Origin of the sequence: Bifidobacterium catulorum (assembly GCF_003129925.1) — a bacterium.
In the GTDB taxonomy this organism is placed as follows: domain Bacteria; phylum Actinomycetota; class Actinomycetes; order Actinomycetales; family Bifidobacteriaceae; genus Galliscardovia; species Galliscardovia catulorum.
The window spans coordinates 57,672-115,342 of the sequence record NZ_QFFN01000002.1 but is presented as its reverse complement, the minus strand read 5'-3'; the positions used below and the strand labels follow the sequence as shown (position 1 = coordinate 115,342).

The 57,671-nt window shown below is 64.2% G+C and carries 42 protein-coding genes, 2 tRNA genes and 1 pseudogene (2 of these 45 cut by a window edge); 23 read left to right on the top strand and 22 right to left on the bottom strand.

What is annotated here, in order from left to right; genetic code table 11:
• From DF200_RS01635 to DF200_RS01600, 8 genes are all read left to right on the top strand, one after another.
• On the top strand, nucleotides 1–516 hold the 3' end of the coding sequence (locus tag DF200_RS01635) for a VirD4-like conjugal transfer protein, CD1115 family (RefSeq protein ID WP_109136553.1). 915 nt of this gene lie to the left of the window's left edge; 516 of the gene's 1,431 nt are visible here — the last part of the coding sequence; its start codon lies beyond the left edge, outside the window; the stop codon is at nucleotides 514–516.
• 82 nt (nucleotides 517–598) lie between these two features.
• Nucleotides 599–1,918, top strand: coding sequence for a zinc ribbon domain-containing protein (locus DF200_RS01630; protein ID WP_109136552.1), 1,320 nt, complete (start codon nucleotides 599–601; stop codon nucleotides 1,916–1,918).
• A gap of 33 nt (nucleotides 1,919–1,951) precedes the next feature.
• Nucleotides 1,952–3,400: a hypothetical protein gene (locus tag DF200_RS01625; RefSeq protein ID WP_109136551.1), complete on the top strand. Its 1,449-nt coding sequence runs from the start codon at nucleotides 1,952–1,954 to the stop codon at nucleotides 3,398–3,400.
• 42 nt (nucleotides 3,401–3,442) lie between these two features.
• The gene (locus DF200_RS01620) at nucleotides 3,443–6,010 is read left to right on the top strand and encodes an FtsK/SpoIIIE domain-containing protein (protein WP_109136550.1); all 2,568 of its coding nucleotides are present in this window, start codon (nucleotides 3,443–3,445) and stop codon (nucleotides 6,008–6,010) included.
• Between the two features lie 36 nt (nucleotides 6,011–6,046).
• Nucleotides 6,047–6,301, top strand: a complete 255-nt coding sequence (locus DF200_RS01615) for a hypothetical protein (protein WP_109136549.1) — start codon at nucleotides 6,047–6,049, stop codon at nucleotides 6,299–6,301.
• Nucleotides 6,302–6,357: 56 nt separating this feature from the next.
• A complete protein-coding gene (locus DF200_RS01610; protein ID WP_109136548.1) occupies nucleotides 6,358–6,621 on the top strand; it encodes a hypothetical protein in 264 nt (87 codons plus the stop codon).
• Between the two features lies 1 nt (nucleotide 6,622).
• Nucleotides 6,623–6,910: a hypothetical protein gene (locus DF200_RS01605; protein ID WP_109136547.1), complete on the top strand. Its 288-nt coding sequence runs from the start codon at nucleotides 6,623–6,625 to the stop codon at nucleotides 6,908–6,910.
• An 89-nt stretch (nucleotides 6,911–6,999) separates the two neighbouring features.
• Nucleotides 7,000–7,254, top strand: a complete 255-nt coding sequence (locus DF200_RS01600; protein WP_109136546.1) for a hypothetical protein — start codon at nucleotides 7,000–7,002, stop codon at nucleotides 7,252–7,254.
• A gap of 9 nt (nucleotides 7,255–7,263) precedes the next feature.
• Here the strand turns inward: DF200_RS01600 and DF200_RS01595 are convergent, their stop codons facing one another.
• Together DF200_RS01595 and lysS are read right to left on the bottom strand one after the other, a co-directional pair.
• Nucleotides 7,264–8,550, bottom strand: coding sequence for a zinc ribbon domain-containing protein (locus DF200_RS01595; RefSeq protein ID WP_109136545.1), 1,287 nt, complete (start codon nucleotides 8,548–8,550; stop codon nucleotides 7,264–7,266).
• Nucleotides 8,551–9,427: 877 nt separating this feature from the next.
• The gene (gene lysS, locus DF200_RS01590; protein ID WP_109136544.1) at nucleotides 9,428–11,116 is read right to left on the bottom strand and encodes a lysine--tRNA ligase; all 1,689 of its coding nucleotides are present in this window, start codon (nucleotides 11,114–11,116) and stop codon (nucleotides 9,428–9,430) included.
• A 101-nt stretch (nucleotides 11,117–11,217) separates the two neighbouring features.
• Here lysS and DF200_RS01585 point away from each other — a divergent pair.
• The 6 genes and pseudogenes from DF200_RS01585 to DF200_RS01560 all read left to right on the top strand — a co-directional run bounded on the left by DF200_RS01585 (nucleotide 11,218) and on the right by DF200_RS01560 (nucleotide 19,366).
• Nucleotides 11,218–11,294: transfer RNA gene (locus tag DF200_RS01585), tRNA-Pro, on the top strand.
• Between the two features lie 173 nt (nucleotides 11,295–11,467).
• A complete protein-coding gene (locus tag DF200_RS01580; RefSeq protein WP_109136543.1) occupies nucleotides 11,468–12,655 on the top strand; it encodes an MFS transporter in 1,188 nt (395 codons plus the stop codon).
• 165 nt (nucleotides 12,656–12,820) lie between these two features.
• A pseudogene (locus DF200_RS01575) lies at nucleotides 12,821–14,896 on the top strand (DUF4037 domain-containing protein).
• Nucleotides 14,897–15,446: 550 nt separating this feature from the next.
• Nucleotides 15,447–16,157 (top strand): DUF4125 family protein, encoded by a 711-nt coding sequence (locus DF200_RS01570; protein WP_109136542.1) that lies wholly within the window; start codon nucleotides 15,447–15,449, stop codon nucleotides 16,155–16,157.
• A 197-nt stretch (nucleotides 16,158–16,354) separates the two neighbouring features.
• On the top strand, nucleotides 16,355–17,701 hold the full coding sequence (gdhA, locus tag DF200_RS01565) for an NADP-specific glutamate dehydrogenase (RefSeq protein WP_109136608.1): 1,347 nt from the start codon (nucleotides 16,355–16,357) through the stop codon (nucleotides 17,699–17,701).
• A 231-nt stretch (nucleotides 17,702–17,932) separates the two neighbouring features.
• Nucleotides 17,933–19,366 carry a metallophosphoesterase family protein gene (locus tag DF200_RS01560; protein WP_109136541.1) on the top strand — a complete coding sequence of 478 codons (1,434 nt, stop codon included), beginning with the start codon at nucleotides 17,933–17,935 and terminating at the stop codon, nucleotides 19,364–19,366.
• 11 nt (nucleotides 19,367–19,377) lie between these two features.
• On the opposite strand, the gene DF200_RS01555 is transcribed toward DF200_RS01560, so the two are convergent.
• The 4 genes from DF200_RS01555 to serS form a co-directional block, all read right to left on the bottom strand.
• Nucleotides 19,378–20,067 carry an HAD family hydrolase gene (locus DF200_RS01555; RefSeq protein ID WP_146191982.1) on the bottom strand — a complete coding sequence of 230 codons (690 nt, stop codon included), beginning with the start codon at nucleotides 20,065–20,067 and terminating at the stop codon, nucleotides 19,378–19,380.
• Between the two features lie 81 nt (nucleotides 20,068–20,148).
• A tRNA-Ser gene (locus tag DF200_RS01550) sits at nucleotides 20,149–20,233 on the bottom strand.
• A gap of 220 nt (nucleotides 20,234–20,453) precedes the next feature.
• A complete protein-coding gene (locus DF200_RS01545; protein WP_241520083.1) occupies nucleotides 20,454–21,602 on the bottom strand; it encodes an MFS transporter in 1,149 nt (382 codons plus the stop codon).
• Between the two features lie 749 nt (nucleotides 21,603–22,351).
• A complete protein-coding gene (serS, locus tag DF200_RS01540; protein WP_109136539.1) occupies nucleotides 22,352–23,638 on the bottom strand; it encodes a serine--tRNA ligase in 1,287 nt (428 codons plus the stop codon).
• 128 nt (nucleotides 23,639–23,766) lie between these two features.
• On the opposite strand from serS, the gene DF200_RS01535 reads away from it, so the two are divergent.
• Both DF200_RS01535 and pgm read left to right on the top strand, forming a co-directional pair.
• Nucleotides 23,767–24,873 carry a diacylglycerol/lipid kinase family protein gene (locus DF200_RS01535; protein ID WP_109136538.1) on the top strand — a complete coding sequence of 369 codons (1,107 nt, stop codon included), beginning with the start codon at nucleotides 23,767–23,769 and terminating at the stop codon, nucleotides 24,871–24,873.
• Nucleotides 24,874–25,102: 229 nt separating this feature from the next.
• The gene (pgm, locus tag DF200_RS01530; protein ID WP_109136537.1) at nucleotides 25,103–26,779 is read left to right on the top strand and encodes a phosphoglucomutase (alpha-D-glucose-1,6-bisphosphate-dependent); all 1,677 of its coding nucleotides are present in this window, start codon (nucleotides 25,103–25,105) and stop codon (nucleotides 26,777–26,779) included.
• 489 nt (nucleotides 26,780–27,268) lie between these two features.
• On the opposite strand, the gene DF200_RS10635 is transcribed toward pgm, so the two are convergent.
• From DF200_RS10635 to DF200_RS01490, 7 genes are all read right to left on the bottom strand, one after another.
• Nucleotides 27,269–28,225 (bottom strand): hypothetical protein, encoded by a 957-nt coding sequence (locus tag DF200_RS10635; RefSeq protein ID WP_146191981.1) that lies wholly within the window; start codon nucleotides 28,223–28,225, stop codon nucleotides 27,269–27,271.
• A gap of 856 nt (nucleotides 28,226–29,081) precedes the next feature.
• A complete protein-coding gene (locus DF200_RS01515) occupies nucleotides 29,082–31,967 on the bottom strand; it encodes a fibronectin type III domain-containing protein (RefSeq protein ID WP_109136534.1) in 2,886 nt (961 codons plus the stop codon).
• Nucleotides 31,964–33,364, bottom strand: coding sequence for a hypothetical protein (locus DF200_RS10950; RefSeq protein ID WP_109136533.1), 1,401 nt, complete (start codon nucleotides 33,362–33,364; stop codon nucleotides 31,964–31,966). The genes DF200_RS01515 and DF200_RS10950 overlap by 4 nt, the downstream gene beginning before the upstream one ends.
• Nucleotides 33,364–34,296, bottom strand: a complete 933-nt coding sequence (locus DF200_RS01505; RefSeq protein ID WP_109136532.1) for a heme ABC transporter ATP-binding protein — start codon at nucleotides 34,294–34,296, stop codon at nucleotides 33,364–33,366. Before DF200_RS01505 ends, DF200_RS10950 begins: the two co-directional genes overlap by 1 nt.
• The gene (locus DF200_RS01500; RefSeq protein WP_206603399.1) at nucleotides 34,293–35,453 is read right to left on the bottom strand and encodes a FecCD family ABC transporter permease; all 1,161 of its coding nucleotides are present in this window, start codon (nucleotides 35,451–35,453) and stop codon (nucleotides 34,293–34,295) included. Before DF200_RS01500 ends, DF200_RS01505 begins: the two co-directional genes overlap by 4 nt.
• Nucleotides 35,450–36,685: a heme/hemin ABC transporter substrate-binding protein gene (locus DF200_RS01495; protein WP_109136531.1), complete on the bottom strand. Its 1,236-nt coding sequence runs from the start codon at nucleotides 36,683–36,685 to the stop codon at nucleotides 35,450–35,452. The genes DF200_RS01500 and DF200_RS01495 overlap by 4 nt, the downstream gene beginning before the upstream one ends.
• Before the next feature lie 439 nt (nucleotides 36,686–37,124).
• Complete coding sequence (locus DF200_RS01490) at nucleotides 37,125–40,094, bottom strand: fibronectin type III domain-containing protein (RefSeq protein ID WP_146191979.1); 2,970 nt, start codon at nucleotides 40,092–40,094, stop codon at nucleotides 37,125–37,127.
• 694 nt (nucleotides 40,095–40,788) lie between these two features.
• Here DF200_RS01490 and DF200_RS01485 point away from each other — a divergent pair.
• Both DF200_RS01485 and rpiA read left to right on the top strand, forming a co-directional pair.
• Complete coding sequence (locus DF200_RS01485; protein ID WP_109136529.1) at nucleotides 40,789–41,826, top strand: ribonuclease H family protein; 1,038 nt, start codon at nucleotides 40,789–40,791, stop codon at nucleotides 41,824–41,826.
• Nucleotides 41,827–41,929: 103 nt separating this feature from the next.
• Nucleotides 41,930–42,628, top strand: coding sequence for a ribose-5-phosphate isomerase RpiA (gene rpiA / locus DF200_RS01480; RefSeq protein ID WP_109136528.1), 699 nt, complete (start codon nucleotides 41,930–41,932; stop codon nucleotides 42,626–42,628).
• Nucleotides 42,629–42,774: 146 nt separating this feature from the next.
• Here the strand turns inward: rpiA and DF200_RS01475 are convergent, their stop codons facing one another.
• A complete protein-coding gene (locus DF200_RS01475) occupies nucleotides 42,775–42,864 on the bottom strand; it encodes a 30S ribosomal protein bS22 (protein WP_004268639.1) in 90 nt (29 codons plus the stop codon).
• Between the two features lie 122 nt (nucleotides 42,865–42,986).
• The gene (locus tag DF200_RS01470; protein ID WP_109136527.1) at nucleotides 42,987–43,601 is read right to left on the bottom strand and encodes a hypothetical protein; all 615 of its coding nucleotides are present in this window, start codon (nucleotides 43,599–43,601) and stop codon (nucleotides 42,987–42,989) included.
• 65 nt (nucleotides 43,602–43,666) lie between these two features.
• Here DF200_RS01470 and DF200_RS01465 point away from each other — a divergent pair, with 65 nt between their 5' ends.
• Nucleotides 43,667–45,172: a DNA repair protein RadA gene (locus tag DF200_RS01465; RefSeq protein ID WP_109136526.1), complete on the top strand. Its 1,506-nt coding sequence runs from the start codon at nucleotides 43,667–43,669 to the stop codon at nucleotides 45,170–45,172.
• 14 nt (nucleotides 45,173–45,186) lie between these two features.
• On the opposite strand, the gene DF200_RS01460 is transcribed toward DF200_RS01465, so the two are convergent.
• Both DF200_RS01460 and DF200_RS01455 read right to left on the bottom strand, forming a co-directional pair.
• Nucleotides 45,187–45,834: a hypothetical protein gene (locus DF200_RS01460; protein ID WP_146191978.1), complete on the bottom strand. Its 648-nt coding sequence runs from the start codon at nucleotides 45,832–45,834 to the stop codon at nucleotides 45,187–45,189.
• A gap of 86 nt (nucleotides 45,835–45,920) precedes the next feature.
• A complete protein-coding gene (locus DF200_RS01455; RefSeq protein WP_109136605.1) occupies nucleotides 45,921–46,817 on the bottom strand; it encodes an iron-sulfur binding domain-containing protein in 897 nt (298 codons plus the stop codon).
• 361 nt (nucleotides 46,818–47,178) lie between these two features.
• Between DF200_RS01455 and DF200_RS01450 the strand changes: the two genes are divergently transcribed.
• Entirely contained in the window at nucleotides 47,179–47,853 is a 675-nt protein-coding gene (locus DF200_RS01450; protein WP_109136524.1) for a tRNA (cytidine(34)-2'-O)-methyltransferase, read from the top strand.
• Here the strand turns inward: DF200_RS01450 and DF200_RS10620 are convergent.
• Complete coding sequence (locus tag DF200_RS10620) at nucleotides 47,811–48,071, bottom strand: hypothetical protein (RefSeq protein WP_146191977.1); 261 nt, start codon at nucleotides 48,069–48,071, stop codon at nucleotides 47,811–47,813. The genes DF200_RS01450 and DF200_RS10620 overlap by 43 nt on opposite strands.
• 157 nt (nucleotides 48,072–48,228) lie before the next feature.
• Here DF200_RS10620 and DF200_RS01445 point away from each other — a divergent pair, with 157 nt between their 5' ends.
• The 3 genes from DF200_RS01445 (at nucleotide 48,229) to DF200_RS01435 (ending at nucleotide 52,543) form a co-directional block, all read left to right on the top strand.
• Nucleotides 48,229–48,501 (top strand): ACT domain-containing protein, encoded by a 273-nt coding sequence (locus DF200_RS01445; protein ID WP_094664857.1) that lies wholly within the window; start codon nucleotides 48,229–48,231, stop codon nucleotides 48,499–48,501.
• A gap of 26 nt (nucleotides 48,502–48,527) precedes the next feature.
• Entirely contained in the window at nucleotides 48,528–49,892 is a 1,365-nt protein-coding gene (locus DF200_RS01440) for a PFL family protein (RefSeq protein WP_109136523.1), read from the top strand.
• Nucleotides 49,893–50,530: 638 nt separating this feature from the next.
• Nucleotides 50,531–52,543 (top strand): DEAD/DEAH box helicase, encoded by a 2,013-nt coding sequence (locus tag DF200_RS01435; protein ID WP_241520080.1) that lies wholly within the window; start codon nucleotides 50,531–50,533, stop codon nucleotides 52,541–52,543.
• A gap of 505 nt (nucleotides 52,544–53,048) precedes the next feature.
• Here the strand turns inward: DF200_RS01435 and galK are convergent.
• The 4 genes from galK to DF200_RS01415 all read right to left on the bottom strand — a co-directional run.
• A complete protein-coding gene (galK, locus tag DF200_RS01430; RefSeq protein ID WP_109136522.1) occupies nucleotides 53,049–54,296 on the bottom strand; it encodes a galactokinase in 1,248 nt (415 codons plus the stop codon).
• Between the two features lie 678 nt (nucleotides 54,297–54,974).
• Nucleotides 54,975–56,222, bottom strand: coding sequence for a galactose-1-phosphate uridylyltransferase (gene galT / locus DF200_RS01425; protein ID WP_109136521.1), 1,248 nt, complete (start codon nucleotides 56,220–56,222; stop codon nucleotides 54,975–54,977).
• 2 nt (nucleotides 56,223–56,224) lie between these two features.
• Nucleotides 56,225–57,028, bottom strand: a complete 804-nt coding sequence (locus DF200_RS01420; RefSeq protein WP_109136520.1) for a DeoR/GlpR family DNA-binding transcription regulator — start codon at nucleotides 57,026–57,028, stop codon at nucleotides 56,225–56,227.
• A gap of 37 nt (nucleotides 57,029–57,065) precedes the next feature.
• A protein-coding gene (locus tag DF200_RS01415) for a polyprenol monophosphomannose synthase (RefSeq protein ID WP_241520079.1) crosses the window boundary here: on the bottom strand, nucleotides 57,066–57,671 show its 3' portion. The gene runs 132 nt beyond the window's last position; 606 of the gene's 738 nt are visible here — the last part of the coding sequence; its start codon lies off the right edge, out of view — the gene reads right to left on this strand; its stop codon occupies nucleotides 57,066–57,068.

The window sequence follows — 57,671 nt, the reverse complement described above, 5'->3', positions numbered from 1 at the left end:
GCGGACGCAGCGCCGGGGGGCCGCCTCGCCGTGCCGGTGCGCATCATCCTGGACGATTTCGCGGCGAACGCGACGATCCCCGATTTCGACAAGGTGATCTCGGTGATCCGCTCGCGCGAGATCGCGGTGAGCATCATCCTGCAGAGCGTCTCACAGCTGGAGGCCATGTACGGCCCCGCCCGGGCGCGCACGATACTGAACAACTGCGACCATTGCCTCTATCTCGGCGGGCAGGACGTGGCCACGTCACGGTATGTGGCAACCAAGGCGGGCACGACGGTGAACGCGGTGCTCGACATGCCGGTGGGCGACGCCTACCTGTTCACACGAGGCTCGCGTCCGCGGCAGGTGCGCATGACGCGCCCCGAATCACACCCCCGTTACGCCGCGATGCTGGGGGCGATGCGGCGGCACGGGCCGGACAACGCGTCGATGTTCGACGCCGACATCCTCGGCGACACCGGCCGAACCGACCGGCCATCCCCCCGGCACCCCTCCGGGCAGTCATTCGCGTAATACCGCTTCCACATAACACCGAATTATCAACGACAATCACTATGCTAACTTATAGTTATCGTAATGGTAGAAGGGACCATCAATGATCTGCCTGAATTGCGGCAAGGACAACGCACCGACCTCCAAATTCTGCGCATCATGCGGACACCGACTCAACGGACAGCCCACATTCGGGGTCAATGCGGCGACATCACCCCTCGCAGGCGCCTCGACCGGCACCGGCATACCCGCCGTCGGCGGCATGTCCACGCCGAACACGACACCGGAATCGCAGGTGCCGCCCGCGCCGAACGGCATGCCGTCCATCCCCCTGCCTCCGAAACCGCAGCAGCAGACGACGGCACAGCAGACACCGACGGCACAGCCCATGGCCCCCGACGCCTTCGACAAGGCCAACACCACATGGACGCTCATGGACGTGATGAAGGAGCGCACGCTCATCCCCTTCATCGTCGCGCTCATCGCCTTCGTGAATTTCATAGGCGAGGGAATCCTCGCCATCCCGATCGCCGTCGGCGCCTACGTCGTCGGCGCCGTGCTGACGATGCTGTACCTGCAGTGGCGAGGGAGGCCGCATGTCGAGGAGCCGCTCGTGCGCTACTGCCGGGCGAAGGGCATCGATCCGCGGACGCAGATGAAATTCACCTGGTACAGCTACTACAGCACGATCATGGGCTTCGTGCTGTGGGCCGTCGTCGGCACCCTGCTGTATCTGCTCCTGATGCAGATTGCGGGCGATGAGGCATATACCGACATCAATCTCGCCATGCTGACGACGCTCGTCCCCATGGTGCTGAGCTACTTCATCGCCAAATACGCCGTCAAGCTCATCGCCAAGGCCATCTATGCACGGTCCCGCACCAACGACCTGAGGATCGCCGCGATCAGCGAAGGATACTACGCCGGCGAATTCAAGGACGTCGCGGAGCAAAACAAGGTCATCCTCATGCTCAGCAAGAACAGGGCGCATTCCGTAGCCGGGGCCAAGCACTACATCTCATTGATGAGCGGTCTGAAGAAGGCGGGCATCATCGGCGGCATCATCACGGCGATCCTCAGCATCCTCACCTTCGGCGCGCTCGCCAAGCTCGGCAAGGAGTTCGAGTTGGCCATAAGCCCGACGGCAAGGGCCGAGGCCGAATACGACGCCTACATCAAGGACCTCGTCAAACGAGTCAACCACTACAGCGGCAACGGCTTCATACAACGGACCGCGGGCACCTTCGTCCAAGGCGTCTCCCAGCAGGTCCTGAACGATATATTCGCCCAGAACCTCGCCGACCGAATCAACCACAACCACAACGGCGGCATGGACCCAAACCAGAACGGCACGGCCCCCACCGTCGACGATCCCGCAAACGCCGCCAGGCAACACCTGAATCGTTTCGGATCCAAGTCCTGAGCGCCGTCGCCGTCACGAGAGGAAAGCCCTGTCATGGAACGAATCCCCGATTACTATGAGCTGTTGAAACTCCATCCCGCGGACCCTCTCGCGGCGATTCAGCAGGAGCTGCAGCGCAGGTTCTCCGTGTACGAGAAGGTCTATATGCGCGACGACAACGCGCGTCGACAGGCCCAGCTCATCAAGCAGGCGCTGACGGACGCCTTCGCGGACGAGCCCACCCGTCAGCGCTACGACGCCGCGCTGGAGGAGCAGAAGCATCCCCATACGGAGTCGAAGAAGGGCCATGACTGGCTGGCGCAGGCCAAGAAACTCTACCATGAGGGCCAATACAATCAGGCGGCGGCGGCCATCGGCCGCGTCGCACATGGCGATGAGCCCGACCCCTATGCGTGGGCGGCGCTGATCGCATTGAAGCGACTCGACAACACGACGGACGTCCACGAACGCGAACAGATCATCAGGACGGCCCAAAACCACCTTGACAACGCCTACGTCTGCCTCAAAGCCGGCGAACAATCGGAACAGACCCGTGTGGACTGCCTGCGCGCCAGCATGGAGGTACTGCTCGCACAAGGCAAAGCCGAGGAGGCGCTGACCAAGGTGCAGGAGGCCCTGAAGCATTCATCCGCAACCGCCTTCCCGCGTCTGTGCCAATTCCAGTCGGAATGCTTCATGCGGAACGCCGACGGGAATGAATGGAACCTCGACGAGGCCACGCATAGCGCCATATTCGGGTTGCAGGCCCTGGCCGACCATCCCGGCCAATGGACCGAACAGCAGTTCCAAGACCTGTACAAGGAGCTGACGGCATACGCCCCGGTCAGGCATGACCTCTCCCGTCAGACCATCAGCCGCATACAGGATTATGCGAATACGTGCCAGGAGCGGCTCGACCTGCTGGACACAACCCCCATCCCGCAACCGGCCCAGGACCAATGGAAACGGCATTTCCAGAACGAAACCGCCTCATGCAGGCAGCGCATCGCATGGATCAACCAGAAAGCCGCCCAGGACGCGGCGACGCTACGACAGCAGTTGACGACGATGATTGCGCAATACCAGAGCCTGATGCAAAGCCACGCCGGCAAGTCGGCCGAATACCAAGCGCTGCTCGGCAAGGCGCAGTCCATGTCCAACGACGGCAAGCCGCCGAAGCGGCACCGCATCGCGCTCGTGGTCGCCGTCATCCTGGCCCTCGTCATCGTGACGGCCGGCACCAATTCGGGAATGCTCACGTTCATACTGCTCCTCGCCCTGGAGGTGCCGTTCGCCTATCTGGCCTGGCAAGGCATGACCGCCGGATCGCGATACTCCAAGCTTCAATCGCAGATCGAGCAGTCCGATCAGGAGCTGCGGAAGATCGCCGACACCATACAGACGTTGCAGACCACCATCCAACAGACGCAGGAACGGATACGGCTGGCGGACCAGGATCCCTCGCAATACGTGTTGCGCTGGGCCGGTCCATCACTGGGCTGATTCGTCGCCGAGACCACGCATCACATCATCGAGGAGGACATCATGGCATCGCCAATGCTTCGGGTCGCCCGGGAAGTAGAAGTGGGAGGGGTCACGTGGCCCCTGCTCTGCAATGCGAACATCTGGGTGGAGGAGTCACTGGTGAACAGCGACTACACCATCGCCCTGACCCAGGATTTCATATGCGCGGCCCTGAACGGCACGGCCCCCGGCCAGCTGAACGTCGTGGTCTATGACGAAAAACTCACCGGATTCGCCTCACCGTTCAAGGAACTCAACGAAGGCGGACGACAGCTGCTGGACATACTCGGCTCCCAGCAGGATCTGGCGTCGGCGATCGCCCGCATCAAGGAACAGGTGCGTTCCACGTACGACATGATGCGGGGAACCGCGCCGACCCTCGCCGATTTCCGGGAGCATGAGAACTATCCGATGGGCGGATACACCCTGCTGGTCATCGCCGCGGACTATTCGCTGCTGCCCAAGGAGACCCAGGTCGACCTCGACATCCTCGCCGCGGCGGGACCCGCGGCAGGGGTGAGCATCATCATGCATTCCATGCTTCCCGAGGACGAGATCATGAAGACGATCGTCCTCAAGCACTATACACATGCCTACGTGGATCAGCGGAACCCGTACGCCGTCGACAACACCATCCTAATCGATACGGCACGCCGCATCACGGAACAGCTGAGGAATCCCGAAGACAACACGGACTCCATCCTCTTCGACACCGTCGAGGACCTGTCCGACGCCACGCTCTGGCGAAGCAGCAGTATCGACGGCCTCACGTTCTCCGTGGGACGATACGGCAACAGGACCGTGGAAATCACACTCGGCGACACGCTCAACCAACGGCACAACGCGCTCATCACCGGCGCGGTGGGCCAGGGTAAATCAAACCTCATCTCCGTCATCATCCACAGCCTGTGCCAACGCTACAGCCCCCAGGAACTGGAACTCTATCTGCTGGACTTCAAGGAAGGCGTCACCCTGCAGCCCTTCTGTCCTCAGGACGACGGCACATATCTCCCCCAGGCACGCGCCATAGGCCTCGAAGCGGACCGCGAATTCGGTCTGAGCGTGCTCGAACACCTGTTCAACGAGCATCGCGGACGCCTCAAGCGGTTCAAGGCGGCGGGCGCGCAGAACATCCACGAGTATCGGCGGAAGACAGGCGATACCATCCCCCGGATCGTGCTCATCGTGGACGAGTTCCAGATGATGATCGACTCGAACGACGAGAAATCCCGGCATATCGCCTCCCTGCTGACCAACGCGGTACGCCTGTTCCGCGCGGCCGGGATCCATATCATCCTTGCATCGCAGACCATCGGCAACAGCATGGCGCTGATGGGCGGGGAGAACACGCTGCTCGCCCAGGTGCCGATTCGCATCGCGCTGAAGAACTCGGTCTCCGAATCCCGCGCCACGCTCGGCATGAACAACGAAGCGGCCGCATATCTGCGCCCCCACGAGGCCATCGTGAACCTCAACTACGGCAACCCCAGGGACAACGACACCGTCAACATCGCATATGCGGGCGGCACGGTCGAGGAACGCACGCTGCTGCCGCAGCGACGCAAGTGGTGGCAGTGCGCCATCGGCGCGCATATGGCCCGACCGCCATTCGTGTTCGACGGCGAACGCGACCGGGATTGGCGGTCCGACGCCGCGCTCGCGACGCCGGATCCCGACGGCTCTCCCGTGGTGCTGGCCGGCGGACGCATCGAAGTCGATTCCGAACCGTTGAGGATCCCCCTGGGACGCGACGCGGGACGCAACGTCGCCCTGTTCGGATCCGGTCCCGTATACGTGGAGCTGATGGGCTTCGCCCTTGCCCTGGCACGCCAAAGTAAGGGCAACAAACCCGCACGCTTCGTGATCATCGACGCGATGACGCCGGATGCGGGCAGGAAGCTCACATGCGCCCAGCTGCGCGATGCGCTGAAGGTCCAAGGGCTGCACGTCGAACTGGTGGACCGCCGTGACGCCGCAGAGGCGATACGTGCCATCGCCAGGGACAACGGGCTTCACGCGGCCGACGACATGTTCGGGGGCATCGCGCCCGGCGGCACAACCGACCTGAACGCCGGCTTCGACCTCGCCGACTACGGACTCGACGATATCCCGGCCGGCGACGACGGGACCAAGACGACCCCGACGCCCGAAATACCCGAAGAACCGGAGGACCACGATCGGGAGGAGACCGAAACCTATATCCTCGGATTCGGCCTGGATCGCGTGAACCATATGCCCGCCGAATTCGCGCTGATCTGCGACCAGGGGCCGACGAACGGCGTCCACGTGCTCGGCTGGTGGCGCAAATACAGCACATTCGAAAAGCAGATGGGCATGACGGTCGACGGCCTGGACTTCTTCGATGCGCGTATCGCCTTCCAGACCAGCCGACAGGTCATCGGCACCATCACCGCGGACCCGGCATACGAATACACGCCCGAGGACAATCGGGCGCTCGCCTGGGACTCCTCCATCATGAACGATCCGGCGATCATCATCCCCTACGCGACGGTGCCGTTGCCGGCGAATCGGCCGCCCTCCATGCCGACGGACGTACCGCCGCCCTCCATCCCTCATCCCATCGCATGACCCCATCCCACGGCATGGCGTCGAAAGGAGAACATCATGTCGCTACGGCAGACCAAAAGCATCGTGGCAGCATTGCAAAGCGAGATCAACAGCCAAATCGGACTGGTGCTCAGCTATCAGGACAACACACGAGAGAACATGTCGCTCGTGGTCACCGAGCTTGACGGCAGCAGCAGAGGCTACGACCAGCGCATGGTCGCCTCGATCAAGGCGACCCAGCGTGCGCTGGACAGCACCCTCACCGAACTGCGGCAGGCCTCCCAGGCGCTGAACCAGATCCGCGCGCTCTGAGTCCCGACTCATCATTCACATTCACATACACATATACGGCAGAGGACATCGATACTATGGCATCGATTTATGAAACCCAGGTTGCGGCGGCGAAGATCAGCCACAATTCGGAGCAGCTCCAAACGCTGATGGCCGCCAACAGAGGGCAGATCGACCGCAACGCCATGCAGTTGGCGATGGTCACGCGCGGCTCGATCCCCGGACAGCGCGCCACGCGCGAAGTGCAGGAGGCGTCCGCGGCGATGCGGAAGGCCATCGCCATGCTGGAGGAGCTGCAGAACGAGACGGCGAAGTATCTCAAGGAATCGCGAGGGGTATGAAATGGGACATTACGTCCAAAGGACGAATCCGCAATGGGCCGAGGCACGAAAGAGGGCGGAGACCGCCTTACAGCAGGCCCTGGGCATGGCCAACGAGGCGGGAGCCCTTGCCGCGAGGCTGGAGCGGATGACCAACGCCTCCCTGCAGGGCACCGGCGTCGGCGTTCCGGTCGGCGTCGCCGCGCATACGACGACCGGAAGCGCCCACGCCGCGACGTCATCCATCATGGCGGCAATCGCGGCCACCAACAGCGTCGACGTCACCGAAACCGTCTACGTCAACGACTGAACGCCCCATGCCGTACGCCGCGGCCACATCCACACCCATATCCATCCACACCCATATCCATCGTGGAGACAGCCCATGGGAGGCAGATCATGGTCGAAAGCATCCAGAACCACATCGATGACGTCCAACGCTATGCCGCATCCGCCAACAGCGTGGCCGATATGGCCGGTCGCGCGCTGCGGGCCGTGAACGCCGCGCAATCATCGCTTGCGACGATTCCCAAAGGAGGGCAGGCCGCGGCGCGGGCGGCCCAGGCGGGAGCGGACCTGCAGCAACTGATCGCAAGCACACGTCGCTACCAGCAGGAGGCGCGGATGGCCGCCCGGAGGATGCGCGGCGCCTGAGCCGTCGGATCATTCCCCGCTGGACTTGCTGACATCCTTGTCATAGCTCAGGGAGGTGACCTTCCAGCTCAGCTTATGCCCCTGCCTCAGCTCCTCCACATCCGAGGAGATGGGGATGTCGCAGCTTCCGGAGGCACCAGGCTTCAACGGCTGTTCCACACGGCAGGTTCTTTCGACGCCGTCCTCGAAGATCGGCCTCCCGTCGGCCATGAGCGTGATCGCGGCATCGGCCATGGTCCAATAGTCTCTGGTCGTATTGGTCACCGTGGCATTGAGCTGCGACCCGAACGGCCCCTCCCCCTGGGATATATCCACCTTCCGATTATTCTCCGGCACCACATCATCGGACGACGCCGTGCCGACGTCAAACAGTTTGATGCCGTTTACCGAGGTAATCTCCATATAGTAGGAGTTCTCCACCAACGTGATATAGAACGATATCCGACGTTTTTCATTTGCGCCCAAGGTCACCGCATTGTTTTTGAGATCAAAAGCCATCGCACTCTCGCCCCAATCCTCATCGATATGCGTAGTACCCATATCCTGAAAATCCAGGTCCTTACCCTTAAGGGTCCTATGCTTCTGCTCATCACCATACTTGTCTTTCGATGTGAAATCGATGAGGAACGAAGGAATCATCGTTTTCGCTTCATTGCGATTGTTCCGGGCATCCATGGACATCACATACGCGTCCACCTTCTTCGCCCCATCCCAGCAGTAGTCCTTGGTGAAGGTGACATCCGAGACCGTGATGTCGGGATCGGGGGATTTCGCAGTGGCGCCGTTCGAGGCGGATCCGGCTCCGCCATTGGACCCGGGAAGACCCTTGAACATCAGGACGAACACCGCCAGCACAACCACGGTGACCGCCGTCGCGATGACCGGGAACGGGATGTGCTTCAACAGACCCGTCGCAGTTTTTGCGGCCTCGGAGGATTTCGCGGCATTGGCCGAATTGGCCGAATTCCACAACGATTCGGTTATGGACGACTTGGATTCGGAGGCCTGAGTGTATTGAGTGGGCTGAGTGGGCTGGCCGAACATTCCAGGCTGGCTGGGCGACGTCTGGAACCGCCGCTCCGGTGCCGACTGGTCAGAGGACGGCCTTGGCGGCATCGACGGCATCGATGTCGGCTGATTCTGCCCTGCACCCTGCGGAGTCCACTGCAGCGGAGCTTGCCGGATACTTGTTTGTTGGCCATCAGCCGGTTGTCCGGCTGTAGGCAACGGACCACCACAGTTTACGCAAAACTTTGCGTTGGATTCATTCTGGCTGCCGCAATGAGGGCAAAGCATGGAAGCCCCTTCCCGAATTTCGATAACTTCTTGTTAGCACAATGATAATAGGGGATGACCGCAGCGGATTGTATGGTCTCGAAAGATCCTTCGGTCCCGAAAAATCCTTCGACTACGGCATTCGGAGCACCGCCTTATCGGGACCGGCAGGAGGCGGCCCCGGGATGTCGGAAGGGCACATGCTCCCACCCGGCGCGACAGCATCCAGACTCTTTCCGCATTGCCGGTCGGCTCGCATTGCGACGCATGCACCTCCGCCGGCTCAGCCGGCGCCGTGGAAGCTGGCCAGGATGGCGGCGACCTCACGCTTCTTCTGCGCGGTGGCCGCACTTCATGCATACCCCTCTTCCGAATGACGTCAACAGCCCCATGACGCTAATTCTAAGTTTGCATCACGGCTGGCGTACGCCATGGGTGGAAGCGGGAGGAGGTTGCAAACGATGCTGGGGAGATTGCCCGGCGGCTCCCTCCCCTCAGTCGGCTACGCCGACAGCTCCCCTCCCCAGCGGGGAGGGGGGCCGACACGACCCGGATCGCCCTAGTTCTCGCGCTCGCCTCCTCACCAGCGGGGAGGGTGAGTCAAGAAGCCGGGCCCCGGCCAGTTTGTCTGTCGAATTGAGCTGTACGATGATTGCCTTGCCCCCTGTCAGGGGAGCTGCCAGACGCAGTCTGACCGAGGGAGCGATCCCTCTCAGCACCCTCCCCTCAGTCGGCTGCGCCGACAGCTCCCCTCCGCCGGGAGGGGAGCCACGTAGCTGAGGCCTGGCCGTCTTGCCGTCGAATTGGGCTGTACGGTGATTGCCTTGGCTCCCCCTGTCAGGGGGAGCTGTCAGGCGCAGCCTGACTGAGGGGGTGCGATATCTCAGCCTCCCGCCGCCTACAGCGCGAGCGGCTTGACCAGCGGGAAGGTGATGGTCTCGCGAATCGTGGCACCGGTCAGCGCGATGAGCAGACGGTCGATGCCCATGCCCATGCCACCGGCCGGGGGCATACCCACGCCGAGCGCCTCAAGGAAGTCCTCGTCGATGTCGCACGCCTCCTCGTCGCCGGCGAGCGCGTCCTTGGCCTGGGCCACGAAGCGTTCGCGCTGCACGACCGGGTCGTTGAGCTCGGAGTATCCGGTGGCCAGCTCGAAGCCACGCACGTAGAGGTCCCACTTCTCCACCACGCCGGCCTTGGAGCGGTGGCCCTTGACGAGCGGGGAGGTCTCCACCGGGAAGTCGCGCACGAAGGTGGGCTCGTAGAGCTTGTCCTCGTAGAAGTGCTCCCACAGGTGTTCGACGAGCTTGCCGTGGTTCTCCACGTCGTCGCGCTCCACGCCGAGCTTGTCGGCGATGGCGCCGAGGTGCTCCACGGAGGTGCCGGGATTGTCGGGGCCGCCGTTGGGAACGATCTCCTCGCCGAGCGCCTCGGAGAGGGAATCGTACATGCTGATGGTCTTCCATTCGCCGCCGAAATCGTATTCGGTGCCGTCGAGCAGCGTGACCTTGTGCGAGCCGTAGACGTCCATGGCGGTCTTCTGCACGAGCTCCTTGACGAGCTCGCCGATGGTGTCGTACGTGCCGTACGCCTGATACGCCTCGACCATGGTGAACTCGGGGGCGTGCGTGGCGTCGACGCCCTCGTTGCGGAAGTCGCGGTTGATCTCGAACACGCGGTCGATGCCGCCGACGAGGCAGCGCTTGAGGAACAGCTCGGGGGCGATGCGCAGGTAGAGGTCGAGGTCGAAGGCGTTCATGTGCGTGGTGAACGGACGGGCCGCGGCGCCGCCGTGCACGGTCTGCAGCATCGGGGTCTCCACCTCGATGAAGTCGTGGTTCGCGAAGGTGTGGCGCAGCGAGGCGACGGCCTTGGAACGGTTGCGCACCATGTTGCGGATATTCTCGTCGGCGATCATGCCGATGTACGGCTTGCGGGTGCGGGTGTCCTCGTTGAGGTCCTTGTGCAGCGCCGGCAGCGGCTGCAGCGCCTTGGAGGCGATGGCCCATTCGGTGGCGAACACGGAGAGCTCACCCGTCTTGGAGGCGATCACACGGCCGCGGATGTACAGGTGGTCACCGAGGTCCACGAGCTGCTTGAACCGCTTGAGCGAGTCGGCGCCGATCTCGCGCTTGGAGACCATGCCCTGGATCTTCGTGCCGTCGCCGGCGGAGAGCTGCACGAAGCACAGGCCGCCCGCGTTGCGCAGGAACAGCACGCGGCCGGCGATGCCGACCACGTCCTCGGTCTCGTCGCCGGCTTCGAGCTTGCCGTCGTACCTGGCGCGCACGGCCTCGATGGTGTCGGTCACGTCGAGGTGGACCGGATAGGGCTCCAGGCCCTCGTTCAGCATCATGGCGCGCTTGGCCACGCGCATCTGCACCTGCTCGGAGTGGGCGAGCGGCCCGAATTCCTTGTTCGAGGGGTCGACGGCGTCGTCGAGCGAGGCGCCGTTCGCGATGCGTTCGGTGATGGCGGCGTCCTGCCGCAGCAGCATCTCCGCGCGTTCCACGGTGGTCATGCGGGGGGTGGATTCCTGCTCGTTCTCGGAGGAATCGCCGGAAGTGTTCTCGTTGAGCTCAGTCATATCATCACAGTGTAGCGATGCGGCGATACACGCGGAAAATCATGCGACACGCCGTGTTTTTGCCATAAATGACGCCTCGTGTAATATCTATCGAGGTCTTACGGGCTGTAGCGCAGCTTGGTAGCGCGCTTCGTTCGGGACGAAGAGGCCGCGGGTTCAAATCCCGCCAGCCCGACCAACAGAGGAGAATCGTTGAAATTTCAACGATTCTCCTTTTTTCATTGGACGTTCATATGGCGACGCCGTCGTCATCCCCCAAGGGCATTATCATGATGACGTCAAACGATGCAACGGTTCCACGGTCCGATGATTCATTCATTAATACGGTAATACGATTACGAAGAGCAAACCATGAAGAAGAGTCTTATCGCATTGGCGTTGGGCGCGTTCGCGCTCGGCGCCGCAGAATTCGTCATGATGGGCATCCTTCCCCAGACGGCGCACGACATGAACGTCACCATCCCCCAGGCAGGCCACTACATCTCCGCCTACGCCATCGGCGTATGCGCCGGCTCGCTGATCCTCGTGTTCGGCCGCAAAATCCCGCCGAAACGTCTCGTCCTGATGTTCATGGCACTCGTCATGATCGGCAACGCCATGTCCGCACTCTCCACCGGCAACGCCATGCTCGTCGCGGCACGGTTCATCTCCGGACTGCCGCACGGCGCGTTCTTCGGCACCGCCACCCTCATCGCCAAGACCGTGGCCGACAAGGGCCGCGAGGCGCAGGCCGTCTCCGTCATGGTGGCGGGGCAGACCATCGCCAACATGCTCGGCGTTCCGGCAGGCACGCTGCTCGGCGAATTCCTCTCCTGGCGGCTCGCGTTCGTGGTACTCGCCGTATGGGCGGCCGCCACCATCGTATTATCCGCGGCATGGATACCGGCACTGCCCGCCGTCAAGGACGTCGGACTGGCAGGACAGTTCAGGTTCCTGCGCCGACGCGGCCCCTGGCTCATCCTCGCAGCCGTGTTCCTCGGCAACTGCGGCGTCTTCTGCTGGTGGAGCTACATCTCCCCATGGCTGACGCGCGTGGGAGGCTGGCCGGCCCCGATGGTCCCGGCCCTCATGGTGCTCGCCGGACTGGGCATGGTCGTCGGCGGCCTCGCCGGCGGACGCGTCTGCGACGCCTGGCGCTACGCCGGAACCGCCGCGCTCGGCCAGGCGGTCTCCATGATCGGCCTCGTCATCATCTTCCTCCTGCCCGGCGGCCACGTCGGCACCGCCGTCATGACGTTCTGCGTGGCGTTCGGCATGTTCTTCATCTCCTCGCCCCAGCAGCTGCTCATGGCCAACGCGGGCAAGGGCGGCGGCGAACTCGTCGGCGGCGCATCCGTGCAGATCGCATTCAACCTCGGCAACGCCGGCGGATCCATCGTCGGCGGCCTCGCGCTCAACGCCACCGGCATGGACTACCATTTCTCGGCGCTCGCCGGCGCGCCGCTCGCCCTGCTCGCCGTGCTCTGCCTGGCCGTGTATTCGGTCCGCCACGAGACGAACACCGACGCCTACGAGCGCATGCGCCGCGTCGAGGTGTGACCGGGACGGCATGACCCGATGATTTCGGCGGGCGGCCTCGAACGATCCCCGCCGAAATCGCTGTGGGTAATATCACACCGTTTTCGTGACGCTTCACTGTTCAGCAAGGCCCACAACATCTAGACTTGATGTGGATAACCACCCGCTACCGAATCAGGGGGATGCATGGGCAACGAAGCGTTTGACGTCAACGGTTTCATCAAAGGTCTCGACGCGATCTTCTCCGCGCACGACGCGGCCACGAAGGCCGAGCCGTATCTGCTGGACTCGCTGGACGAGGCACGTCGGCTCGGCGACGACGCCGGCCAGCTGACGGTGATCAACGAACTGCTGGGATTCTACCGTTCGCAAGGCCGTCACGACGACAACCTGCCGCTGGTCAAGGAGTCGCTGGACCTGGCGAAACGCATGGGGCTGGAAGGCAGCGACGCCTGGGCCACCACGCTCATCAACGCCGCCACCGCCACACGTGCGGCAGGCGAATACGACGAAGCCGAGAAACTGTACCGCGAGGCGCTGGAGTCCAGCGAGAAGACCCTGGCACCGACCGACCGCCGCCTCGCCGCGCTGCACAACAACCTCTCCATCCTGTATTCGGAGACGGACCGTCTGGAACCGGCCGAGGCCGAGCTGCGCAAGGCGTTGTCCATCCTCGAATCGTCAAGCGTCAACGTGACCGAGGACGTGGACGTGGCGTCGACGCACACGAACCTCGCGCTGATCCTCATGAACGAGGGACGTGACGACGAGGCGCTCAAACACGCGGCCGAGGCGCTGCGCATCTACAAGCGCGGCCATCTGGAGAACAGCGCGCACTTCGCGTCGGCCCTGGCCGGCTACGCGCAGGCCTGCTTCCACGCCGGCGACCTGGCGAACGCCGTGCGCGCCTACCGCAAGTCCCTCGCCGTCATCGAGGAATGCTACGGCCACAACGACTACTACGACATCACCAAGGAGAACCTCGACGGAGCGGAGAAGGCAGCGGCCAAGGCCGGCGTCGCCGTGCCGGACGACGACGGCTCGGACTTCTGGGACGACGAGGGCTCGCGGTTCGCCGACGATTCGGCCACGGCCACGAAGCTCGCGGGCGCCGCGCAGTCGTTCGACTGGCATGTGGACCAGGAACGCCAGGCGATGACATCCTCGGCGGCGCAGGCGGGCCCCGCCCCGGCCGCCGCCAAGCCAGATGCCAAGCCCGTCGCCACGACGCGCCCGGCCATCACCGGCCTGAAGCTCGCCAAGGAATACTGGAACCACTGCGGCAAGCCGATGATCGCCGCCCGCTAGCCGGAATACAAGGGCCGCATCGCGGCGGGACTCGTCGGCCACGGGTCGGAATGCTACGGGTTCGACGACGAGATCTCGCAGGACCACGACTTCGGTCCCCGCTTCTGCATGTGGCTGACCGACGAGGACTACAAGGCCATCGGCGAACAGCTCCAGCATGACTACGAGACGTTGCTGCCCAAGGAGTTCATGGGCTTCACCGTGAAGGGCGCCGACTCCACCACGCCGCGTGCGCAGGGGGCGAACCGCCGCGAGGGCGCGTTCTCCATCGGCGACTTCTTCGAAGGCATCACCGGCTACCGCGAGGCACCGGGCGACGACCCCGCCAAGGCCCACGAATGGCTGATGCTGGACGAGGCGACGCTGGCCGCCGCCACCAACGGCCAGATCTTCGCCGACCCGCTCGGCGCGTTCTCCAAGACCAGGCAGGGCTTCAAGAACATGCCCGAGGACGTGCTCATCGCGCTGGTGTCGCGTCGACTCGGCATGATCTCGCAGGCCGGGCAGTACAACTTCCCGCGCATGATCGAGCGCGGCGACGGCGCGGCGGCATGGCTGTCAATCGAGGAATTCGTCAAGGCGGTCTCCTCGTTCGTCTACCTCATCAACGAGCCGATCACCGTGGGATACCTGCCGTACTACAAGTGGCAGTTCGCCGCGCTGCGCAAGCTGTGCCGCGGCCCGGTCACGCGCATGGACGACTCCGCCGAGCAGCTGGAGACGCTGCTGCGGCTCTCCTCGGCGGCGTGCTTCGGCGGTGCCGGATTCGGCGAGGGAGGCAAGGGCGCGGGCCCGGTCGTCGAGCAGGTGAAGTCGATCATCGACCACCTGTGCGGCGAGGTGCTCACGGAGATCCGCCGCGACGGCTGGACCCGCAGCGACGAGACGTTCCTCGAATGGCAGCGCCCGTATGTGGAGGAGCACATCGCCAACCCCTGGCTCAAGAGCCTGTAGGCGGGGTTCGGGACGGGTGTTCGGGAGCTCCCCTCAGTCGGCTGACGCCGACAGCTCCCCTCCGCCGGGAGGGGAGCCAGAAACACAGCCCCCGGCTCCCCTCGTAAGTCAAGACCACGGCCTCACGAAAGAGCTCCCCTCCGCCGGGAGGGGAGCCAGAAACACAGCCCCGGCTCCCCTCCGCGAGGCAGGCCGTCATGCACAGCATGACCCCTCTCCCTCGGCTCCCCTCTGTGAGGGGAGCTGTCATGCGTAGCATGACTGAGGGGAGACACAGTCACAGGCTCGCAAACCTCAGCTCCCATCCAGCCAACTCCACAGCAGACGCCCTCCCCTCAGTCGGCTGACGCCGACAGCTCCCCTCCTCCAGGAGGGGAGCCAGAAACACAGCCCCGGCTCCCCTCCGCGAGGCAGGCCGTCATGCACAGCATGACCCCCCTCTTCCTCGGCTCCCCTCTGTGAGGGGAGCTGTCATGCGTAGCATGACTGAGGGGAGCTTCGCCACGTCCATCCTTCCGCCCATCCAAACACATCATCATCGGAGGAGATCATGTCCGATACGAATACGGCCAACACCACCAACACCACCAACGAAAGCGCCGACCACGTGCTCACCGCCACACTGTGGTACGACGAGCAGCACGACATCAACGAGCAGGCGCACCGGGCCGAGCTCATCGTCCGCCATGAATGGAACCAGTTCCAGGAGGTGAACAACGAGGGCGGCCGCGCCAACTGCCAAGGGGACTGGCCCACGTTCCACCAGATGCGCATCAGCCAGTTCCTCACCTGGCGCATCGACCTGCTCGACAGCTACGCGCAGGACCTCGACGACGCCGACGCGGCCGGCCGCAACCTCCTGACCGAGAAGTACGCGCGCATGATGGAATCCACCGAGCCCGAACGGTACCACAGGGAGCTCGAACCCTCGATGCCGAAGCTCGACCCGGAGCGCCTCGACGCGCAGGAGGCCGTCATCCGGCAGCAGGTGCAATGGGCGCGCGAGTTCCGCGAGCGCTATCCGAAGCTCGGCGAGGCCATGCGAGTGCTGACCACCGACCAGGACGAGATCGGCGTCACGTCGTTCGAGACGTATCTGCGCGGCGAACTCGGCACGTATTCGGACCGCACGTTCCACAAATACGCGCTGATGATCATCGACCTGCGCAACGCGGGCGTGAACATCACCGAGCAGACCATCGCCACCACGGTGATCCTCGGCGGCTTCTCCGGTCTCGACGAGGCCGAGGCCGCACAGTAGGGCACGCCATTCCGATAGGGTTTTCCTATATATGGAATAGGTATTCACATGGGCGGCATTCTGCCTTATTATGAGGGTGTTCTCACCAATCAGAGCGTTGCCGCCCCCTCCGCGATCACGTCACGTCCTTGGAAAACCATGGCGCAGGCGCAGGTGTGCGAACATGCGGCGAGGCTCCCTACATGCTAAGGAGCATGATGCTGAACAACGAATATCTCAAGCGCGTCTACGATCAGGTGGAGCAGCGCGATGGTGACCAGCCGGAGTTCCTGCAGGCCGTTCGCGAGGTCTTCGAATCCCTCGAACCGGTCGTCGAGAAGCACCCCGAATACGAGAAGAACGGCGTCCTTGAGCGCATCGTCGAGCCCGAGCGCGTCGTCAAGTTCCGTGTGGCCTGGGTCGATGACGAGGGCAAGGTGCAGGTGAACCGCGGCTACCGTGTTCAGTTCAACTCCGCGATCGGACCGTACAAGGGCGGCCTGCGCTTCCACCCGACCGTCAACGAGGGCGTCATCAAGTTCCTCGGCTTCGAGCAGATCCTCAAGAACAGCCTGACCACGCTGCCGATGGGCGGCGGCAAGGGCGGCTCCGACTTCAACCCGAAGGGCCGCTCCGACGCCGAGGTCATGCGCTTCTGCCAGGCCTTCATGACCGAGCTGTGCCGCCACATCGGCCAGTTCACCGATGTCCCGGCCGGCGACATCAACGTGGGCGGCCGCGAGATCGGCTACCTCTTCGGCCAGTACAAGCGCATCCGCGACGAATACTCCGGCGTGCTCACAGGCAAGGGCCTGGAGTTCGGCGGCTCGCTCGCCCGCACCGAGGCCACCGGCTACGGCGTCTGCTACTACATGCAGGAGGCCCTGCGCGTGCTGAAGAACGATTCCTTCGAAGGCAAGACCGTCGTGATCTCCGGTTCCGGCAACGTGGCCATCTACGCCGCGCAGAAGGCCGAGCAGCTGGGCGCCAAGGTCGTCACCGTCTCCGATTCCAACGGCTACGTCTACGATCCGGAAGGCATCAAGGTGGACGTCGTCAAGCAGATCAAGGAGGTCGAGCGCGGCCGCATCAAGGAGTACGCCGAGCGCGTGCCGTCCGCCGAATACCATGAGGGCTGCTCCGGCGTGTGGACCGTCAAGTGCGACATCGCCCTGCCGTGCGCCACCCAGAACGAGATCGACGAGGAGTCCGCCAAGGCGCTCGTCGCTGGCGGATGCCAGGCCGTGTGCGAGGGCGCGAACATGCCGTCGACCCCGGAGGCCATCGCCGTCTATCAGGACGCCGGCCTGCTGTACGGCCCGGCCAAGGCCGCGAACGCCGGCGGCGTCGCCGTCTCCGGACTGGAGATGAGCCAGAACAGCTATCGTCTCAGCTGGACGTTCGACGAGGTCGACGCCAAGCTGAAGAACATCATGGAGACCATCGTGTCCGAATCCCTGGCCGCCGCCAAGGAATACGGTCACGAGGGCGACCTCATGCTCGGCGCCAACGCCGCCGGCTTCGTCAAGGTCGCCAACGCCATGGTCGCCCAGGGCGTTCTGTAAACACCGAAAAAACACCGGAAAAACACCGACGTGCCGGGATCGGTCCCGTAACCGTGCCGCCCGGCGCCTTCCGATGCCACGACCGCATGGCAGGAACCGTCCTGCCTCCCCATCCACACCTTGGGGAGGCAGGACGGTTTTCCATTTCCGCCGCGAACAGTTCGCATAGGCTTCAGCATGCCGGCACCCGATATTCAGTTTGATGAACCCCGACGATATAGAGTGGTAGGCATGACTCTTCGATTTCGCGAGAACGGCACGTTCCGAGTGCTGCAGATGGCCGACATCCAGGACGGGCCCGACGTCAACGAGGACACGATTCGCCTGATCCGCGAAGCCATCGCCGTCTCCGACCCCGACCTCGTCGTGCTCACCGGCGACCAGATCCGTGGATACGACCCCGCCTACATCGACACGTTCCTGCGCCGGCGCGGCGACCGGCCCGGTGCCCACGTGCGCGCCGTCACCAGATTCGAGGCGGCCGTGCAGGGCATGCAACCCTCGGACGACGATGCCGAGACCGCCATGGACCGCACGCGCGAGAAGGTGCGAGAGACGTTCTCCGCGTTCCTCGGACCGGCCGTGACCGCCGACGTGCCGTTCGCCGCCACTTACGGCAACCACGACTTCCAATGCGGCGTGCTCGTCGACGAGCAGGACGACATGTACCGCGAATTCCCCGGATGCCTCAACCCCCGCAGCACGCCCGACACCCCGACAGCGCTGGCCGCCGACCATGCCGACCCGCTGGTCTGCGAGCCGGGCACGTTCGCCCTGCCCGTGGAATCGTCCGACGGCGGCCGCATCGCCATGAGCGTGATGATGGTGAACTCCGGCGACTACGCCAGCGAGATCGGCGGCGAGGACGGCGAACCCGGTTCGCATGTGGAAAGCCCCGTCGAACTCGCCTCCCAGACCGCCGACACCGTCCCCTACGAACTGTATGCGGTCAAGTCCCGCGACTTCGACCTGGCCGACACCGCCGGCTATGGCACGCCCAGTCCCGAAGCCATCCGCTGGCTGGGCGACGTGCAGCGTCATCTCGGCGAACGCAACGGCGACGGTCTCCCGGTGCCGGCCATCGCGTTCCAGCACATCCCCCCGCAGGAGTTCTACCAGTGCCTGCGCGAAGTGCCGGCGTGGACCCCATACGCAGTGGAAGGCACACGCACGTTCTCCGGCAAATGCTATCTTCTCGACGAATCGAAATGCCGGCCGGGCTCGCTGCTCGGCGAATCCATCGGATGCGCCGACGTGAACTGCGGCGAGGTGGAGGCCATGCGCAAGGCCGGCGGCTATTTCGCCCTGTTCGCCGGGCACGACCACAAGAACGCGTTCGTCGGCCGGGTGGACGGCTTCGACCTCGGCTACGCCCCCACCTGCGGATTCACGTCATACGGACCGAAATCGGCGTTGCGCGGCATCCGCCTGTTCACGTTCCACGAGGCCGACCCGTCCACATACGACACCCGCATGCTCACCTACGGCGAACTCATCGGACGTCGTTCAGGCAACGAGGTGCGCGTGTTCATCGGCGACCATCTCATGACCGACGGCGCATCCGTACGCAACGAACTGCGCAAACCCAAGGTCGCGGCCACGGTCGCGCTTGGCGGCGCCGCGCTCGCCCACGTCGTCTGGCATGGACTGATCCGACGGCGATAGCCGGGTCCCCGTCACAGATGCACGCCGGCCTGCGCGAGCTGGCTGCGGGCGTCCATCGCATTGACGAACACGAACGACTGGAATCCGGCGTCGCGCGCGGCCTCCACATTCCACGGCTTGTCGTCGATGAACACCGATCTCGCCGGCTCGACGCCAAAACGCTCGGCGGCGAGCTCATAGATGCGCCTGTCCGGTTTCTTCAGCCGCTCGGTCGAGGAGACGACCACGTCGTTGAGCAGCCGCATGGCGGGATACCTGCCCTGTGCGTAGTCGACCGCATCGGCCGTGAAGTTCGTCAGTCCCCATGTGGGGATGCCGCGCGTATGCAATAGTTCGAGCAAGGTGTCCATGCCCGGAATCATGCCTCGGAACGCCAGATCGCGGTGGGCGAGATACAGGTCGAACGCCCCCTCGTCCGCCTTCCCCGCATGATGGGCGCGATAGTCGGCGGCCGCCTCGGCGGCATCCATGCCGGCGTCAAGAAGCCCGTCGTAATGCCAGAACCCATAATCGGCGTCCTCGTCGTAGAACGTCTTCCACACGTCCACCGACGATTGCTCGGCAAACAGGTCGTAGGTGCCGCCTCTGGGATCCCATTGCAGCAGCACGTCGCAGAAATCGAATATCACATTGGTTTCGTCGGTCCCATGGTTCTTCGGCGTATACGGCATTGGCTCCCCCTGATGTTCGGCGACTACCACGCCACTGTACTCCCGCCGCGCGGCCTGTTCCCCACAGGTGGCCGAAAAACAGAAAAGCCCCGGAGGAATCCGGGGCGTTTGCGGACAGGGCGAGATTCGAACTCGCGGAAGCTTGCGCTTCAACGGTTTTCAAGACCGTCTCTTTAGACCGCTCAGACACCTGTCCATCGTTGTGTGCGCGTCTTGCGCGCGCGTCGCAACGACGTTCGTGCAAAAGCACGCGTTACATCATAATCCATAACGCGGGTTTCTCCAAACCACGGGTGCCGATGTCCTCGTCCTAATCGTCGAAATCGGCAATCTCCTCGTCGAAATCGCCGAAATCGGGGACGAAATCGACGATTTGCGCGAGGAAAACAGCGAATGTCAGTCAGCCAGTCAGTCAGTCACGCCTTGGATTGGCGGCGTTTCATATCGGCCCGCAGCCACACGACCGTCAGATACGCCAGCAGCGCGAACACGGCGCCGAACGGTCCAAGCCAACGCATGCCGATATGGTCGGTCACCAGGCCACCGACAGCCGAGCCAAGCGCGATGCCGATGTTGAACGCCATCGAATTGAACGAGGAGGCAAGATTCATCGAACCGGGATGCGTCTTCGCCGCCACGTCCATATACAGCACCTGCGACGGGGTGTTCTGCAGATACATGAAGAGTCCGAGCGCCAGCAGCACCAGACATCCGGTGACGGCGTTCATGACGGCAAACGGCAGCACGACCATGAACGCCGCCTGAACGACGTAGATGAACCGCACCCTGACCAGCGGCTCCACTCCCCTGCCGTTGTCGCCGAGCTTGCCGCTGTACAGATTGCTCGCCAGACACGCCACGCCGTAGCAGGACAATGCCACCGCGATGAATCGCGGGGCGATGCCGATCTGCTGTTCGAGAATGGGCGTGAGATACGTATAGAACACGTAGGTCGCCGCGGCACCGAACACGACGGCGAGGATGCCGCCCCAGATGCGTTTCTCGGTGAAGATGAAGAACTGCGCGAGAAAACGCGATTTCGGTCCGTAATGGTTCTTCGGCAGTACGAAACACATGACGATGATGAGCAGCACCGTCAGCAGATTGATGATGTGGAACGCCCAACGCCAGCCGAACGCGTTCGCGATGGACGTGCCGATCGGCACACCGAACACCGATGCGATGGAGAACCCGGAGAACACCCATGCCACGAATTTGGTGCGGTTGCGCGCCGAGGCGACGTCGGGCGCGAAGGTCATGGACACGGCCACCGTGGTGCCGGAAATCAGCGCGATCACGATTCGCGCGGCCACGAGCATGCCGTAGCCGACGGCGAACGCGCACATGACGTTGCCGATGAGGAAGACCACGGCGAGGAAGATCATGGTACGGAATCGTTCGAACCGGGAGCTGATCGAGGCGCCGATCGGCGTGGCCGGCGCGTAGACGAAGGCGAACAGCGAGACGAGCCCGCCGACGGTGGTCAAGGAGACATTCAGGCCTTCGGCGATGTCGGGCAGAATGCCGACGACGATGAATTCGCTCATGCCGAGCATGAAGCTCATGGCGATGAGGGAGATCACCGGCGGGGTGAAGAACCGGTCGTCGCGGGGAGTGGGCGCGCCGGCTGCTGCGGCGGACTCGACCGCCGCGCGGGAGGATTCGGTCTTGACGTTCTTCTGGCCGGCGCCATTCGACTCCTGCGTCATCATCGTTCTCTTCCATGAGGAACCCCGCTGGACGGGGATGCTTTTTTATGGAACGAAAAAACGGTAACGCTGTCATCCGACAAAAATCGGTATATACGACACGCCAATAATCACTATAGAGACAGCGCTTGCGCAAAATATGACGGAAATGGACTTCATGCCGTAGGCTCCCCGGGGCCCGGTTTGGCGGTTACGGTGCCGGTGCCGGGGATTGGCTTCCTGCCGTAGGCTCCTGGGGCCCGGCCTCATAGGGCGATGACGTCGTATCAGCCCCGATGTGCGACGACGCGGAACACGCAAAACGACGAAAGAACTATTCCGTGGCGATCCTTTCCGTCACGGAACTCCGGATGTGGAACATATGCCTCCATACCGGCCAACAGCGCAAACGCCGATATCAGGGCCGTTGATATCACACGGAATCCATATGAGATTGGCATCCGGATCATGCCACGGAACGGCGAGAAAAAATGATTGTGGTTCCATGCCATGAAATCCCGGCACGGAACCACGATCATCCAACATATGGCATTGCCATATGGCAATGCGTGGCACCCATCGTCCGACGACGACGTCACACACGGCCCGTCAAAAAAGAGGGGGAATCAGGCCTCCCACTTCGTCGGCTCGATGACCTCGCGGCCGCCCATGTAAGGACGCATGGCCTGCGGGATCACGATGGAGCCGTCCTTCTGCTGATGATTCTCAAGGATGGCGACGAGCCAACGGGTGGTGGCCAGCGTGCCGTTGAGCGTGGAAACGGCGCGGGTGCCGCCGTCCTCGGTACGTTCGCGGATGTTGAGGCGGCGGGCCTGGTACTCGGTGCAGTTCGAGGTGGAGGTGAGCTCGCGGTAGCGGCCCTGCGTCGGCACCCATGCCTCGCAGTCGAACTTGCGGGCGGCGGAGGAGCCGAGGTCGCCGGCGGCGGTGTCGATGATGCGGTACGGCACCTCGACCTTGCCGAGCATCTCCTGCTCCATCGCAAGCAGAGCCTGGTGCTGGGCGCGGGAATCCTCCTGCTTGCAGTAAACGAACATCTCCACCTTGTCGAACTGGTGCACGCGGATGATGCCGGAGGTGTCCTTGCCTGCGGCGCCTGCCTCGCGGCGGTAGCAGGAGCTCCAGCCGGTGTAGCGCAGCGGACCGTCGGAGAGGTCGAGGATCTCGTTCTCGTGCATGCCGGCGAGCGCCACCTCGGAGGTGCCGACAAGGTACTGGTCGTCGGGTTCGCGCAGACGGTAGATCTCATCGGCATGGGAGTTGAGGAATCCGGTGCCGGCCATGACCTCGGGACGCACGAGCGTCGGCGTGATGGCGAGGATGAAGCCGTTCTGCTCGGCCTGGTCCACGGCCATGGTGAGCATGGCGATCTGCATACGGGCCACGGCACCGCGCAGGAAGTAGAAGCGGGAGCCGCCGACCTTCACGCCGCGGCGCATGTCGATGCCGGCCACGCCGGTACCGAGGGTGAGATGGTCCTTGGGCTCAAAGCCTTCGGCTGCGAAGTCGCGAATCTGACCGACCTTCTTGACGACCACGTAGTCGTCCTCGCCGCCTTCGGGGGCCTCGGGCTCCACGATGTTGGAGAGCTTCCACATGGCGGTGGTGTATTCCTCGGCGGCCTTGTCGGCCTCGGACTTGAACTCGGCGACCTTGTTGGACAGTTCCTTGGTCTGGGCGATGACGGCAGCCTTCTCGTCGGCCGGGGCGGAGGCGACCTTCTTGCCCATGGCCTTCTGTTCGGCGCGGGCGGTCTCGAATTCCTTCAGCGCGGTGCGACGCGCCTCGTCGGAGCGAAGGACCTCGTCGACGAGCTCGACGGACTCGCCGCGCTTGCGCTGGGATTCCTTGACGACGTCCGCATGTTCACGAATGAATTGAATATCAAGCATAGGGCTTACGATAATGCCCGCGTAAGACACGCCGGACGATGCCGCACGCCGCAAGAATTCGTGCAGAAAACGAAGAAATTCGCGGCATCGTGGGTGCTTTTCCGACGTCCGGTCATGACAATGGACTCATGTCTGCAGGCTGGATCATCCTCATCGTCATCATCGCCGTGGCGGCGGTCGCGGCCATCGTCGCCGGGGGCGTCGCCATGGTTCGTCGCCGTCGTCTGATCGATGCCATAGAACGGCGCGACGAGGCGTCCGCCACCTATGCGTTCATCCTCAATCCGTCCAAACCGGGCGCGGAGGACATCCGCAGGCAGATCATCGCCTTCTTCCGGGAGCGCGAGATGGCATCCCCCATGTTCATCGACACCAGGCTCGACAAGGACGGCAAGGCATGCGCGTTGGAGGCGATGGACCGCGGCGCCGACGCCATCGTGGCCGTGGGCGGCGACGGCACCGTACGCACGGCGGCCAGCGCGATGGCGGGCACGGACCGTCCGTTCGGCATCATTCCCATCGGCACAGGCAACCTGTTCGCCCGCAACATGGGCATTCCGATCGGCGACGTCGACGCCGCCCTGCAGGTGGCGATATCGCATGGATCGCGCAAGGTCGACATGGGCCGCATGACGCTGCTGGACTCCGACGAGCCGAAACGCCGCCGCGCGTTCCTCATCATCGCGGGCATCGGATTCGATGCAGCGATGATCGACGACACCGATCCGGCATTGAAGAAGAACATCAGCTGGCTGGCGTATTTCGTAGGCGGGGTGAAGAACCTGTTCACGCCGAAATACCATGGCACGTTCACCATCTGCGGACCGGACGGCAACGAGCAGACGTCGGAAAGCACCGCGTTCCGCACGTTCATGGCGGGCAACTGCGGGCAGATCCCCGGCTTCGCGCTCATGCCCGAGGCCGCGTACGACGACGGCATCCTCGATTTCGAGCTGATCGACACGACGGGCGGCATCATCGGATGGGCCAACCTGTTCGGCGATGTCCTGCATCAGACGATCACCAAGCGCGCCGGGCAGAACCCGTTGTCCACGAACTCGTCGGTCGACCAGATCCAGGGCTCGCGCGCGGAGATTCGTCTGGAGAAGCCGGCGTTGGCGCAGGTGGACGGCGACATCCTCGGCAAGACCGCGCACATCGAGTTCACCGTGGAGCATCGTGCACTGTGCGTGCGCGTGCCCGAACCTGCGGCGCCCGCCGCACCAGCCGCGTAGACGGAGGCCGGGATAATCGGACTTCGGAATATGCCGACGTCGCCGCCCGGTCGTTGCCATTCCCCGTGGCCGAACGACCGGACCGAACGACCGGACCGACCACCGACCCGACCAACCGGCCCAACGACGATGAACGGCGTATAAACGCACGAACACCGCTGCCGAAACATTTTGCGACATCGGAGGCCGAACGCCCCCGATTCGAATTCCGTTGTGGCAGAATGGCCTTATGGTTGCTAACAATGCGGGCAAGCCCGCCACCCCAGAAGATCTGATCAACGTCGATGAGGTCATCGGCAAATACTATGACCTCGTCCCCGACCCGTCCGTCCCGGAGCAGCGTGTCATCTTCGGCACCTCCGGACACCGTGGTTCGTCCCTGAAGACCTCGTTCAACGAGGCGCATATCGTCGCCATCTCCCAGGCCATCGCCGAATATCGCAAGAAGGCCGGCGTCACCGGCCCGCTGTACCTCGGCTCCGACACGCACGCGCTGTCCGACCCGGCCAAGAAGACCGCCATCGAGGTGCTCGTCGCCAACGGCGTGCACGTGCGCATCGACTCGCGCGACGACTTCGTGCCCACCCCGGTGGTCTCCCAGGCCATCCTGACGCACAACCGCGCGGCCGACGGCACCCAGCGCTTCTCCGGCGAGGGACTGGCCGACGGCATCGTCGTGACCCCGAGCCACAACCCGCCCACCGACGGCGGCTTCAAGTACGATCCCGTCACCGGCGGCCCGGCTCCGGCCGAGACCACCAACGCCATCGCCGCCCGCGCCAACGAACTGCTCGGCGACTACAAGTCCGTCAAGCGCGTTCCCTACGAGGAGGCCATCAAGTCCGAGTACGTCGAGGGCTTCGACTTCCGCGAGCACTATGTGGCCGACCTGGGCAACGTCATCGACTTCGACGTGATCCGCAACTCCGGCGTGCGTCTCGGCATCGACCCGCTCGGCGGCGCCTCGGTGAACTACTGGCCGCTCATCAACGAGAAGTACGGTCTGAACATCGGCGTCGTGCGCCCCGAGGTCGACCCGACCTGGCGCTTCATGACCATCGACCACGACGGCAAGATCCGTATGGACCCGTCCTCCCCGTACGCGATGAAGGGCCTGGTCGACGAGCTCAACGCCGGCGCATGGGACAAGTACGATCTCGTCGGCGGCACCGACCCGGACGCCGACCGCCACGGCATCGTCTGCCCGGATTGGGGCGTGATGAACCCGAACCACTACATCGCCGTCGTCGTGGAGTATCTCTTCGGCGGCAACCGTCCCGACTGGCCTGCTGGCGCGGGCATCGGCAAGACGCTGGTGTCGTCGTCGCTGATCGACCGCGTGGCCGCATCCATCGGCGCCAAGCTCGTCGAGGTGCCGGTCGGATTCAAGTGGTTCGTCGACCCGCTGTTCAAGGGCGAGGTGGCGTTCGGCGGCGAGGAGAGCTCCGGCATGAGCTTCCTGCGCCGCGACGGCCGCGTGTGGACCACCGACAAGGACGGTCTCATCCCCGACCTGCTGGCCGCGGAGATCACCGCGAAGACCGGCAAGAACCCGGCCGAACTGCATAAGGACCAGGTGGCCCGCTTCGGCGAGTCCTGGTACAAGCGCGTCGACACGCCGACCACGCTGGAGCAGAAGCAGAAGTTCGCCAAGCTCACCGGCGACGACGTGACCGCGTCGACGCTGGCCGGCGAGGACATCACCGCCAAGCTCACCGAAGCCCCGGGCAACGGTGCGAAGATCGGCGGCCTGAAGGTCACCACCAAGGACAACTGGTTCGCCGCCCGTCCCTCCGGCACCGAGAACATCTACAAGGTGTACGCCGAGTCGTTCGTCTCCCCCGACGCGCTCGACAAGGTGCTCGATGAGGCCGAGGACGTCGTCGACAAGGCCCTCGGCGAGTAGTCTCGCCAGGTGAATAGTCACCAGCATCACAATGACCCGCTGCGCGTCGCCTACTCGCAGCGGGTCATCTGTCTGCTCTTCGCGATGGTTATAACGCACGCGCACGCAAAACCCTACGCGTGGCACCACCTCGCGACGGTTATAACGCACGCACACACAAAACCCTACGCGCAACACCCCCTCGCGTAGGTTTCTACGTATGAGTGCGTTATAACCATTCCGGGAATCCCCTTTGCGTAGGTTATAACGCACACACAAACCTACGCGCAGCACCATCTCGCGTAGGTTTCTACGTATGAGTGCGTTATAACCATTCCGGGAATCCCCCTTGCGTAGGTTATAACGCACGTGCACGCAAAACCCTACGCGCAGCACCCCCCTCGCGACGGTTATAACGCACGGCTGCGGCATAACCTACGCAGGTGGGCGGTACGAGCGGGTTGATACGCACACATGCGTTATAACCAGCGCAAAACAATACACAGCGCATCACCGCCGTTTCGGAACCCCCGCCTCTCGAAGCTTCCGTTCCAATCGTTCCGGATGCAACCCGTCCTCGTATTCAAGACGAACGATTCGCATGACGCCGCCCGCATACAGGCACGTCTCCCTTTCCCTTTCGGCATGGACGCGCGCCTGAATGCCGCGCCTCGTCCCGTCGTCCAGCACGTATTTGCTCATTCCATCGAATTCCGCCACGATAATGGTCCCATCGGGCAGTTCCCAGGAAAAATCCGCTCGAAACGGGGCATCTGGATTATTAGGATTATGGAATGGTCTTTGCAACCGAGGCATGATGAACTCCAGCTCCGCGATCTTCGCCCGCATGAATGACTCGCCGCCATTCTCGCTCAACGGGTCGGCATAATGACAAAGCGTCATGACCGCCGCACAATCAAAGCCGAGGGATTTGCAGTACGCCGGCAACATCGCGATATCGGTTCCCCGACGTACCGCCGAATCGAACAACGGCAACGTCTGGGAAAACGAATACGTCAGTGCGCAATCCACCAATGTCCGATACATGTTCGTCACCGACAGCAACGAACGCCGTTCTGATACATCACCGATATTCGGAATGTAAATACGTTTAAGCTTGCCGTTTCCCCGATTGGAATGAAACGAACTGGCTACGGTGACGACCTCATCATCGTGCATAGCATATGCGTGTTCGAGACCGTGGATACTCGCGGCACTCAATCCCGCGAAAACCCATGTCGGATGCAGAATCGACAGCGCCCTGAGCACATGTACATGCCGCTGTATGGGATCGAGGCCGTTCCAATACGAGGACCGTGCATACACATTGCAATACGGTGAGACGAGTATGCCTCGATCGCGTCTTCGACGCAACGGCTGTCGCTGCGTCTCGGTCAAGCCGACGGCACAACGTTGCTCAGACTCCGCGACGTCAAGCAATCGCTCCGTTAACAGGTGTGTTCTCATAACACAACGGTATTGTCCTCGCGCACATCCTTCGAACATATCGGAGCAATGTTGACGGATGGACCACCCTCGACCACACGAAACGTAGGTTATAACGCACGCGTACGTAAAAACCTACGCGTGGCGGCACCTCGCGATGGTTATAACGCACAGTCACGCAAAACCCATTCCGCGCAGCGCAGCACCCACTCGCGACGGTTGTAACGCACGCGCACGCAAAACCTTACGCGTGGCGGCACCTCGCGATGGTTATAACGCACGGTCGAGCAAAACCCATTCCGGGAATCCCCTTTGCGTAGGTTATAACGCACACTCGCGGCATAACCTACGCAGGCGGACGGTACGAGCAGGATTATACGGATGCATGCGTTATAACCAGCGCAACCCGTTCCGTCAGGATGGTTTTTACGCGCGCATGCGTTATAACCAGCGCCAGGAGTCTTTCCGCGGTGCCAAAACACGACCAAACGAACAGGAACAAGGACACGGCCGGGTTCCACTTGTGGTCATACCCGAACAACGGACAGAGCCGTGCAGCTGACGCGGTTTCTGTTCGCTGCAACAATCCCAACGGGCAGGGACTGTATACGAGATTCGGTTTCCGTTCGCTGCAACAATCCCAACGGGCAGAGCCGTGCAGCTGACGCGGTTTCCGTTCGCTGCAACAATCCCAACGGGCAGAGCCGTGCAGCTGGCACCGTTCGCGTTCGTTGAAATAATTCCAACGGGCAGGGACCGTATACGCGATTCGGTTTCTGTTCGTTATATGCCGAGGTTTCCGTGCGTTACGGCACGCACGACGAACAGGAACGGCGGCATACAGGTCGGTTTCCGTTCATTGTGGATCAAACTGCGGCTACAGGCCGAGTCGGGAATCGAGGGCGGCGGAGGGGTCGAGGCCCAGACGGCGTCGGATGAACCAGCCGATGCCGAGGGGCAGGGCCGTGGCTGCGGCGACGCCTCCGGAACCGATCGCAATGGTCCGCGCATTGTCGGCGATGAGCGGCGAGGCGTCGTTCCCCGAGGCATTGGTCTGCGTCTCCGAGCCGGCATCGCCGTCATCGGCCGTCGAGGATGCGTCGGCGTTGTTCTTCGTCGTTTTGCCGGTGGACGTGGTGGACTTGCGCTTGGTCGTGGACGATGCGCCGCCGCGCGACAGCAGTCCGCCGCCCAACCCGGACGACGACGAGCTCCGCCCTCCGGATGCCGTGGCGGCGGCCGGACTGCCGGAGCCGGCGCTCACCTTGAACGTGGAGTCGTATTGCACGGAAAGCGGCAACGTGGGTTTGGCGAAGTCGCGTTGGCTGTTGGCCGTGTACCAGTAGGCCGACTGGCCGGTCTCGACCTGGAAGTCGACGAACGACTGCGGGAACGCGCCCCAGTAGGCGGCGTTGGTGCCGTCCTTCGCGGCCTGCCCGCCGTGGTCGCCGCTGGCGGTCACCTTCACGCCGAGATATTCGGGCGTCTTGGTGAATCCGTGGGCGCTGGCCGCCTTCTTGACGTCCACGCCCTTGAAGTCGGCCAGATGGATCGTCCTTGGCGAAAGCGTGACCCATTTGCTGGAGTCGTTCATGTCTGCGCCGTATCCGGAGGCCGTGGCGGTGAGCGCGCCGTTGCCGGAGGCGTCGAGGGTGAGCTTCGGATCGGTGACACTCCAGTAGGTCATGCCGCCGTAGTAGGCCACGGTGAACGATCCCGTCCACGAAATCTCGACCGAGCCGTCGGATTTCACGGTGCCGGCGCCTTTGGAGAGCACCACCTGGGTTTCCGAGTTGACGGAGCGGCCGTCCGCCCGTTTCTCCATCTTCACCGTGTCGCCGTCGCGGGTGAGGCATTTGCTGTCCCATGATGCGGCGACCCATGTTCCGGAGGAGTTGGGTTTTTCGACGCTGACGTTGCCGTCCTTGGCCTTGTAGAAAGCCGAGGTCCAGGTCTTGGACGAGCCGGTGTTCCCAGCCTTGCCCGCGGAGATGAAGTTGCAGCCGCCGTAGTAGGCGGCGGAGTTCGTCTCGTCGTTGATGCCCCAACGCAGCGTGACGTCCTTGTATGCGGTGCCGTCCGTCGTGTTTCCGGAGCCGTTGGAGCCATTGCCATTGCCGCCGTTGCCGTTATCATCGGAGCCGCCGCCCGACGACGACGTCTTGGTGGTGATGGTCATGGCGTTCGATGCGGGGCCATCGCCGATGTCGTTGACCGCCATGATGGTCACGGTGTAGGTGGTCGCGGATTTCAGCCCTGTGATCATGCCGCTGCGTTCGTCCGAGCCGAAGGATGCGCTCACCGATTCCCCATTGCCGGACGAGGGTTTCGCCACGGCCTTGAATCCGCTGAACGACGGGTATCCCGGCTGTTCCATCGGCGCGTTCCAGAACAGTTCCACGCGGTCGGTGCCTTCGTCGTCATGATTGGTGAGCCGTGGCGCGCCAGGCAGCGACCCGACGGTGAATTTCGCGGTGAGCAACGGGTCGGCACCCTCCGCGGTGCCGTGTTCGCGCAGTTCGAACGTGTAGTCGCCGGTGGATGCCGTGGCGGGGACCGTGTATGTCCACACCCATGTTTTGTCGTTCTCGTCCTTCCAGGAAACGGCGTTGCCGTTGCGGTCCTTGATGGTCACGTCGTATTGTTTGCCGTCGTCGAGATTCGTGGCCTCGAATGTGATGGTCTTGCCGAGTTCCACGCCTTTCGGCTTCACGGCGAGCGAGGGCTTCCCCGTTGTCTGGCCACCGCCCCATGTGACGACGACCGGCGACGCGACCTTGCGCGGCTGGATGCTGTTCACGCTGCCGCTGGTCGTGTACCAATATGACGACTGCCCGGTCTGTATGTTGTATTGCACCCATGATGCGGGGAACGAGCCCCACCATGCGGCGTTCTCGTTGGTCTTCTCGGCTTGCCCGGAGTGTGCCTCTGCGCCGGTGTCGGCGGTCACTCCAAGATAGTCGGGCGTTGCGGTGAGTTTGTTCTTCTCCGTATCGAAGGCGATCTGGTTTTCGGCGCCGCTTTGGGCACCGGTGGTGAAGTCGGCCAGACGGATGGTGGTTTTGGCCAGCGTGGTCCATTTGCCGGGGTCGCTCATGTCGGCGCCGTATCCGGTTGCTGTGCCGGTGAGCGTTCCCTTGCCGTTGGTGATGTCGAGCACGGGGTCGGCGATGGACCAGTAGGTCATGCCGCCGTAGTAGACGATAGTGAACGAGGCGCCCTTCCATTCGATGTGGGCGGAGCTTGTGGCGGCGTCGATGGTGCCTTGGCCGTCGGAGAGTCGTACGACGTTTTCGGAATAGGTCGGGTTGCCGCTGGATGTCTTCATGCCGCCGGTCGCACCCTTGATGGATTCCCCGGCACGATTCGTGCAGCGTGCGTCGAAGCTCTCGACCCGTTTGAGATCGCCTTGCTGGTCTAGTTTGAGGATTTCGGCGTGGGCTGATTCGTCGACGGTGCGATACAGCGGCTTGCCGTCCTTGCCGGTTTTGGCGGCGGTCCAGACGCCGCTGCCGCCCGCGTCGCCGGCGGTGCCGGCGGACAGGGCGTTGCAGCCGCCGAAGTACGATCCGCCGCCGGTTTCGGGATTGACGCCCCATTCGAACACGGCGTCGTCGACGGTGATCGACGTTCCGCCGCCGGTATTGTCGTTGGCATTGTCGGCGGCGAGCGCCGGCGCGACCATGGCCACCGATCCGGCGCATACCGCGAGGACGGATGCGCCGGCGCAGACGGTTTTCAGTATGGTGTGTGCGATGCTCATTGCTGGCCTTCCTTGTCTGCGGCGCCGCCCGAGTGCCGTGTGAAGAATCCCCGGATGCCGGTGGCAGTGCCAGCGACCGTGCCAGTGGCCATGCCAGCGGCCGTGCCAGCGGCCGTACCAGCGACCGACGCGGCACCGGCGGGCGTACCCGCTCCGCCGCCTGCGGATGCTTCCGTCACCGGCGGGATCACCTGCGTGGCCTGCGTCGCCGCGGCCGGGTCACCGTTCCGGCCGCCGTCCTGCCGCGGCGTGGGGATGGGCAGCGGGGCGTCTTCCACAAGGGACTGCGCCTGGTCGGCTCGCCCTTGTTCCTTGAGCAGCCGCTGGTATTGCCGGCGTTTGCGTTTGGCTGATTTCAGGGCTTCGCGCGCGCGCACGTCCTCGGCCTTGCGTTCGCGTTTGGCGATCTCCTTGTCGAGTGCGGCCGGTGAGACGCCGAGCAGCAGCGATTTGGCGGCGAGGTATCCGCCGACTCCCGCCGCCAGCACGATGATGGCGATGCCGAGGACGATGATGGCGGCGACGATCAGCCATCCTGCTATACCCAGCGTGGGGACCTGCGTGCTCATGGTTTTCTCCTCCGCCGCCGTCTGCGGCTCATTGGCGGCTGCCGCCGCTTGCGCTTTCTTCTTCGCCGCGGCTTCCGCGGCCGCCTTCTTCTTGGCTTCCGCCGCCGCTTTGGCCTTGGCCGCGGCATCGTCGGCGGTTTTCTTGGCGTCGGCCGCCGATGAGTCGTCGCCGGAATCGTTCTGCGTGGCCGTCTGCTGTGCGGCGGCGAAGCTCAGTGGCGTGAAGGTTTCGTTGGTGGCGTTGACGACGCCGTGGGCGCCGATGGTGATGATGCCGCATTGCACTGCGGTGCAGTCGACTTCGGTAGGGTTGTTGGACCGGTCGTAGCTGGTGAATTTGGCGCCGGGCACGGTGATGGTCGCATGCCATGTGCCGTCCGAGGCGATTTGTCCGCCGTTGGCTGCGGATGCGGTGGAGTCGCCGGGGAAGGCGACGAACACGTCGTATCCGGCGGGGTTGTTTTCGTCGTCGGGCATGTATCGGTAGTCCTGGCCGGTGATGCCGCCCTGCGATGGCCGCCATGAGCCGCCGGACGGATCGTTGACCCAGCCGAAGAGCACGTAGATGCCGCCGAAGCCGCCTTGCACGGATTGGAATCCGCTGCCGGAGAGCTCCACCGCGGTGTCGCCGTCCGGGTTGAGGGAGCCTCCGTCCACGTTGGCGCTCACCTTGGCGGCGGCGTCGGCCGTGGGGATGACGCGTACGGCGTCGGCCGCGAAGACCGCCGTGCAGGTCATCGCCAGCGCCGCGATCATGACCGCGATGCGCCGTCCAATGGTTCGACGTATGGTTCCGGTTCCGTTGATGTTGCCGTTGGTCGCACCCATCAGGACACCCCCTGACCGGACAGACCGGACAACCGCGCGAGGTTCGCCCTGGCCGCGTCGGGGAATCCGTGGTGTTCGCCGTAGACGTGCCGCGTGATGGCCGGTCGTTTCGGCAGGATGATGAGTCCGCCGCCCGGATGCGGCAGCACTTCGATGGGGCATTGGTAGACGTCGCTGAGCATGGTGGAGGTGAACACCTCTTCGGGTGTGCCCACGGCGCGCAGCCGGCCGTGTTCGAGCAGCGCGACGCGGTCGGACCATGCGGCGGCCGCGTCGAGGGCGTGCACGATGACGACGACCGCGCAACCGGCGGCGGCGTATTCGCGTCCGATGCGCATGAGCATCTCCTGGTGTTTGATGTCCATGGCGGCGGTCGGCTCGTCGAGCAGCAGGATGGGTGCGGCCTGGGCGAGGACGCGCGAGAATGCCGCGCGGCCGCGTTCGCCGCCCGACAGCGACGTGTAGACGCGGTCGGCGAGCGGCATGACCTCGGTCATCGTCATGGCGGATTCGACGATCATGTCGTCGTCCATCTCCTCGGCGGTGCCTTCCCATGGGGACCGTCCCATGCGTACGATGTCGTCCACGCTGAACGGGAAGGTCACGTCGACGGATTGCAGCAGCACGGACCTGCGCATGGCCAGTTCTGTGGCGTCCCATGAGAGGGCGGGCAGACCGAACAGGGTGATTTCGCCGTCGGACAGCGGCACGTCGCCGGTTATGGCGTTCAACAGCGTGGATTTTCCGGCGCCGTTCGGTCCGACGAGCGACAATACTTCGCCGGCGCGCACGTCGAGGTTCACGCCGTCGAGGATGCGTCGTTCGCCGATCGATACGCCGACGTCGACGAGTTCGAGCACGCGGTCGCCGGGGTTCGGCATGGTCGGCGTGCGGTGGACGGTGTTCCATGGCAGTTGGATCGCGATGCTCATGCCCAGCCTCCTGACTTGGAGCGGCTGCGGCGGAGCAGCCAGAAGAAGAACGGTCCGCCGACAAGCGAGGTGAGCATGCCGATGGGCAGGTCGGCGAATTGGATGGTGGTGCGTGCGGCGAAGTCGGCGATGGTGAGCAGCAGCGCGCCGCCGAGCGCGGAGGCTGGCAGCAGGGTGCGATGGCCAGGGCCGATGATCATGCGCAGCAGATGCGGCACGACGAGACCCACAAACGAGATGATGCCTGCGAAGGCGACCGCCGAGGATACGAGCAATGCCACGGCCAGCATGGAGAGGAAACGCAGCCGCTCCACGTTGACGCCGAGGTGTCGGGCGGGTTTCTCGCCAAGGGAGAGCAGGTCGAGCTGATGGGCCATGAACTGCACGCCGATGATGCCGATGACGCACATGGGTGCGACGAGTGCGACCTGCTGCCAACGGCTGCCGTTGAAGGACCCCATCTGCCAGAACACGATCTGGTCGCGGGCGTTGGTGGGGGCGGCGAAGGTGAAGAACGAGATGAGCGCGCCGGCGATGGCGTTGACGGCCACGCCGGTCAGGATCAGCGTAACGATTTCGGTGCGTCCGCCGCGTCGGGCCAGCAGGTAGACGGACATGGTGGTGATAAGTCCGCAGGCGAAGGCGAGGAACGGCGTGGTGAACGACCCGAGGAACGTCCATCCCATGAGTATCGACGCGCTGGCGCCGACTGCCGCGCCGGAGGATACGCCGACGGTGCCGGGCTCGGCCAGCGGATTGCCGAACACGCCCTGCATGACGGCGCCGGCGACGCCGAGCGCCGCGCCGACGACGATGGCCATGACGATGCGGGGGAAACGCACGTTCCACAGCGCCTCGTTGCCGAAGGCGCGGCTGGGGCCGGCGAGCCAGTGGATGCCGATCTTGTTGAGTATGGAGCCGATGACCTGGTCGAAGGGGATGATGAGCTGTCCGAGGGATGCGGAGACGATGGTCATGACCAGCAGTCCGACGACGAGTACGGCAAAGGTGAGGGCGGTCTTGCCCATATGGGGTTTGCCGGCGATGCCGAGGTCGGTGGCGTTGGCGGCGATGTGCCGGTTGCGCGCCTGGTCGACGCGTTCGGCCGCGGCCCGTATCTCGCTTCGGGGCGCCGATGCGGTGTTTCCGTTCCTCACTGTTTCTCCTGTTTCATGTCGTCGAGTCGTTTTTCGACCACTTCCGGCTTGTGTTCGGGCTGATACGCCTGTTCCGGCACGTAAACCGCCGTGGCGAGCGCGGCGAGCACCTGTGCGGTCTGGGGGCCGAAGCTCATGATCTCGTAGTCGCTCATGTCGACGACGCGCCGGTGTTGTCCGGCCGGCGTCTCCTTGATGCCGGGCAGGCCGAGCATGCCGTCGAGTCCGCCGGCCGACTGCACGCCCAGGGTCATGGCGAAGATGACGTCGGGTTTGGCTTTGATGAGCGCTTCGGCGTTGGTGGCGGCCATGCCGTTGAATCCGACCTCCTTGGCCACGTCGTTCGCGCCGATGGATTGGATGAGCGAGTCGGCGCCGGAGCCTTCGCCGAACCAGTAGTAGATGGATTTGCCGCGCACGTAGAGGAATACGATGCGTGGTTTGCGGCTTTCGTCGGCCGGCGCCATGGTCGTTTGGATGGTCTGGATGGTCTGGCTGATTTCGCTGTTCGTACGTTTGACGAGTTGTTTGCCGAGGTCGCTGACGCCGAGTGCGTCGGCGACGGACTGAATCTGTTTGCCGACGCCGTTGACGCCGTCGTTGCTGGTGAGAGGCACGAAGACGACGGGCACGCCGGATTGGCGCAGCTGGAGCTGCACGTCATAGGGACCGATGCTGGTGTCGGTGATGATGACGGTGGGTTCGAGCGCGAGGATGGCTTCGGCGTTGAGGTCCATGCCGTTGACGGTGACCTTGGGAAGCTTGTCCATGCCGGAGGAGCCTGTGGCGGTGTCGCGGCCGACGAGGTTGCATCCGAAGCCGAGCGCGTAGACGGCCGCGGCAAGGCCGCCGTTCTGGTTGAGGGCGAGGATGCGCGTGGTGTCGGTGACGGTCTGTTCGGGGCCGTCGGCGCTTTTCACGGTCACGGGCAGCTTCTGCTGTTCGAACGGTGCATTGCTGATGGGGATAATCTGGTCGGATCGCGTGTAGGCGGTGGTGGGGCCGGTGATCTCGCGCGGGTTCTTGAGCTTGGATCTCGTGACGTTGGGGAGTTTCGGCGGATTGGGTGTGGTGGAGGCGTCGGGCACGTTGCAGGATTCGAGGCTCGATTCGGAGATGGTGCCGATGTTGGCGCAGCCCGCCAGAGACAGCAGGCATACGGCCGCGAGGAGCGACGCCAGCAGGGTTTTCGCGCGGCGTCGCGCATCGTCGATCAGATGTCCGATGTTCATGAACTGCGTTCCTTTGGACGGTATGGACAACGAAGGGATATGAAACCAATGCCTCCCCCTGACGAGGGAGGTGGCCGACGTAGCCGGCCGGAGCTCCCATCCAACAGGCTCCCCTCCCGACGGAGGGGAGCTGGCCGCCACAGGCGGCCTGAGGGGAGCCGCCTCCAGCCGATCCGCCTACCGCAGGGAACGGCGACGGAGGGCCAGCGTGACAACACCTGGACAGGCCGGGACCAAGGGCCTCCCCTCAGTCAGCCTGACGGCTGACAGCTCCCCTCGTTCACGAGGGGAGCCAGGCGGACGGAACTCCCATCCAACAGGCCCCCGCGTGTAGGAAGCCAAACGGACGGAACTTCCATCCAACAGGCTCCCCTCCCGACGGAGGGGAGCTGGCCGCCACAGGCGGCCTGAGGGGAGTCGCCTCCCGCCGATCTCCCGCCTACCGCAGGGAGCGGCGACGGAGGGCGAGCGTGGCACCCGCGCCGGCGGCGAGCACCACGGCGATGGCGGCGACGCCCATGACGGCGGAGCCGGTCTTGCTCAGCTGGCCGTTGGTCTTGCCGTTGGCGTTGGTCGCGCCATTGGTCTTGCCGGCCTTATCGGCGGTGGTGCCGGTCGAGGAGCCGTTGTTGTTGGAACCGTTCGTGGAACCGGTGTTGCCGCCATTGTTGTTGGAGCCGCTGCCGCCGGCGTTCGGGTCCTTGACGGTGACGGCGAGGGTCTTGCTCACCTTCTTGCCGTCGATGGTGGCGGAGATGGTGACCGTGGCCTTGCCGGCCTTGCCAGCGACCAGCGTCTTGGCGTTGTAGCCGACCTCGGCGGTGGCCGGGGTGTCGGCCTCGGCGGCGGGGAAGCCGACGATGGTCTTGTCGGAGGATTCCCACACGACGTCGTTGCCGGCGACCTGCTCGCCCTGGGCCAGCGCGTAGACGGTGGTCTTGTCGTTGACGTTCAGGGTCAGGGAGGTGATCTCCTTCTTGTTCGCGTCGGCGAAGGCGAGGGCCGGGGTGATGACCTGCGGCTTCGCGGCGGCGGACTCGGCCGAGGCGACACCGGTACCCTTGCCGTTCGTGGCGGTGACGGTGGCGGTGTATTCGAGGCTCGGGTCGAGGTCGGTGAACGTGACGGAGGTCGCGCCCTTCACCGTCTTGGTCTGTGCCTTGCCGCCCTTCGGAGTCAGCGTGACGGTGTATTCGGTGATGGCGGAGCCGTTGTCGGCCGGGGCCGTCCAGCTGACGGTGAGCTCATGCGTGCCGGCGGTGAGCTTCACGTCGGTCGGCGCGGCGGGGACGGCGGCGGGCGTGGTCAGATTGGCGGCGGATGCGATGGCCTTGGACTGCTGACCCTTGGCGTCCACGGCGGTGACGGTGGCCTTCAGCGTGGTGCCGGGCTTCGCGATGCCGTTGAACGTGGCAGTGTAGTCGATCTTGCCGTCGACGGCGTCGACGGTCTTGGTGTCGACCTGCTTGCCGTCCTTGTCGGAGACGACGACGGTGTACTTGGCGACCTTGGAATCGTAGGTGCCGGCGGCCGGGGCCTTCCAGCTCACGGTGGCGTCGGCGTCGCCGGACTTGGCGATGGCGACGTCGCTCGGCGCGGTCGGGATCTGGGCCTTGAGCGTGATGGCCTGGGCGGTGTCGAGACGACGGTCGGTCGGAGCCAGGCCGTGGGCGGCCACAGTACCGGCGACATAGGTCTTGCCATAGGCGAGCTTGCCGGCATCCACCTTGACGGTGGCGGTGAACTTACCATCCTTGATATCGGCCGGCTTCACCCAGGAGACACCAGCCACCTGCTTGGCGTAGGCGACCTCGAAGACCTGACCGGGCTTCCAGATGGAGGAATCGATGACGAAGGCGTAGGTGCCGTACGCGGCGGCACCGCCGGTGAAGCCGGTGCCGGTCACGGTGAAGGTGTTCTCGGCGGCCGGGTCGATGTCCTTGGTCGGCGTCACGGTGACGGTCGGCGTGGAGGTCGGGTCGGCGTTCGGGGTCACGGCGGCGGAGGCCGGGGACGCGGCGGAGGCGCCCTTGGCGTTCTTGGCGACGACGGTGGCGGTGTAGGAGACGTTCTGCGCGGTGAGCTTGCCGAAGGTGGCGGTGGTCACGTCGGCGGCCACATCCTGGGTCACGGCCGCGCCCGTGGACGGGGTGAGGGTCACGGTGTAGCCGGTGATGGCGGAGCCGCCGTCACTGGCCGGGGCCTTCCAGTCGACCTTCACCTGGTACGGGTCGGCCATAGTGCTGGCCGCGGCAACGGTCGGCTGGGCCGGAGCGGCCGGAGCGGTGACTTCGGCGGAGACGGTCACGGTTCGGGTGACGGTCGCGGTGTTGCCCGCCGCATCGGTGGCGGTGTAGGTCAGCGTGTATGCGCCGGCCTTGTTGGTGTTGACTGCGCCGGTGATGGTGAAGGCGATCTCACCGTCAACATCGTCGGTCGCGGTGACGCCGGCCTTCGGGTCGAAGGTCGAGCCGAAAGCGACGGTCGTGTCGTCCACGCCGGTGAACGTCGGCTTGGTGGTGTCGGCGGCCTTGGCGGTGTAGGCGATGGTGATCGGCGTCGGGGCCTTGGCCTTGGCGTTCGCGTCGGAGGAGCCGCTGTTGTACCAGTAGGAGGCCTGACCGGTCAAATCCTGGAAGCTCACGAAGTCCTGCGGCCAGGAGCCGCCATCGGGCACCTCGGTGGTCTTGATGGAATCGTATTCGGGGGTGACGGTGAAGCCGGTGTCGGTCACCTTCACGTTCTTGAGCTCGGCGATGGTCTTGTTCTCCTGGACCGGAATCTTGCTCCACTTGCTCGGATCGTTGCGGTCGGCAGCGTAGCCGGAGAGATCGGCGGTCAGGGTGGCGGTGCCGTCGGCGTTCACCTTCAGCTCCGGATCGGCAGCGAACCAGTAGGTCATGCCGCCGTAGAACGCGACGGTGAAGGAACCGGTCCACTGGATGTCAGCGGTGTTGGCCGCGGTGTCGATGGTGCCGGTGCCCTTGCTGAAGTTGACGGTGGCGTCCGTGGAGGTGCCGGTGCCGTTCGTGTACGCCGTGGCCGCCTTGCCGCTCGGCGTCAGGCACTTGGTCTCCCACGTCGGGGTGACGGTCAGGTCGCCGTTGGCGTCGGGGGACTTGATGGTCACGTTGCCGTCGGCCGACTTGTAGCCGGGATTCGGATTCGAGGCCGTCCAGGGCGCGGAGCTTCCGGAGTTGCCGGCCTCGCCGGCGGAGAGGAAGTTGCACCCGCCGAACCATGCGCCACCGGTGGCGATCTTGCTCAGTCCCCAGCTCAGGGTGGCGTCGCTGGTGGTCTTCGCGGTCGAATCCGCGGCGGAGGCGGCCGGCACCACGAGGCCGGCGCCGAGCGTCGCCGCGGCGATCACGGCCGCGAGCGCCGCGGTACGTTTCTTGTTCGAGAACACTGCTGTTCCTTTCGTCTCATGTTCCCCATCCCCGACCTCGGCCATACGGTGGTCCGGTGTCGGGAATCCGAATAGTCGTCCCCACGGTTGCTGCCCCATGAAATCGTGATGCGTTGACGGGCGTCTTTCCGTGAAGTTCACCCGCACGATACGATGAGGAAAAAATCATTCTCAAGTCTTGTTTTTTCCAGCTGGGTTCCGTATTCACGCACGCGCGATATCAAGAATCATTCCTAAAATCAATATTTGTGATAAATATCACATACGCCACCCAACCCCCTCAGCCGCCTACGGCGACAGCTCCCCCTACCAGAGGGAGCCAATTGGATGGAGCAATCACGGCAACCGGACCCTCAATAAGACGTCCCACCCAACCGGCTCCCTGATAAAGACGAGACGGTACATCCAACCGGCTCCCCTCCCTGAGGGGAGCTGTCAGCGAAGCTGACTGAGGGGAGAAACCACCCAACGGACACCCCAACCCCCTCAGTCGCCTACGGCGACAGCTCCCCCTGTCAGGGGAGCCGACCGGAAACAGGCGCCCTACCACGACGAGACCATCCAACCAACCAGCTCCCCCGATGAGGATGAGACGGCCCATCCAACCGGCTCCCCTCCCTGAGGGGAGCTGTCAGCAACGCTGACTGAGGGGAGAACCCACCCAACGCCCAAGGCATCCACTACCCTGACAATCATGACGATTACGGTATCAACGGACGGCAGCGCATTGGGCAACCCCAACGGTCCTATGGGCTGGGCGTGGGCGGACCACGAGGCGAATGCGGGCGGACGGCCCGGGCATGACCATCCCGGCGACTGCGATGCGGGCGGGGCAACGAACGGCACGAACCAGATCGGCGAACTGTGCGCGGTGCTGGAGGCGTTGCGCGCGCATCCCGGAGAGGAGCCGCTGGTCATCGAGACCGACTCGCAGTACGCCATCAACTGCTCCACCAAGTGGGTGCACGGCTGGAAGCGCAACGGCTGGAGGAACTCGCAGAAGAAGCCGGTGAAGAACGCCGAGCTCATCAAGGCCATCGATGCGGAAATCGCGAAACGTCCCGGTTCGGTGAAGTTCGTGTGGGTCAAGGGCCATGCGGGCAACGCCGGCAACGAAAAGGTGGATGAACTCGCACGCACATACGCCGGCGACTGCCGTTCCCAGGTGCGCGACGGCTATCTGCCGAAGGAGGGCTGGCAGTCGCTGCTCGGCTCCCCGTACGCCAAGGGCACCGACGTGCCGGCCGATGCGCGGATGCTGCTCGACGGGGCGATCACCGCGGAGGAGTATCATCTCGGACGCGGCGATGAAACCCCCGACACGAGCCGAAACGGCGACGAGGACTTCACGAAAAACACGAGGAAGAGGAAGACGTCGACGGAACAACCGGAACACACGGAACAACCGGCACACATAGAACGCCCAAAACACACAGAACACCCAAAACACACAGACGAGCCGGATGAGACGGCGGCATCCCCCACCCCCATCGCGAACGCCACCACCGGGGAACCGCGCACCCCCGCAAACGACGACGCCTCCCGTGAACCCGCACGCCGCAGCGCCACGGGGCTACGGGCGCAGGGAACCATCCGCATCACTCCCCCGCCGTCGAGCAGCCCGTCGTTCCATGGCGGCTCCGTCACCATCACCGGCACCATCACGTTCACCGGCACGGTGGCGGCGGACGGCACGATGAAGCTCGACGGCGACGTCATCCTCGGGCGCTGACGCCCCGCCGACCGTCAGCGCCCGCCGGAATTCCGCGCCCATGCCTACACTGGGGCAGTGAATGTGTAGAACGTTCAAAAACCGGTTACCGAAGGAGAACACCATGGACAAGGCACAGCAGGATGCATTGAAGAAGGCGGCGGGCATCGAAGCCGCCAAGCTGGTCACCGACGGCATGATCGCGGGTCTGGGAACGGGCTCGACCGTACGGTTCCTCGTCGACGAGCTCGGCCGCCGCGTACAGGAGGAGGGCCTTCGTTTCACCGGCGTGACCACGTCCCGTCGCACCCAGGAGCAGGCCGAGGGCTACGGCATCAAGATCGTCGACGTGGATGACGTGGACCGCATCGACGTGACCATCGACGGCGCCGACGAGGTGGACAAGAACTTCGACGGCATCAAGGGCGGCGGCGCGGCCCTGCTGTGGGAGAAGATCGTGGCCACGAACTCCGACAAGATCGTCTGGATCGTGGACGAGTCCAAGGTCGTCGACACCATCGGCGCGTTCCCGCTGCCCGTGGAGGTAATCCCGTTCGGCGCCGGCCACGTCATCAAGAAGTTCGAGGCCAAGGGCTACAAGCCGGTTCTGCGTCTCGACGCCGACGGCAAGAAGGTGCGCACCGACGAGAACAACTACGTGGTCGATCTGCACCTGGGCCGCATCGACCACCCGCGCGAGCTGGCCGAGGACCTCATCGACACGGTCGGCGTGGTGGAGCACGGACTGTTCCTCAACATGGTCGACACCGTGATCGTGGGCGATCCGAACGGCCCCCGCGTCATGACCAACGGCAACAAGTAACAACTGACAAGTTAAGTAACAGAACGCCATATACACGACAAAAGCCCCGGAACCATAAGGTTCACGGGGCTTTTTCGTCTGACGGCGTTGTTCGCGCCGTCGACTTTTCCGCGTCCGTTCGACGCCGCGCCACACGGCGCTGAAGACTACTTGCGCTGGTGGCGAGTCTTACGCAGCAGTTTGCGGTGCTTCTTCTTGCTCATCCGCTTGCGGCGCTTCTTGATGACCGAACCCATCTCAGCCTCCGTTCTATACGTATCGAAAAGATTGCAACTTGCCCAATAGTACTACGGCTTTCGGACTAACACCACCCGAACGGGCGATTACCCCATGATTGCCGATTGATTACGTAGGGTGATCACATGGGGAACTTCTGATAGAACGCCATGACCGCCGCCTTGGACCCGGACACCTGGAAGACGACGGTGTCGTTCTGCCACAACGCCACGGCCTTGTTCCCGTCCTTGGCGTCGGCCCTCACCACGTAGGAGCCCTTGTTCGCGCCGGACACCTTCACGCTGCCGTGGGCGAGCATGTCGCCGGTCAGCGCCTCGCCGAGCTTGTCGTACTGGGTCTTGGCCGAATCCGCGGTGGCCCACTGGCCAATGAGCATGGTCACGTCCTTGGACTTGTCGCCGGTCGAATACGAGACGGTGTATTCCTCGATCGGCTTGGCGGACGCCCAGTCCTTGGCCTCGGCGACGCCCGTACGCGCATAGTTCGTCACGTCGTCGGGCAGCGCCTTCACCAGATCAGTGGCGTCCTTGGGCAGCGCGGACGCCTTGATGGTCGGCGTGGCGGGCGCGGACTGCGTCTGGGTGGCCTCGCCACCTCCGTTCTTCTGACTCTTCACCGCCCAACCGGGCCAGACGAAGGCGCTCAGCATCACGACCACGATGACGACGGCCGCGATGACGATAACTACCAGTCGGCGACGGGAGGAAGTGGAATTCGCATTACTCACATTGGACATGCCGCGATTTTCTCACGGCGTTAGGACGCGGCCACTTGTCTCTCAATGCCAATAGCGTTGTCGGCATGGCGAAATCATCGACCCGGTATCTGTGCTCCGAATGCGGATGGAGCGGCGCGAAATGGTTCGGACGATGCCCGGAATGCGGCGAATGGGGAACGGTCAACGAATTCCATGAGCCACGGCCACGCGCCGTCTCCCGTTCGAAGATGTCCGCCGCAGCGGGCGCGCGCGGAGGCGTCGGCACGGCGGCGATATCCCGCACGGCGGCCACGCATGTGCCCGAGACGATGATCACGCCCATCACCGACGTCAGCACGCAGGACGTGGCCCGCGTATCGACCGGATTCGGCGAGTTCGACCGCGTGCTCGGCGGAGGCATCGTTCCCGGCTCCGTGGTGCTGGTGGCCGGCGAGCCCGGCATCGGCAAGTCCACCCTGCTGCTGGAGACGGCTGGGCGCGTGGCGAAACGCGCCGACGGCAACGGCAACGCAGACAACGGCAACGCAAACAACGGCCACGCCGGCGCCGGCACCGGCACCGGCAAGGTGCTCTATATCTCCGGCGAGGAATCCACGTCGCAGGTGCGGATGCGCGCCGGCCGCATCGACGCCGTGGACGAGAACCTGCTGCTCGCCTCCACCACCGACCTCGCCACCGTTCTGGGCCTCATCGAGCAGGTGAATCCCACGCTGGCCATCGTCGACTCCGCGCAGACCATCATCTCGCAGGACGTCGAGGGCATATCGGGCGGTTCCACGCAGGTGCGCGAGGTAGCGAGCGCCCTGATCGACGTGGCCAAGACCCGCGACATCCCCGTGCTGCTGGTCGGCCACGTGACCAAGGACGGTTCCATCGCCGGACCGCGCACGCTGGAGCATCTGGTGGACGTGGTCTGCCAGTTCGAGGGAGACCCGCAGACGGCACTGCGCATGCTCCGGGCCGTCAAGAACCGTTTCGGCCCGACCGACGAGGTCGGCTGCTTCGACATGAGCGGCGAAGGCATCGACGAGGTCGCCAATCCGGGCGCGTTGTTCCTGTCGGATTCCGACAAGCCGACCGAGGGCACGTGCGTGACGTTCACGGTGGACGGCCACCGCAGCCTGCCCATCGAGGTGCAGGCGCTGGTGACGAATTCGGTGCTGCCGACGCCGCGCCGCGCCACGAACGGCATCGATTCCAATCGTCTGGCCATGCTGGTGGCGGTGCTGTACCGGCATGGGAGAATTCCGCTGCTGACCAACGACCTGTATATCTCGACCATCGCAGGCGGTCTGGCCAAGGAGCCGGCCTGCGACCTGGCCATCGCGGCGGCGTTGTCGAGCGCCGCGTTCCATAGTCCCATCCCCCGCGATTACGCGGCCATCGGCGAGATATCGCTGACCGGGCAGATTCGTCCGGTGCCGCGGTTGGAGTATCGTCTTCGCGAGGCGGCGCGTCTGGGGTTCACGCATGTGGTGGTCCCCGTACGCCGCAGGGGTGCCAGACCCATCGTCGTCGACGGATTGACGATCGTGGAGGCGGATTCGGTGTCGCGCGCGTTGAAGGCGCTTGGCGTGGAACGGCGGTAGGACCGCCGCGGCAGCTACCGCACGGTGATGGTCAGGGGGTCGGATTTCACGGCGGCGTTGTCCTTGAGGCTGAGCGTCGCCACGTATGTTCCGGCTTCGACGTGCGGCCGGGAGGCGTCCGCCACGCATTTGTCGCCGGTGCTGTTGGTGTTCCATACGACGGACTGGATGTCCTTGTCGGAGCCGGTCATGAGCAGCTGCCGCGAGTCGGCGGGGCAGGAGTCGGAGCGCCATACCGTCGTGTTGCCCGTGGTGATGGTCAGGATGCGCGAGTCGTTCGCCGCGTCGATGAGGCAGTCGGTTTTGCCGCCGTGCAGTATGGTCGCCTTGAAGTTGACCGTTCCGCCGACGCCGACGGTCGTCACGTCGGAGGTCAGGGTCAGAGTGATGTCGTCGGCGCCGCAGTCGGGTACGCCGGCGGTGGTCTTCGTGGCGTTGTCCTTGCCTGACGGGGATGCGGTGCCGTCCGCGCTTTTCGATGACGTCGGGCTTGCCGAGGGGGATGCCTTGCCTTCGGTGAGATGACGGATGCCCGTGACCGCGCCGTAGATCAGCCCGCCGAATGCCGCGAGCACCGCCACGAGGATGATTGCCGCCACGATTCGGCGACGACGATAGATTCGCTGCTGTCGTTTGCTGATGTTCCTCGCCTTTTTTGCCATATCTTCGAGTGTAGGAACGTCCGCCGGCGGCCGATGCCGGCGACGACGATTCCTAGCGGCATTTCCACATCATCCGATATGGCATGTCACCGCGGCAGCGTCAGCGAGCCGTCCGGCAGGATGTCGATGAGACCGTCGTCGTCAAGCGACGCGATGCATGCGTCGAGCTGGGCGTGATCCTTCCACAGCGCCTCGACCTCATCGCGCGGCAGGCCGGACGCCGAGGCGTCGGAACCGGTTCGGCGTCTGCGCAGCGCGTCCAGCACGATGCCTCGCACCTGACGGTCGGTGCCTTGGAACCGTTGGCGCGGACGGGTGCGTCGCTCCCCCAGCCCCGGCCGTCCGGCGGCGAGGAACGCGCACAGGCCGGCTATGGGGCAGATCTCGCACGACGGCTTCTTCGCAGTGCAGACGACGGCGCCGAGTTCCATGACCGACTGGTTCCATACGACCGATTCCGCGACGTCGGAGGGCAATGCGTCGGCGGCGAGGTCGCGTTCGGTGCGGGTGGCGGCGCCGCCTCGCGATTCGACGCCGAGCAGCACACGGGAGAGCACGCGGCGGATGTTGGTGTCGATGACGGGCACGCGGCGGCCGAACGCGAAGCTGGAGACGGCGCTTGCCGTGTAGTCGCCGACGCCGGGGAGCGACAGCAGCGTCTCGTAGTCGTCGGGCAGTTCGTCGTCGTATCGTTGCGCGACGGCGCGGGCGCACTCCTGGAGACGCAGGGCGCGCCGGGGATACCCCAGCCGTCCCCATGCGGTGATGACCTCGGCGGCGGACGCGGCGGCGAGCGCGGCGGCGTCGGGCCAGGTGCGCATCCACTCGGTCCAATAGGGCACGACGCGGCTCATCTGCGTCTGCTGGCTCATGACCTCGGAGACCAGCACACCCCATGGGGTCGTGCGACCGAAGCGCCAAGGCAGGTCGCGGGCGTTGACCTCCCACCATGCGGCGAGACGCCGCCGCACGGTTTCGCGCATATCGCCCGCTTCCGTCATATCAATCGTCTCGTCGCCCATATCGAATCTCCCTGCCGGATTTCCTTGCCGGATCTCGCAGACGTACTGTACCGGACCATATCGGATGCCGTCATCGCCGGCACGGCAAAACCAGTAGAGCATGTGACCGGGCATACCCACCGTGACTAGGTATACCCACCGTGACCGGGCATACCCACACCCAGTCACGCACAACCAAAACCCTTGCAATATCAACGTTTTACATATTGCGTGACCGGGCATACCCACACCCGGTCACGCTCGTGCGCCGGGTCACGCGCTATTCGTCCGGCCGCTTAGCCGCCCGTGTCGATTGGCGTTCTTATTCTTGACGACTGTGAATATGGAGCAGAACCCCACAGACAATCCCGCAATCAAGGATGCCGATCGCATCAATCCTGAATCCAAAGTGGAGAAGATGTTCGAATACGGCTACCGCAAGTCGAACTACGGCCCCGACGAACTGGTGACCGACGCGCACGGCAACCCGATCAGCGTGGTCGACGCCATGCTGTCCGCCGAGAAGGCCGCACAGGCCGAAACCGTCACCCCGCACCTGTGCTATTACTCCCCCCGCATCCCCGGCAACACGGGTTCCGCAATCCGCCTGTGCGCCGTGACCGGCACGATCCTGCACCTGGTGGAGCCGCTGGGATTCAACCTGCGCGATACGAAACTGCGCCGGGCGGGCCTCGACTATCACGACATGGCGCATGTGGTGCTGCATCCGGACTTCGACAATCTCGTGGAATCGATGCCGGATTCGCGCATCATCGCGTTCACCGCGCACGCCACCAAGCTGTATACCGACGTCGAGTACCGCCCGACCGACATCCTGCTGTTCGGGCCCGAACCGGGCAACATCCCCGATCCGATGGACATCATGGAGGGGCCGCATGTGGCGGAACAGGTGCGGCTGCCGATGCGACCGAGCCTGCGCAGCCTGAATCTGACGAACTGCGCATCCATCGCCATCTACGAAGCCTGGCGCCAACTGGGATTCGCCGGCGGCGCGTAAAGCAAAACGGTCGACAGGCCGTTTTGTAGCGCCGCGAGCCGCGATCGCATCGAGCGGCGAGAAACAGCATCCGCAGGATGACACCAGAAAACCGGCGCGTAAAGCAAAACGGTCGACAGGCCGTTTTGTAGCGCCGCGAGCCGCGATCTCATCGAGCGGCGAGAAACAACATCCGCAGGATGACACCAGAAAACCGGCGCGTAAAGCAAAACGGTCATCAGGAAATTGGAACGTCGTATTCACGCATGCGAAACGGCGGGTAAACTGGGAAAGTCCGGTATTTTCGGCGGAACGCACCCGGGACCGTCCGGCCATCCATACGGTCCATCGCCATGGTCCGCCGCCGATCAGTCCAACGGTCTTAAGGGAGACTTCATGAACAAGGCAATCATCACCGTCGTCGGCCAGGACACGGTCGGCATCATCGCCCGCGTCTGCACGTATCTGTCGAAGCACCACGTGAACGTGCTCGACATCTCGCAGACCATCATCGACGGCTTCTTCAACATGATGATGATCGTCGACTATTCCGAATCCGACAAGGACTTCAGCGCCATGGTCGGCAATCTTGAAGACCTCGGCGACGACATCGGCGTGCGCATCCGCTGCCAGCGCGAAGAGATCTTCACCAAGATGCACCGCGTCTGAGCGACCGTCGAAAGGGATTACATACCATGCTGAATATCATGGAGGTCCACGAGACCAATCAGATGATCGAGCAGGAGAAGCTCGACGTGCGCACCATCACGATGGGCATCAGCCTGCTGGATTGCGCGGCCGGCGACGTGGACACCGTCTGCGACAACATCTACGACAAGATCACGTCGTATGCCAAGGATCTGGTGAAGACCGGCGAGGAGATCAGCCGCGACTACGGTATTCCGATCGTCAACAAGCGCATCACCGTCACGCCGATCTCGCTGGTCGGCGCGAGCTCCTGCAAGACGTCGGACGATTTCGTCAAGATCGCGCATGCGCTTGATCACGCCGCCAAGACGGTCGGCGTCGATCTTATCGGCGGTTATTCCGCGCTCGTTTCGAAGTCGATGACCCCGGCCGAGGAGCTGCTGATCCGTTCGCTGCCCAAGGCGCTGAGCGAGACCGACCTGGTCTGCTCGTCGGTGAACGTGGGCTCCACGAAGACCGGCATCGACATGAACGCGGTGGAGCTGCTCGGCCACATCATCAAGGACACCGCCGAACTGACCCGCGACAACGACTCCTACGGTTGTGTGAAATTCGTGGCGTTCTGCAACGTGCCCGACGACAACCCGTTCATGGCAGGCGGCTTCCACGGCGTGACCGAGGGCGACGCCGTGATCAACGTGGGCGTCTCCGGCCCGGGTGTGGTGTCCCGCGCGCTCGACGCCGCGAAGGGCAAGGATTTCGAGTTCCTGTGCGAGACCATCAAGCGCACCGCGTTCAAGATCACGCGCGTCGGCCAGCTGGTTGCGCAGGAGGCGTCGCGTCGTCTGGGCGTCCCGTTCGGCATCATCGACCTGTCGCTGGCGCCGACGCCGGCCGTGGGTGATTCCGTGGGTGAGGTGCTGGAGAAGATCGGCCTCGAACAGGTGGGTGCGCCCGGCACGACGGCCGCGCTGGCCATGCTCAACGACCAGGTGAAGAAGGGCGGCATCATGGCGTCGTCCTATGTCGGCGGCCTGTCCGGCGCGTTCATCCCCGTCTCCGAAGACAAGAACATGATTGACGCCGCCGCGTCCGGATGCCTGACGATGGAGAAGCTTGAGGCCATGACCTGCGTATGCTCGGTCGGTCTCGACATGATCGCCATCCCCGGCGACACGTCCGCCGCCACGATTTCCGGCATGATCGCCGACGAGGCGGCGATCGGCATGGTCAACCAGAAGACCACGGCCGTGCGCGTGATCCCCGTGGCCGGCAAGGGCGTGGGCGAGATGGCGAACTTCGGCGGCCTGATGGGCTATGCGCCGATCATGCCGGTGAACCAGACCAGCTGCGAGGCATTCGTGACACGCGGCGGCCGCATCCCCGCCCCGATCCACAGCTTCAAGAACTGATCGGCGGGCCCGACTCCCCTTCAAACGGGATTTCAGGGCCGATACCCCTCCAACCAGCTCCCCTCTTCGAGGGGAGCTGTCGAGCAACAGCGAGGCTGAAGAAAGGTGCCTCGCAAGGTGCCTTGCACTGAACCGCACCTGCATGTCCCTCCCCTCAGTCGGACTTCGTCCGACAGCTCCCCTCCACACGGAGGGGAGCCAAATCCCACAACGTCTCCCCAATCGGCTCCCTCAATCGAGCAAAACCGACGACCGAGCCCTTTCCACCAACCGGCTCCCCTCCCCGAGGGGAGCTGTCGGCGTAGCCGACTGAGGGGGGCTGCCCCGCCTCCGCAAATCGCCCGCAACGCGCCGAGGCACAGGGCATGGCGTAGAATAGCTATTCGGCCGGGATACGGAAGAAAGCACCCGGCGTCGCTACCAACCAAGCATGATTTTTCATCGGGGCACATTCAGACGACCGCCTCCCAGGTTCTGACCACGCGACGTGGTCCGGGAGGTATGCGGCGGATTCCGCGCGCATGGGGTCGGTACATGTATCGCGATAGTACATATGCTTTGCATCGCGATGAATCGAGGCGGGAGAACCATGCCCGCCGTTTTTTGACAACGCTTTCTTGATTTTCCGAAAGGCAATAGTGTCCGATTTCAGCACGCCCAACGGCGCGGCCGTCATTGACGGCGCATACGAAAACATGAACGACATCAACGATCTTGACGACATCGATATCACCGACATCATCGGCTCCGACGAGGTGACGGGCGACAACGCCGATGAAACTTCCGGCGACGACACAATCGACGCCGCCGATGCCAATACCGCCGACGACCACGCCGAAACGTCCGATGCCGAAACGTCCGACACCGACGAAAACGGCATCGTCGAAACCGGCACTACCGATTCCGATGAACCGCAGCAGCCGACGTTCTTCGAACTCGGCGTGCCGAAGTCCCTCGTCCGCGCACTGGCGGACGACGGCAAGACCAGCGCGTTCCCCATCCAGGCCGACACGCTGCCGGATTCGCTCAAGGGCCGCGACATCCTCGGCCGAGGCGCGACCGGTTCCGGCAAGACGCTGGCGTATTCGATTCCGCTGGTCGCAAGGATCTCCCAACGTGCGACGCCGACGCGTCCGCGCGCGTTGATCCTCGCCCCCACGCGCGAGCTCGTCAACCAGATCAACGACGTCGTGGCCATGCTGGCCGACGCCCGGCATATGAAGACGACGACGATCTACGGCGGCGTGCGCCAGAACCGTCAGGTCAACGACCTGCGTCGCGGCGCCGACATCGTTGTGGCATGCCCGGGACGTCTGCAGGATCTCATCAACCAGCATCGCTGCCGTCTTGACGACGTCGAGGTCGTGGTGATCGACGAGGCCGACGAGATGGCCGACATGGGCTTTCTCCCCGAGGTCACGAAGCTGCTCGAACAGGTGCCGGAAGACTGCCAGCACATGCTGTTCTCCGCCACGCTCGACAACGACATCGATTCGTTGGTCAAGCGCTTCCTGCATGAGCCGAAGGTCCACGAGATCGACTCCGCCACCGCCCAGGTGGCGACGATGACGCAGCACGTGTTCCAGGTGTCCGCCAAGGACAAGCCGGGCGTGGTCGAGGCGTTGGCGTCGGGAACCGGCAAACGCATCATGTTCACGCGCACGAAGAGCTTCGCCACCGAGCTGACGGCGCGGCTCATCGCGGCGGGGATTCCGACCGCCGAACTGCAGGGCGATCTGTCGCAGAGCCTGCGTGAACGCAACATGCGCGCGTTCCGTTCGGGCGAGGTGCACGTGATGGTGGCCACCGATGTGGCGGCACGCGGCATGGACATCAGCGGCGTGGAGCTGGTCGTGCAGATCGATCCGCCGCGCGACCCGAAGTCGTTCCTTCACCGTTCCGGCCGAACCGCGCGCGCCGGCAAGGACGGCGACGTGGTGACGCTCGTCACCTCGCATCAGCGTCGTGGTACGGCCCGTATGCTGCGCCGTGCCGGCATCGACTGCAAGTTCGTGCGTGTGACGGCGGAATCGCCCGAAGTGGTGGAGCTGATCGGCGAACAGGCGCCGAAGGTCGAGGGCTGGACGCTGCCGACGTTGGGCGCTGGCTCGAAGAAGGGACGGCGCGGGGGACGGCGCGGCGACGGACGCGGACGTGGGTTCCGTGGCGGACGCCGCGATGACCGTCACGGCAATCGCTCGTTCCGCGATCGTCGTGACCGCGACGGGCGTAATGTTGAGCGTTTCTCCTACACCGACGATCGACGTGATGGGCGAGGCGATTTCAAGCACGACCGCTTCGACCGTGAGTTCGACCGTCGCCGTGAGTTCGACCGTGACGACTACCGCAAGGATCGCCGCGGCGACTTCGACCGTGGCTCAGCCCGCAAGGACCGTCGTCGCAACGACTACGACCGCGGCGAGCGACGGAACCGCGCCGACCGTGAGTTCGACCGCTTCGAACGCGGCGGTTTCCGCAGGAACCGTTTCGAAAAGTCCGACCGTTTCGAGAAGCCGGGCAAGGCCGACCGCGGCCATTTCGACAGGGACTCCTCCGGCAAGCACCATCATTCCACCAAGCGTGACCGCTTCGCCAAGAGGGGTGGATTCGGCGGACGCTCCCGCTCCGAACGCCAGCGCTCCTACCGCTGATCGACAATGCCCCGCCCCCTCATGCATCAGGGGGCCGAAGGACCGTCTCAGCGGATGGCACGGCGGCGCCCCTCACACCGATAGGCTCCCCTCATGGATGAGGGGAGCTGGCCGCCACAGGCGGACTGAGGGGAGCGCCCCCCGCACTGCCGCCTCCGACGACAAGAAGCCGGACTCCAAGAAACGACCAGTGAAGCCAACTCCCCTCAGTCGGCTCCGCCGACAGCTCCCCTCAAACCTTGAGGGGAGCCGACCAAATACACCACTCACCAATCGGCTCCCCTCCACACGGAGGGGAGCCACCAGATGCGCCACCCCACCAACAGGCGTGAATCACGCGTTACGGGAAGCCGACGCACTGGCCACTGCGGTCCTGCAATTACGGACGGGCTAACGCCCGACCACACATCGGCGTTGGAATTTCGTAGGGAATCCCAACACTTCCGCAGCGGCCCTGGACAGTCCACCGGACTGTCCAGCCCATACCCATCACGTCCGGCGTGAATCAGACGTTACGGGAAGCTGACGCACTGGCCACTGCGGCCATTGCCCTCGGGGCGTGGAAGCCGCGGCGGGCGAATTCGTCGGCGATGAGCTGGGCTACCTCCTCGCTGCGCCCCTCGTCCACCAGCGCGATGATGGAGCCGCCGAAGCCGCCGCCGGTCATGCGCGCACCGTAGGCTCCGTTGTGCCGGGCGACGTCCACGGCCACGTCGAGCTCGGGGACCGTGACCTCGTAGTCCGACGCCAGCGAATCATGCGAGGCGTTGAACAGGCGCCCTGCCTTCTCGATGTCGCCGTCGGCGAACGCGTGCACGAAGCTGCGCACACGCTCGATCTCGGTGACCACATGGCGCACACGCTTCTTCATCGTCTCGTCCGGCAGCGCGTCGAGCGTCTCCTTCAACGCCTGGAACGGGTCGTCGGCCTTCATGATGCCGTCCGCGCAGTAACGCAGGTTCGGCACCTTGAGAATCTCGGCGGCCTTCTCGCATGAGGCACGGCGTTCGGCATACTGGCCGTCGTTGAGCTGGTGCGGGGCCTGGGTGTCGAGCGCCAGCAGTTCAAGCTTGTTGGCCTTGAGGTCGAACGCCTGCTGGGAGACGTTCTCCAGCGGCGTGAGCTCCGGACGGCAGTCGAGCAACAGCGCCTTGTTCTCCTCGCACCGCATGGACGCGTTCTGGTCGAGACCTCCGGTGGAGGCGCCGGCCATCTCGTTCTCCGACTTGATGGCGGCGTTGATGAGCGTCACACGACCGGCATCGGACTGGCCGTATCCCAGACCGTACACGTCGTCCAGGGCAAGCGCCGTGGAACAGGTCATGGCGGCCGACGAGCTCAGTCCCGATCCGAGCGGCACGCAGGAGACGAACGCGGCGTCGAACCCACGCACGTTGAAGCCCTTCTCGCGCAGCGCCCACGCCACACCGATCGGATAGGCGCCCCACCCGTCGACACCGCGAGCCTTGAGTCCGTCGAGGTCGGCGGCGACCACATCGTCGGGGGCGATCTCGGAGACGACGCGCGCCGTGGTGTCGGTCCGCGGCCGCAACGCGACATAGGTGCGATGCGGCAGGGCTATGGGCAGGCACAGGCCGGCATTGTAATCCGTGTGCTCGCCGATGAGGTTCACACGGCCGGGCGCGCTCCACACGCCCTCCGGCTTGACGCCGTACGTCTTCTCGAACAGTTCCGTGGCACGGGCAACGCCTTCGTCGGCCTCGATCGGAGCGATGAATTCCACTTGAGCCATGATTCTCCTTCCTTGCAGCATGGCCGTCATACTCGAATCGGATTGATTCCGGACCCGCGATGATGTCGAGAATCCAAACAATCCATGTTTGAGTATGTTATGTTTTGTTCGTTATTGATTATTATAGTCACGTCGATAGCGATATCGCAATTCGAGCCCCCTCCCCTCAGTCCGACTTCGTCGGACAGCTCCCCTCCCCGATATGGGGAGGGGAGCCTGTCGGCTGGGATGTCGTCGTCGGGCTCCTACTTTCCCTCTCCCTATCGGGGAGGGGATCTACGACGCCTGGCAGAATTAGACGCCGTGTCGCTTTCCCTCCCCCTATCGGGGAGGGGAGCCTATTGCCGGGGACGGTGCACTCGGCCCCGGCGACGGGGCCGCGACGGACGACCGGTCAACGCCGACGCCGGCGAAAGGCCGGCACCGCCCCGGTAGCGCCGACACCAACAGACGTCTTCCCCGGAGCAATGATGCCGGTCGCCAATCAGACAGCATCGCCGATTCGGTGATACCGCAATTCGAGACCCCTCCCCTCAGTCCGACTTCGTCGGACAGCTCCCCTCCCCGATATGGGGAGGGGAGCCTGTCGGCTGGGACGTCATCGTTGGGTTCCTGCTTCCCCTCTCCCTATCGGGGGAGGGGAGCCTGCCGGTTGGGATGTCGACTAGTCAGTGTCGACTAGTCGATGTCGACGTCGCCGAGCTCGTGGAAGCGCTTGGCGATGAGCTCCGGCGTCGTGTCGGAGATCCACGCGGCCATGCCGGATTCGGAGCCGGCAAGATACTTGATCTTGTTGGCGGCGCGCCGGAAGCTGAAGAACTGCAGGTTCAGACGGTAGTTCTCGCGGCGCGCGTCGTGGATCGGGGCCTGATGCCATGCGGCGATGTACGGCAGGTCCATGCCCTTGCCGTCGCCCTTGTCGAAGAACGCGTTGCCGCGCCTGAGCAGATGCGAGTACATGGACGCCAGGTCCCAACGCTCCTGATCGTCGAGCTCGTCGAGCGTGAGCACGTCGCGCACCGGCGCCACGTGCACCTCCAGCGGCCAGCGGGCGGCGGCGGGCACGTAGGCGACCCAGCTGTGGTTGCGCATGATCACGCGCTCCTTGGCTTCGAGCTCGGCGTTCATGAGGTCCTTGAGCAGGTTGCCACCGGTCTTCTCATGGTAGGCCTCGGTGTGCTGGAGCTCCTTCTCCATCTTCGGGGCGATGAACGGGTAGCAGTAGACCTGGCCGTGCGGGTGGGCCAGCGAGACGCCGATCTCGGCGCCGTGGTTCTCGAACGGGAATATCTGCTCGATGCCGTCAATGGCGGAGATCTCGGCGGTGCGGAACGCCCACGCCTCGACCACCGTGCGCAGCCGCGAGACCGGCAGGTCGGCGGGCAGACCATGCTCGTTGGGGTCGAAGCAGATGACCTCGCAGCGTCCGACGGCCATCTTCTTCTCCCACAGCGGGTTGCCATCCACGTAGGTCACGTCCTCGGAGCGGCCGGGCACGCGCACCATCGACGGGAAGCGGTTCTCGAACACGACCACGTTGTAGTCGGTGTCGGGCACCTCGCCGTCCTGATACGGGTCGCCGGGCTTGCGCGCGGCCAGCGGGTTGCCTTTGGCGGTGGCGCCGGGGCCGGCGGTGATCGGCCGGTTCATGCGGGCGGTGGCCATCGGAATCCAGTCGCCGGTAAGCGGATCCCGTCGCATCTCGGGCGCCGCGTATGGCACCTCCTCACCGGCCGCGTTCAGCTGGTTGCTGAAGCGATAGGCCAGCGGACGCGGATCGGTCAGTTCGCGGGTCTTGGCGCCGGACACATATTCCGGGTCGTCGTCGAGGTAGAAGAAGTCCCTTCCGTCGGCAAGCGTCGTCGGCGTGATGCGGATATGCTCCTTCGCATAGTCTCCTGGCACATAATGCTTGAATTCAGCCATTGCTATTCTCTTTCCTTGTCGGTGTCGCCCTGGGAGGCCAGAACGAGTTCCTTCACCAAATCCTTTGCCTGCGCGGCGTATTCGGGGTTGAGCCCGTCGTCGGTGATGAGCACGTCGATGGAATCGAAGCTCGCGAACATGGACAGCGACGTGTTGTCCCATTTCGTATGGTCGGCGAGCACGATCTTGCGGTCGGCGATGTTGATGAGCGCCGCGTCGGTGGCCGATTCCAACGAGTTGGGCGTCAGGAAGCCGCGCGGCATCGAGACGGAGTGCGTGCCGAGGAACAGCGTGTTGACACGCAGCGACGAGATGACCTTGTCGGCGATGGGGCCGACGAGCGAGTTGGACCTTGTGAGCACGCCGCCGGTGACGATGACCTCGGCGTCCTTGTTCTCCATGGCCTGCACGAGTTCGGCCACGGGGATGGAGTTCGTGAGGATGGTGATGCCGGACGAATTCTCGCTTTCCAGCAGATGCTGGGCAAAGATGTAGGCCGTGGTGCCGCCGCCGATGGCGATGACGTCGCCCGGGGAGACGTAGTTGATGGCCTGCCGGGCTATGGCGTCCTTGAGTCCGATGTCCATCTGGGATTTGACGGAGAAGAGGGGTTCCGCAAGCAGGGTGCTGGTCGTGACCGCGCCGCCGTGGACGCGTTTGAGCAGGCCTTTGTCCGCGAGCTCGGCGATGTCCCGGCGGATCGTCATCGATGAGACGCCGAGCTCCTTGCTCAGGGCGGTGATACGCACAGCGCCGCGCGTACGAAGCCTGCTGAGAATCACATGCTGTCGTTGTGAGGAAATCATAGTAACATTATCGCACACAACGACTCAAAAAGTAAAATCAAATGAACATGCGCCGTATTCCCCACACCGTGACCCGCCAGAGCGCCTCCGCAACGATGGCGGAGCTCATCTTGGACACCCCCCGGACCCGCTGCACGAACGTGATGGGGACCTCGCGGATCACGCCGCCCACGGCCGCCACACGCCTGGTCATGTCGATCTGGAAGACGTATCCGCCCGCCTGCACGTCGGTCAGGTCGATGCGCCGCAGCATCGACGCCCTGTAGGCGCGGAACCCCGCGGTCATGTCGTGGACCCGCAGCCCCAGCATCATGCGCGCATACCACGATCCGCCGCGCGAGATCAGATCGCGGTACCACGGCCAGTCCTCCATGCCGCCGCCCGGCACGCGCCGCGAGCCGATCGCCAGGTCGACGCCCTTCCCGCCGCAGACCTCATCCAGCAGACGCGGCAGATCGGCCGGACGATGCGAGCCGTCCATGTCCATCTCGCAGACCACGTCGTACCCGCGGTCCAACGCCCATCGGAAGCCCGCCAGATACGCCGGCCCGAGACCGTTCTTCTCCCCGCGGTGCATCACATGGACGCGCGGGTCCCGCGCGGCCATGTCGTCGGCGAGTTCGCCGGTGCCGTCCGGCGAACC

Bases quoted from the DNA above. Each gene is read 5' to 3' on its own strand.
- DF200_RS01630 (WP_109136552.1), top strand. From the start codon at position 599: ATGATCTGCCTGAATTGCGGCAAGGACAACGCACCGACCTCCAAATTC.
- DF200_RS01625 (WP_109136551.1), top strand. From the start codon at position 1,952: ATGGAACGAATCCCCGATTACTATGAGCTGTTGAAACTCCATCCCGCG.
- DF200_RS01620 (WP_109136550.1), top strand. From the start codon at position 3,443: ATGGCATCGCCAATGCTTCGGGTCGCCCGGGAAGTAGAAGTGGGAGGG.
- DF200_RS01615 (WP_109136549.1), top strand. From the start codon at position 6,047: ATGTCGCTACGGCAGACCAAAAGCATCGTGGCAGCATTGCAAAGCGAG.
- DF200_RS01610 (WP_109136548.1), top strand. From the start codon at position 6,358: ATGGCATCGATTTATGAAACCCAGGTTGCGGCGGCGAAGATCAGCCAC.
- DF200_RS01605 (WP_109136547.1), top strand. From the start codon at position 6,623: ATGGGACATTACGTCCAAAGGACGAATCCGCAATGGGCCGAGGCACGA.
- DF200_RS01600 (WP_109136546.1), top strand. From the start codon at position 7,000: ATGGTCGAAAGCATCCAGAACCACATCGATGACGTCCAACGCTATGCC.
- DF200_RS01595 (WP_109136545.1), bottom strand. From the start codon at position 8,550: ATGCTTTGCCCTCATTGCGGCAGCCAGAATGAATCCAACGCAAAGTTT.
- lysS (WP_109136544.1), bottom strand. From the start codon at position 11,116: ATGACTGAGCTCAACGAGAACACTTCCGGCGATTCCTCCGAGAACGAG.
- DF200_RS01580 (WP_109136543.1), top strand. From the start codon at position 11,468: ATGAAGAAGAGTCTTATCGCATTGGCGTTGGGCGCGTTCGCGCTCGGC.
- DF200_RS01570 (WP_109136542.1), top strand. From the start codon at position 15,447: ATGTCCGATACGAATACGGCCAACACCACCAACACCACCAACGAAAGC.
- gdhA (WP_109136608.1), top strand. From the start codon at position 16,355: ATGCTGAACAACGAATATCTCAAGCGCGTCTACGATCAGGTGGAGCAG.
- DF200_RS01560 (WP_109136541.1), top strand. From the start codon at position 17,933: ATGACTCTTCGATTTCGCGAGAACGGCACGTTCCGAGTGCTGCAGATG.
- DF200_RS01545 (WP_241520083.1), bottom strand. From the start codon at position 21,602: ATGAGCTTCATGCTCGGCATGAGCGAATTCATCGTCGTCGGCATTCTG.
- serS (WP_109136539.1), bottom strand. From the start codon at position 23,638: ATGCTTGATATTCAATTCATTCGTGAACATGCGGACGTCGTCAAGGAA.
- DF200_RS01535 (WP_109136538.1), top strand. From the start codon at position 23,767: ATGTCTGCAGGCTGGATCATCCTCATCGTCATCATCGCCGTGGCGGCG.
- pgm (WP_109136537.1), top strand. From the start codon at position 25,103: ATGGTTGCTAACAATGCGGGCAAGCCCGCCACCCCAGAAGATCTGATC.
- DF200_RS10635 (WP_146191981.1), bottom strand. From the start codon at position 28,225: ATGAGAACACACCTGTTAACGGAGCGATTGCTTGACGTCGCGGAGTCT.
- DF200_RS01515 (WP_109136534.1), bottom strand. From the start codon at position 31,967: ATGAGCATCGCACACACCATACTGAAAACCGTCTGCGCCGGCGCATCC.
- DF200_RS10950 (WP_109136533.1), bottom strand. From the start codon at position 33,364: ATGGGTGCGACCAACGGCAACATCAACGGAACCGGAACCATACGTCGA.
- DF200_RS01505 (WP_109136532.1), bottom strand. From the start codon at position 34,296: ATGAGCATCGCGATCCAACTGCCATGGAACACCGTCCACCGCACGCCG.
- DF200_RS01495 (WP_109136531.1), bottom strand. From the start codon at position 36,685: ATGAACATCGGACATCTGATCGACGATGCGCGACGCCGCGCGAAAACC.
- DF200_RS01485 (WP_109136529.1), top strand. From the start codon at position 40,789: ATGACGATTACGGTATCAACGGACGGCAGCGCATTGGGCAACCCCAAC.
- rpiA (WP_109136528.1), top strand. From the start codon at position 41,930: ATGGACAAGGCACAGCAGGATGCATTGAAGAAGGCGGCGGGCATCGAA.
- DF200_RS01475 (WP_004268639.1), bottom strand. From the start codon at position 42,864: ATGGGTTCGGTCATCAAGAAGCGCCGCAAGCGGATGAGCAAGAAGAAG.
- DF200_RS01470 (WP_109136527.1), bottom strand. From the start codon at position 43,601: ATGTCCAATGTGAGTAATGCGAATTCCACTTCCTCCCGTCGCCGACTG.
- DF200_RS01465 (WP_109136526.1), top strand. From the start codon at position 43,667: ATGGCGAAATCATCGACCCGGTATCTGTGCTCCGAATGCGGATGGAGC.
- DF200_RS01460 (WP_146191978.1), bottom strand. From the start codon at position 45,834: ATGGCAAAAAAGGCGAGGAACATCAGCAAACGACAGCAGCGAATCTAT.
- DF200_RS01455 (WP_109136605.1), bottom strand. From the start codon at position 46,817: ATGCGCGAAACCGTGCGGCGGCGTCTCGCCGCATGGTGGGAGGTCAAC.
- DF200_RS01450 (WP_109136524.1), top strand. From the start codon at position 47,179: ATGGAGCAGAACCCCACAGACAATCCCGCAATCAAGGATGCCGATCGC.
- DF200_RS10620 (WP_146191977.1), bottom strand. From the start codon at position 48,071: ATGACCGTTTTGCTTTACGCGCCGGTTTTCTGGTGTCATCCTGCGGAT.
- DF200_RS01445 (WP_094664857.1), top strand. From the start codon at position 48,229: ATGAACAAGGCAATCATCACCGTCGTCGGCCAGGACACGGTCGGCATC.
- DF200_RS01440 (WP_109136523.1), top strand. From the start codon at position 48,528: ATGCTGAATATCATGGAGGTCCACGAGACCAATCAGATGATCGAGCAG.
- galK (WP_109136522.1), bottom strand. From the start codon at position 54,296: ATGGCTCAAGTGGAATTCATCGCTCCGATCGAGGCCGACGAAGGCGTT.
- galT (WP_109136521.1), bottom strand. From the start codon at position 56,222: ATGGCTGAATTCAAGCATTATGTGCCAGGAGACTATGCGAAGGAGCAT.
- DF200_RS01420 (WP_109136520.1), bottom strand. From the start codon at position 57,028: ATGATTTCCTCACAACGACAGCATGTGATTCTCAGCAGGCTTCGTACG.